Here is a 56,234-nt window from a genome sequence, read left to right as displayed (position 1 = left end):
ACCAACGGTGCGGTGTTCTTCAACGTCGTGCCGCGCTACCCGCAGATCAAGGCCGACCTCGGCGTCAGCAACGCGATCCTCGGCACGGCCATCGCCGCGATGCCGATCGGCGCGCTGCTCGCCGGCCTGCTCGCCGGCGCGGCCATCCGCCGGCTCGGTTCGGCCCGCGTGGCCTCGTACGGCGTCGTCCTGACCACCCTGGCCACGCTGATCATCCCGTTCGCGCCGCACTGGCTGGCCTTCGCCGGGGCGCTGTTCGTGATCGGCGCGCTCGACTCGATCGTCGACGTCGCCCAGAACGCGCACGGCCTGCGGGTCCAGCGGCTCTACGGCCGCTCGATCCTCAACTCGCTGCACGGCGTCTGGAGCATCGGCGCCGTCCTCGGCGGTCTGATGGGCTCGGCCGCGGCCGGTCTGTCGGTGCCGCTCGGCCTGCACCTGACCATCTCGGCCGTGCTGTTCAGCGGCGTCGCGCTGGTCGCCCTCCGGTTCCTGCTGCCCGGCGCCGAGGACGCCGAGCGCGCCCCGGCCGGCGACGCCCCGCCCGCCACCCGGTCCTTCACCAAGGCCGCCGTACGGATGCTGGCCGTTCTCGGCATCCTCGCCGCCGCCGGCGCCCTGGTCGAGGACGCCGGAGCCTCCTGGGGCGCGCTGTTCCTGACCGAGGACCTGCGCGCCGGGGCCGCCACCGCGGGCCTCGCCGTCGTGGCCATGCAGGTCGCGATGACCGTCGGCCGCCTCGCCGGTGACCGGGTCGTGGACCGCTTCGGGCAGCGCACGGTCGTCCGCGCCGGCGGGGCGCTGGCCGCGATCGGCATGGGGGCGGCGCTGGCCGTGCCGTCGGTGCCGACCGCGCTGGCCGGGTTCGCGCTGGCCGGGCTGGGCGTGGCCACGCTGGTGCCGGCGGCCATGCACACCGCCGACGAACTGCCCGGCCTCGCCCCCGGCACCGGCCTGACCATCGTCAGCTGGCTGCTGCGCGGGGGCTTCCTGCTCTCGCCGCCCCTGGTCGGCCTGGTCGCCGACCAGACCAGCCTGCGCGTCGGCCTGCTGTCGGTCGTGCTGGCCGGCGTCGTCACCGTGATCTTCGGCCGCGTCCTGGTGAACCGTCCCCCGGCGACGTAGTTCGCGGCCGGGCCGCAGTTTCGCAGCTGAGCCGTACTTTCGCAGCTGAGCCGTAGGTTCGCGGCTGGGCTCTAGTTTCGCGGCTGGGCCGGCCGGGCACGCTGATCACATGAGAACGGGAATCCTGGCCGGCGCCGCCGCTGGTGCTGCCGGCACCGCCGCCCTCAACGCCGTCACCTATCTCGACATGGCCGTCCGCGGCCGGGCGAGCAGCAGCACCCCCGAACAGACCGTCGAGGCCATCGAGGAGCAGCTGCCGGTGTCGGTGCCGGGCGAGGGGGAGACCCGCGAACACCGGGTCGCCGGCCTGGCCAGCCTGAGCGGCATCGTCACGGGCGTCGGCATCGGCGTCACCTTCGGCCTGCTGCGCCGGGCCGGCGTACGCCCACCGGCCCCGGTCGGCGCGGCCCTGATCGGCGCGGCCGCGATGGCCTCGACGAACCTGTCGATGGCCTACCTCGACGTCAGCGACCCCCGCTCCTGGTCGGCCACCGACTGGCTGACCGACGCCATCCCCCACCTGATCTACGGCGCGGTCACCGACGCCGTGCTCCGCTCCCTCTACCGCTGATCGGACATCCCTAGCTGGTTCGGGTCAGGCGCCACCACGGCGACGGGTCGGTGGTTGTGGTGTCGGCGCGCAGGTCGACCCGTACGCCTGCGGCCTGGAGGGTGCCGACCGGCTGGCCCGCGGTCACCGAGGCGCCCGGCGCCGAGGTGGTGACCTGGACGGGCACGGTCTGGCCGGGCCAGCCGACCACCTTGAGCGGCGTGGCGGGGCGGACAGCGCTCGTGGAGCCCCAGGCCGTACGGATCTCACCGACCGGCTCGGCCGGGACCAGGGTGTACTGCTTGACGGTCTGGCGTACCGCGCGGAGCAGCCGGCGGACCTCCTGGTTGACGTTGGCGAGCTGCTCGGGAGTGTTCAGGCCGGGCTGGTTGAAGACGGCGCCGACCACGGTGAGCTTGCGGTCGCCGACGGTGAGGCGGGCCGAGAAGAGCAGGCAGCCGCCGGCCTCGTCGGTCGAGCCGGTCTTGATGCCCGCGACGCCCTGCACGCCGAGCAGGTCGTTGTAGTTCTGGATCTTGCCGGTGACCGGGATGGTGGCGCTGGGCAGCGCGACGATCTCGGCGAAGACGTCCGACTTGAGCACGGCCCGCGCCAGCTTGACCTGGTCCGGGGCGGTGCTGATGGTCGTGGGCAGATAGCCGCTGGGATCGGTGTAGCGGGTGGCGGTCATGCCGAGGTCGGCCGCGGCGGCGTTCATCTTGTCGACGAAGGCGCTCTCCGAGCCGGCGTCCCAGATCGCCAGCTGGTGCGCGACGTTGTTGGCCGAGGGCAGCATGAGAGCCTCGATCGCGTCCCGCTCGGTCAGCTTCTGACCGACCCTGACCGGTACGAGTGACTGGTTGCTGGCGATGCGCGCCTGATAGTCGGCCACGTCGGCGGCGGTCACGGTCAGCGACGGGCCCTCCTCGTCGCCGCTGATCGGGTGGTCGCGCAGGATGACGTACGCGGTCATGACCTTGGCGACGCTGCCGATGGGCGCCGCGTCGTCGCTTCCCGAGCCGCCCAGCCGCCCGAGGCCCTCGATCATGAGTTCGGCCGAGCCCTGATCGGGCCACGGCAGCGACACCGCCTCGCCGGGGATCCGCATGGTCGTGGCCACGGTGGTGGACAGCGTCGCCTCGGGCAGCGACCGGGTGAGCTGCGCCGTCGCCCCGGCCCCGAGCAGGAGAACAAGCAGGAGCACGGCGAGGAGTACGGCGGTCGGGCGCTTCCGCCGCGGGGGCGCGCTCCCGTATTCGCCGCCGCCGGAGCGCTGCCCGTACTCGGTGGGCGGGCTGGTCTTGTCGCCGGCCCCGGTTGCCGTGCGCCCGTATTCGGTGGGGCGGCCGGTGGCGCGCCCGTACTCGGTCGGGCGGCCGGCCGGGCGTCGGTCTTCGGTTGGCACGCTCCGATCCTGCTCAGCCGGCGGTGTCGTCCGCTGCCCGTATTCAGTTGATTTGGCGACTTTCTCGGCCGACGGCGGACTCGGAGCCGGTGACGTTGTGTCACCCGGTGCTGGTGTGGTGGTCGACTGCTCGCGCTGGGTCGGCGTCGTGGTCGCGCGGCCGTACTCGCCGGGCCGGGAAGTGGCGGCGCCCGCGCCGGGCGCATCGGGCCCGGTAGTGGTGGCGCCCGCGCCGAGCCCGCCGTAGACCTTGCCGGCACCCTGCTCAGAGGCCGGCGCGGAGCCGCTGGGCGGCGATGCTTCCGGCGCCGGGCGTGGCGCCGGAACCGATCGCGGGCCGGTGGGCCGAGTCGAGGGCACGGCCACCGACTCGGACCCGCCGGGCCGGGTCGAGGGCGCGGGGGCCGGGCTTCCGGCACGGTCGGCGGTCGTGCTCTTCGCTGATGACGGCCGGCTCTTCGCTGATGACGGCCGGGCGAGGGCCTCGCCCAGGTTCGTGGGACGGGACGCGACGTTCGTCGCGATCGGCGCGGTGCGGTCGGGGTCCGGCGGTGGCGTGGCCGCGCGCTGCGGTGGCTGGTCGCGCCGGGGCGCCGGAACGGAGATCATGCCGCCGCCCGAGGGCCCGGCCGGTTCCGCGCTGCCGCCGGGCGCGAGCGGCATCGCGGCCGTCGCGTCGGCGTCCTCGTCCGGGCTCGCGGGTGCGGGCCGGGCGCCACCGGCGGGCGCGGCCGGGCTGCCGGGATCCGCCGTCGGTGTGCTGCGGGAACCGGCTTGGACCGGTGGGATGACCGTGGTCCGGTCGGGGTCGGACGGGCTGGTCGCCGGCTGCGGCGTGGCTTGGACCGGTGGGATGGCTGTTGTCCGGTCGGGGTCGGAAGCGTTCGTCTCGGGCTGGGCGGCCCGGTCCCGCTCAAGCTCGGCCGGCGCGGGGGCCGAGGCCGCCGCTCGCTGGGCGGGGATGGCCGCGGTCGGCTCCTCCTCCGTTCCCGTGGGCGTCGGCTGGTTCTCGTCCGTCGGCTTGGCCGGCTGCGTCACTACTGGCTCCTCTCCGCCCGTCCGCACGGGCGCCGGGGCAAGTATCGCCGGAACGCGCCACCCCCGGCCCGCCCGGTCACCCGGCCGCCGGGCTGAACCCGGCTCCTCCCCGTGTCGTGTGGGTGATTGCGCCGCCGTGCGGTCACCCGCTACAGACAATGCACACCTCGGGAGGTTCGGATGCTCACCGCAACCCGGCCGCAGCTGCGGCCCGCCGGTCAGGCCCGGGCGGCGTACCTCGGGCTCTGGCTCTTTCTGCTGCTCAACCTGGTGATCGTCGAGTTGATGCTGACCCGGCCGAACACTCCCGCCCACAACACCCTGACCACCGCCGGGCGCGTCCTCGGCCTGCATCTCGGCTTCGCGCTCGCCCTGCAACTGCTGCTGATCGCCCGGCTGCCGTTCCTCGATCGCCGCATCGGCATGGACCGGCTCACGACCTGGCACCGCTGGACCGGCTTCGCGATCTTCTGGCTCGTTCTGCTGCATCCGACTTTCGTGCTGCTGGGCTACTCCCGGCTCGGCCAGGTCTCGTTCCTCGGTCAGATCCCGGTCCTGGCCCGGCAGATGCCCGTGCTGCTCGGCATGATCGCCGCGGGCCTCGTCGGCGTCATCGCCGTCACCTCGGTGCGAGCCGCCCGCAAGCGACTTCCGTACGAGGTCTGGCACGCCATCCACCTGCTGGTCTACGCCGTGATCGTGCTCGGCGTGATCCACCAGGTCTACGAGGGGAGCGCCTTCAAGACCAACACCTTCACCCAGGCGTACTGGTGGGGGTTGTGGGCCTTCGCCGTCGGAGCGCTGCTCACCGGCCGGCTGATCCTGCCGCTGGTCCGCAACGCCCGGCACCGGCTGCGGGTGGCCGCGGTCGTGACCGAGGCCCCCGACGTGGTCTCCGTGCACGTGACGGGCCGTGACCTGGACAAGCTGCGGGCCCGCGCGGGGCAGTTCTTCCTGTGGCGCTTTCCCGGCCACAACCGCTGGTGGCAGGTGAACCCGTGGTCGCTGTCGGCCGCCCCGGACGGTCGTTCGCTGCGGCTGACGGCCAAAGCCATCGGTACGACCAGCGCCGGCCTGCGCGAGCTGCCGGTCGGCACGAGGGTGTTCGCGGAGGGACCGTACGGGGCCTTCACCGCGGCCGGCCGCACGCGGGCCGACACGCTGCTGATCGCCGGCGGCATCGGCGTGACCCCGATCCGCGCGCTGCTCGAGGACCAGACCCTGGACGGCGACATCGTGGTGCTCTACCGCGTGCGGACGCCGGGCGACGCGGTGCTGCTGGGCGAGCTGCGCAACCTGGCCCGGCTGCGGCACGCGCGACTGCACCTGCTGACCGGTCGCACCGCCGGGGCCAACCAGCCGTTCAGCCCGGAGAATCTGCGCGCGCTGGTCCCCGACATCACCGAGCGGGACGTGTACGTCTGTGGTCCGGCCGCCCTGACCGACGCGGTGCTGCGCAGCCTGCGGGCGTTGCGGGTGCCCGCCCGGCAGCGCCACAGCGAGGTGTACCGGCTCGCGAGCTGAGCGGCGCTCGATTCCCCGGAGGCGGATGATCGGGAGATGACCACTGATACGGCACACCTCGCGGAGCGCATCGACCGCCCGGTCGACGACGTGTACGCGTACGTCGTCGACCCGGCCAACCTGATGAGCTGGGCGCCCGGCCTGGGCACGTCGGTCGATCAGGTCGACGGCGCCTGGTACGTGCGGTCGGAGGCGCTGGGCCGCGTCCGGGTCGAGTTCGCGCCCCCGAACGGCTTCGGCGTGCTCGACCACGTCGTGACGCTCGAATCCGGTGAGCAGTTCCTCAATCCGGTACGCGTCGTCCCGTACGGCGAAGGCGCGGAGCTCGTCTTCTCGGTGCGGCGACCGCCCGGCACGTCGGACGAGGACTTCGCCCGCGACAGCGCCGCGGTGGCCGCCGACCTGGCCCGCCTCAAGGCCATCCTCGAGCAATGAGCCGCCCAGGGAACGCCGGCGGGCCGCCAGGCGTCTTCAGGGCATGAGCCTTCCCGCCCGTCTCGTGCCGCCGGTGGTGGCGTGTCTGCTGGCCGGCTGCTCGGCCGGCCCGGTGCCGTCGCCACCGGCCCAGCCGCCGTCGCCACCGGCCCAGCCGGCGCCGCCAGCGGCCCGGTCCGCGCCGCCACCGGTCCCGTCCGCGCCGCCGCCACCGTTCTCCGCGGCCGCCGGCGCCATCGACTGTGCCCACGACCTCGGCGCCCGGCCGCCGAGCGAGGGCTACCCGCTGGTGCTGGACGCCGTGGCGCTGCCCACCGCCGTGCTCCAGGCGAACGAGTCGGGTGAGCCCGGCCGCCTGTTCGCCAAGACGGGCCTGCTGGTGCGGGCCGGCACCGCGGTCGAGCTGTCGGTCGCCCCCGAGGCGGCCGGCGACGTGATCATCGGCTGGGGCAGCCCCGGGCCCAAGGGCACCACGGTCCGCGTCCCGGCCTGCCCGGACGCCAAGGGCTGGGTGGTCTTCGCCGGCGGTTACACGGTCTCCGAGCCGGTCTGCGTCCCCTTGATCGTGCGGGTCGGCGACCGCGAGCAGCGGGCCGAGGTGAGCGTCGGTGTCAGTTGCTGAGGCGGGCCCTCGATGAGCGCCCGGGTCGCCGTGCTCAGGGCGTTCTTGATGGCATCCGTCCCGGTGGAAGGCCGTCCGAGCGGGTAAGGCTGGACGTAGCGCTACCCGAGGCTGAGGCGCTGTTCGAGGCTCAGCGCTATTCGGGGCTCAGCGCTATCTGAGGTTCAGCGCTATTCGGGGCTCAGCGCTATCTGAGGCTGAGCGCTATCTGAGGCTCAGTGCTATGTGAGGCTCAGCGCTATTCGAGGCGAAGGAAGAGGGTTCACCATGCAGTATCGGCAGCTCGGCCGCACCGGTCTGAGGGTTTCGACGTTCACCCTGGGCACGATGGGCTTCGGCGGCACCGGCTGGGCGTCCGCGGTCGGCAAGATCGACGTGGCCGGGGCGCGGGAGCAGATCGCGATCGCCCGGGACGCCGGCGTCAACCTGATCGACACGGCCGACGTCTATTCGGCCGGTCTCAGTGAGGAGATCCTCGGCGAGGCCCTCGGCGACAAGCGCGACGACGTCCTGATCGCCACCAAGGTGCGGATGCCGATGGGCGACGGCCCCAACGACGCCGGTCTGTCCCGGCACCACATCATCCGCGGGGCCGAGGCGAGCCTGCGCCGGCTCGGCACCGACTACATCGACCTCTACCAGGTGCACGAGTGGGACGGGCAGACCCCGCTCGAGGAGACCCTGACCGCGCTGGACGACCTGGTGCGCAGCGGCAAGGTCCGCTACATCGGCTGCTCCAACTACTCCGCCTGGCACCTGGTCAAGGCGCTCGGCATCTCCGACGCCCGGCAGCTCGAGCGCTTCGCCAGCACCCAGGTCTTCTACTCGCTGGCCAACCGCGACATCGAGGCCGAGATCGTGCCGGCCGCGCTCGATCAGGGCGTCGGCATCCTGGTGTGGAGCCCGCTGGCCGGCGGTCTGGTGTCGGGCAAGTACCGGCGCGGGGTGCAGGCGCCCGAGGGCAGCCGGCACCTGTCCGAGTGGAGCGAGCCGCCGATCTACGACGAGGACAAGCTGTACGACTCGATCGAGCTCGCGGTGAAGATCGGTGAGTCGCACGGGGTCTCGGCGGCCCAGGTGTCGCTGGCCTACATCGCGCAGAAGCCGGGCGTCACCTCGCTGATCGTCGGCGCCCGCACGACCGAGCAGCTGAGCGACAACCTGGCCGCGGCGAATCTGGAGCTCACCGCCGACGAGGTCAAGGCGCTCGACGACGCCAGCGGCGACAACCTGCGCTACCCGTACTGGCACCAGCGCAACACCAGCACCGACCGCCTCAGCGCGGCCGATCTGTCGCAGATCCAGCACTACCTGTAAGCGGCGAGAAGGGGGACGCGCGGGCGTCCCCCTTCACCAGCCGTCGATCCGGCTCAGCCGAGGACTGAGGCGATCGTGACGGACGGCAGACCCAGCGCGGCGCCGACCGGCTCGTTCGTCAGCTTGCCGTCGTGCGCGCTGAGACCCAGTGCGAGGGCCGGATCGGCGGCGAGGGCGTCCCGCCAGCCGAGGTCGGCCAGCTTGAGCGCGTACGGGAGGGTGGCGTTGGTCAGGGCGTAGGTCGACGTGTTGGGCACCGCGCCCGGCATGTTGGCCACGCAGTAGAACACCGACTCGTGGACCTTGTAGACCGGCTCCTCGTGGGTGGTCGGGCGCGAGTCCTCGAAGCAGCCGCCCTGATCGATCGCGATGTCGACCAGCACCGAGCCGGGCTTCATCCGCTTGACCAGCTCGTTGGAGACCAGCGTGGGCGCCTTGGCCCCGGGCACGAGCACCGCGCCGATCACCATGTCGGCCTCGATCACGGACTGCTCGATCGCGTAGGCCGAGGAGACCAGGGTCTTGACCCGGCCGCCGAACTGGGCGTCGATCTGGCGCAGCCGGGCGATGTTCAGGTCGAGCACGGTCACGTCGGCGCCCAGGCCGAGCGCGATCGTCGCCGCGTTCACGCCCGAGACGCCACCGCCGATCACGGTGATCCGGGCCGGGCTGACACCCGGCACGCCACCGGGCAGGACGCCGCGGCCGCCGGAGTTGCGCATCAGGCTGTACGCGCCGACCTGCGGCGCGAGGCGGCCGGCGACCTCGCTCATGGGCGCCAGCAGCGGCAGCGAGCCATCGGCGAGCTGCACCGTCTCGTACGCGATGGCGGTCGTCCCACTGGCCAGCAGCGCCTTGGTGCCGTCGGCGTCGGCCGCGAGATGCAGATAGGTGAAGAGCACCTGTCCGGCGCGCAGGCGGTGGTACTCGGCGGCGATCGGCTCCTTGACCTTGAGCAGGAGGTCGGCGCGCTGCCAGACGGTGTCGGCGTCGGGGGCGATCTCGGCGCCCGCGGCCACGTAGTCCTGGTCGGTGATGGCCGATCCGGCGCCCGCCCCCGCCTCGACGAGCACCTGGTGCCCGCGGCGGACGAACTCGGCGACACCCGCGGGGGTGATCGCGACCCGGTACTCGTGGTTCTTGATCTCTGCAGGCACGCCGATGTGCATGTCCAGCTCCTTCGCCGTTTCCCGGTAGCGTGGAACGATGTGCTGTCGAGTCGCAAGGCAGGCGCATAAGATTCTGGCAGCGTGCCAGACGGCGAAGATTATGCGGAAGAGCGAGAACAAATGACCGACGTACCGAATGATCTTCGAGCTCTGGACCAGATCGACCGGGATCTGCTCGCGCTGCTGGAGGTCGACGGCCGCATGCCGAACAACGCTCTGGCCGAGCGCGTGGGCATCGCCCCGTCGACCTGCCTGACCCGCATCCGGCGGCTGCGCGAGATCGGCGCGATCCGCGGCTTCCACGCCGACGTCGACCCGGCCTGGATCGGCCGCCCCATCCAGGCGATGATCGCGGTCCGCATCCGGTCGGAGTCGCGCGACGCGATCGGCAAGTTCGCCGAGTCGCTGGCCGGCATCCCGGCCGTTCGGGACGTGTACTTCGTCTCCGGTTCGTACGATTTCCTTCTGCACGTGGCGACGGCCGACGTCGAGGATCTGCGTGAGGTGATCACCGAGCGGCTCAGTGGCACCCGCCTGATCGCCGGCACGGAGACCTATCTGATCTTCGAGCACCGGCGCGGCAACCCCTGATCGTCGGGGCATCGGCGCGGGCACCGCGGGGCAACCCGGCGGCACCACCCTGCACCCGGTCCTTCGCTCAGGCGGCGGGGTCGCCGACCGACTCTTCACCGGTGACGGGACGCCCACTCACATGCGAAGGACGCGGGACATGTCGCATTCTCTGGTTCTGGCGGGTGCTGTGGAAAAACAGCGTCTCGCGGCCCTTCGCGACTACGGCGTGCTGGACACCGCGCCCGAGAGCGACTTCGACGACATCGCCGTCCTGGCGGCCCAGCTGTGCCGCACCCCGATCGCCGCGGTGACGCTGGTCGACGGCGAGCGCCAGTGGTTCAAGGCCCGTATCGGCCTGGAGGCCTGCGAGACCGCCCGCGAGGATTCGTTCTGCGCCCAGGCCATGCTCAGCGACGACGTCATGCAGGTGCCCGACGCGCGGCTCGACCCCCGGTTCCGCGCCAACCCGCTGGTCACCGGGGAGCCCGGCATCGTCTTCTACGCGGGCGCCCCGCTGATCACCGCGACCGGCGAGATGCTGGGCAGTCTCTGCGTCATCGACCACGAGCCCCGGCTGCTCACCCCGGCCGAGTGTCAGGGCCTGCGAACCCTGGCCCGGCACGTCATGGCCCAGTTCGAGTTGCGGCAGTACGCCCGCGGGCTGGACGTGGCCAACGAACGGTTGCGCGACGCCGACCGGCTCAAGGACGAGTTCGTCTCGCGGGTCACCCATGAGCTCCGCACCCCGCTGACCTCGATCAACGGCTATCTGGAGATGCTCGCCGACGAGGACGTGGGGCCGGCCGCCGGCGTCGAGTTCCTGGCCCGCATCCGTCGCAACTCCGATCGCCTGATGGCGCTGGTCGACGACATGCTGCTGGCCGCGCAGACCGGCCGGCAGCAGATGCGGCTGACCAAGCGGACACTCAACCTGTCCGACCTGGCCCGCGCCGCGGTGGTGCGCAACGGCGTCCTGGCCGAGAGCCGGGGCCTCGAGATCCTCGCCGACGCGCCCGGGCCGGTGCTGGTCGAGGCCGACGAGGTCCGCCTGATCCAGGTGATCGAGCGCCTGGTGCTCAACGCGGTCAAGTTCACCCCGCGCGGCCGCATCACGGTCGGCGCGTCGGTCCGGGGCGACCAGGCCGAGCTCGTCGTCCGGGACACCGGCGTCGGCATGAGTCCCGAGGACAGTGAGCGGGTGCTGGCCCCGTTCCGCCGGTCGGCCGACGCCGAGCGCGCCGAGGTGCAGGGCGCCGGTCTGGGTCTGAGCATCGCCAAGGCGATCGTCGACGGCCACGGCGGCACGCTGCGCATCGAGAGCGAGCCCGGCCGGGGCGCCGCGGTGATCGTGTCGCTGCCGCGGCTTCCGGAAAATGTATAAGTGCTGTTAGGTTTTCCCGGTGGACCTTCTCGACAGCAACCACTGGAGCGACCTGCACGCGCTGCTGGCCGAGCTCGACCGGGACATCGCCGCGCTCTACACCGAGGCCGGCATCGAGGGGATGCGCACCCGGTTCGTCGGCCCGCTGATCGCCCTGCACCGGTTCGGGCCGATGACGATCCGCGACCTGGCCGCGCGTCGCGGGGTGTCGCACTCGGCGATGAGCCAGACCGCGGCGGCGATGGCTCGCGCCGGGTTCGTCGAGAGCACGGCCGGCGACGACGCCCGGACGCGGCCGATCGATCTCACCGCCCGGTCGCGGGAGATCATGCCGTTCCTCCTCGCCGAGTGGCGAGCCACCGAGACGGCCGTGCGGCAACTCGACGCTGAACTGCCCTACTCGCTCAGCCAGGTGACCGCCGACCTGCGCGCCCTGCTGGCGAGCCGGTCGTTCACCGAGCGCCTGCGCTCGTGAGGGCCCGCGCCCTCCTCGACCTGCGGCCCCTGCGCGAGAACCCGACGTTCCGGCGGCTCTGGCTGGGCACCACCGCCTCCGGGTTCGGTGGCCAGTTCGGCGTGTTCGCCGTCGTCTTCTATGTGTGGGACCGCACCCACAGCGCCGCCGCCGTCGGCCTCGTCGGGCTGCTCACCGGCGTGCCCCTGATCGTCATCGCCCTCGCCGGCAGCGCCTTCACCGACCACGTCGACCGCCGCCGGCTCGCCCTGCGCTGCACCGCCGCCGAGATCGTGCTCAGCGCCGCGATGACCGTCGTCGCCTTCACCGACGCCGGCGGCGTGCCCGCCATGCTGGTGCTCGTGGCCCTGCAGTCGTCGCTGGCCGGGCTCGTCGGCCCGGCCCGGCAGACGTTCGTGCCCGCGCTGCTCACCGGGGAACGGCTGGCCGCCGGCTTGGCCCTCAACCACCTGTCCTTCCAGGTGGCGATGCTGCTCGGCCCGGCCGCCGCGGGGGCGCTCACCGCGTACGCCGGGGTGGGTTGGTGCCTCGCGTTCGACACGCTCACCTTCACGGCCGCGCTGATCGGGCTGGCCGGCCTGCCGTCCGGCGTCCCGCCCGCCGAGGGTGCTCCCGGCTGGCGGTCGGTCCGGGCCGGGCTGGCGTACGCGGTGCGGACCCCACCCGTACGCGGTGCCCTGCTGGCCGACCTGGCGGCCACCTTCCTCGCCATGCCCGTCGCGCTCTTCCCGGTCGTCAACGCCGAGAAGTTCGGAGACCGCCCCGAGGTGCTGGGCCTGTTCACGACGGCCCTGGCGGTCGGTGGCGTGCTGGCGATGATCCTGTCCGGCCTGGCCACCCGGCAGCCCCGCCCGGGTCGCCTGCTGCTGATCTGCGGCGCGATATGGGCGGTCGCGCTCGGCCTGGCCGGGCTGACCGGCACCCTGCTGCTCTTCCTGGCCCTGATCGCCGTGGCCGGCGCCGCCGACACCTGGGCGGTGGTCTCCCGCGGCACCGTCGTCCAGTCCGTGACGCCACCGGGCTACCGGGGCCGCATCTCCGCCCTCGAACACATCGCCGGCGCGGCCGGTCCGCAGATCGGCAACCTGCGCGCCGGCCTGGTCGCCACGGCCACCAGCGGCGGCGTGGCGCTGGCCCTCGGCGGCCTGGCCGCGGTCGCCGCCACCGCCGCGATCGCGGTCTCCACGCCCGCGCTGAGCCGCTTTCGCAACACTCCGACCAGGGATTGACCGGAGCGATCATGTTGTCGCAAGCGCCGGGCAGGTACCTTGTGTCGGGCGCGACCGCCGGTCGCGCTCCCGCCGGCGCGTCGATCAAGCGCGCCGGCATCCGGCGCGACGACCACATCGCGCCTGTGTCGGGCGCGATCACCGAGCGCGCCGGGGGAGGTTTCACGCGATGACGACGGAGCGGAGCCGGGCCAGCGGCCGGCCGACCCTGGAAGAGGTCGCGGTGCGCGCCGGCGTCGGCCGGGGCACCGTGTCCCGGGTGGTGAACGGTTCGCAGCAGGTCAGCCCGCGCGCGCGGCAGGCCGTCGAGGACGCGATCCAGGAGCTGGGCTACGTGCCCAACCGGGCCGCCCGCACGCTGGTCACCCAGCGCACCGACTCGATCGCCCTGGTCATCTTCGAGTCCGGTGAGCGGTTCTTCGCCGAGCCGTTCTTCGGGCGCATCGTGCAGTCGATCTCGTCCGTCCTGGTGGCCCGCAACCTGCAGATGGTCCTGATGATCGCGCAGGCCCCCGAGGAACGCCGCCGGCTCGAGGGCTACCTGACCCGCCAGCACGTCGACGGCGCGCTGCTGCTCTCGCTGCACGGCGACGACCCGCTGCCGTCCGTGCTCGAGGAGCGAGGCGTCGCCACCGTCCGCGCCGGCCGCCCGACGTACGCCGAACGCGGCACCTACGTCGACGCCGACAACCGCGCCGGCGCGCGCGAAGCGGTGTCGTACCTCTGGTCGCGAGGCCGTCGCAAGGTGGCCGCCATCACCGGCCCGCTCGACATGGCCGCCGGCATCGCCCGCCTCGAGGGCTACCGCGACGTGGTCGGCGACGGCCCCGTGGCCTTCGGCGACTTCAGCGAGGAGAGCGGCGCCGCGGCCATGCACCGCCTGCTGGAGCAGTACCCGGACCTGGACGCGGTCTTCGCCGCCTCCGACATGATGGCCGCCGGCGCCCTGCAGGTCCTGCGTCAGTACGGCCGCCGGGTCCCCGACGACGTGGCCGTGATCGGCTTCGACGACTCGGTGATAGCCCGCCACACCGACCCCCCGCTGACCAGCGTCGACCAGCCCATCGCCGAGATGGGCCGGGAAATGGTCCGCCTGCTCCTGGCCAAGATCGACGGCGAGGACATCGGCGACCTCGAGATCGTCCTCCCCACCAGCCTGGTGATCCGCCGCTCGGCCTGACCGCGGGCCGGGCGGCAGTGGCTGGGCTTTGTTGTGGTCGGGGCGGCAACGGCTGGGCTTTGTTGTGGTCGGGGCGGCAACGGCTGGGCTTTGTCGTGGTCCGGGCCGGCAACGACTCGGTCTGAGGGCGGCCGGGGCCTGTTGCTGCGAAGGGGTGGAGTCGCCGAGCGTCCCGCCGTGATGGTGGCCCGGTCACCGGCCACCATCGGCTTGGCCCCTGATTGCGGGTCGGTTGGCCGCGGTTTGGCTTGGTGCCGGCTCGGCAGCGGCTTGGCGCTGGCTCGGCTCGCTCGCCCCGCAGCAGCTCGATGTGGCAGCGGCTCGGTGTGATTGCCCGCCGGCTGCGGCTGTGCGGTCCGACGTCTGTGTCGGGGACCGGCCGGCCCTTCGGGTCGAGCAGGTCATGGCTGCCCGTGTTGCGTCAGGGGCGTATCGAAGCCTGTGGACAAAGCGGCCCGTCGGGTTGACGAAGCGATAGTTTGGCCGGCAACCCCGGGCGGGTGGGCAGGCCAGGAGTCGTCAGGGAGGGCACCCAAGATCGGGTAGCTTCGCGCGGTGGAATCGGTGATGGTGCCGACGTTCGAGCCGTCCGCCGGTCGGGCTGGTAGTGGGGCGCGCGGCCGGAAGTGGCGGCTGGTCGGGGGTGCGGTTCGGCGCTTGTCGGTTGCCTCGTTGTCTCTGGTGGCGTCCTGTGGCGTCGCGTCCTGTGGCGTGGTGACTGAGCGGGAACGGGACTTGGCCGTGAGCGTGCCGGCCGGTGGGGTGTCGGCGGCGGTCTGTTCGGATCCGCTGAACGACGAGGACGGACACTGCGCGCTCGAGCTCAAGGACAGCCACCGGCGCACGAGCGCGCCGGTCGCGGGGCAGGACGAGGCGCTGGACGAGGCCGCCGTGGCGGTGCACCGATGGGTGCATGACGCGGGGTGTGTGGAGCGGACGACCGGCGCTGATGGGCCTTGTGCGGGAGCCGGTGAGCTCTCCGCCACCGAACAGGACGTGGCCGAGGTGCGGCGGTCGCTGGCCGCCGGTGGCTACCGGGAGGCCGTCGTGCGGCTCGGGCGTGACACCGATCCCACGCTGCCGGGGGCGCTGATCTATGCCGTACGGGTCGGGGAGGTCTGCGTTCTCGGCGACGTCACACCGCCTCCGGACGAGCGGTGGCACGAGTGGTACGCGGGCCTGCTGCCGGACGGGCGCTGCCTCGACGCGTAGCCGCGCCGACCGGCGAGGGCCCCGCAGCAAAGGCGCCGCCTGACGACAAGCCCGGGGACACCGCGTGAGGGGAGGCCCGACGGGGTGCCGCATGACGGGAGAACCGGCGGGCGCCGCGTGAAGAGAGCCCGACAAACCGTCGGCGGACGGGCGGCGCGTCAGGTGCCGGCGGCCCGGTTGACGTCGGCCAGGCGGGAGCGCAGCAGGGTGGCCTGGGCGGGGGTCACGCTGCCCTCGCCGGCGCGGTCGTCGATCTTTCGGCGCAGCGCGGCTACCTGGTCGCCGCGCGTGTCGGCGTCGCCGTTGCCGTCGGCCAGGGGGCGCAGCAGGTTGAGCAGGTCGGTGGCTATGTCCGGGCGGAAGTCTCCGTCCCTCACGGCGCTGCGGAAGCGGGTCACGGCATCGTCGAAGCCGAGCGTGGGGGTCGGCTTGCGGGTGGGTGCGGCCGACGCGGTGGTGGGCGGGCTGCTCGCGGGGGCTCGTGAGGGCGTCGGGCCGGCCGACACGACCACCGGGGGCGGCGGTTCGGGGGCGGCCTCCCTGTCCTGCCGGGGCCAGTTGAGGGCCAGCGCCGCGCCACCCACCGCGGCCAGCAGCGCCACCACGGTGCCGCCCAGCATCCTTCGCCTCTTCGGCGGCGGGGTCAGCGCCAGCGTCGCGGCCGGAGCCCGGCCGGTGGCGTAGGGGCGGTCGCCGTCGCGGGGGCGGGGGGCCGGGCTGATCGGGCGGGCGCCGCGCGCGGCGCGGCCGGGTGGGGTGGCGCTGGTCCGGTGGTCGGGGTGGGTTCCCGGGCGGCCGCCGGGCGGCCGTTCGCCGCCGGGGCCGGTCGTCGGGCGGCCCCGGACGGGAGCTGCCGCCGGTCGGGTCTCGACGCGCTGAGCGGCCCGGACCGGTTCGGCGGCGGGGCCGCCGGCGGTGGCGGGCGCCGGGTCGTTGCCGCCGGCGTCTGCGCTTGGCGCCAGGCCGCCGTCGGGGCCGGGATTCAGCCACAGGGCGGTCAGGTCGAAGCGGACCTCGGCGGCGCCGGGGCGCTCGTCCGGGTCGTCGGCGAGGCAGCGGTCCACCAGCGTGCGGAAGGCCTCGGGGAGGTCGTCGGGCAGGACCCGCGGGCCGGTCGCGCGGGCCGCGGCCAGTTCCTCCCAGGTGTCGACCGGGTACGGCGGGTCGCCGGTCACCATCTCGAAGAGCAGCACGCCGAGGCCGTACACGTCGGTCGCCGGTTCGGCCGGCATGCCGTCCAGCCGCTCGGGCGCCACGTAGGCCGGCGTCCCGAACGTCGAGCCGGTGTCGTCGTCGTCCGGCTCGCCGGCGGTGGCGCTGATGCCGAAGTCGAGGATCTTGACGCCGGTGGGGGTGAGCATGACGTTGCCGGGCTTGATGTCGCGGTGCACGACCCCGTTGGCGTGGGCGACGGCCAGCGCGTCGGCCACCGCGGCGCCGATGCGGGCGGCCTCGGGCAGTTCGATCGGCTCGCGTTCCAGCCGGGCCGCCACGCTCTCGCCGGCCAGCAGCTCCATCACCACGAAGGGCGCCACCGTGCCGTCCGGCCGCACCGCCTCGCGGTAGTCGTGCACCGCCGCGATGGTCGGGTGCTGGAGTTTCGCGGCCATGCGGGCCTCACGCCAGACCACCTGGGAGCCCTTGGGCAGTTTGACCGCGACCGGGCGGGCCAGCAGCTCGTCGTCGGCCCGCCAGATCTGGGCCATGCCACCCGTCTCGAGGAGCGTGACCAGCCGGTATCGCGCCGCCAGCAGGATTCCCGCAATCGGCCACTCGTCGCTCACCAGGGAACATTCGCCCGGATCGGGACGGGTGTCAACTCCTGCCACGACCCGGGACGGCCGTGGTTCACCAGTCGGGCTCGGCTCCTTGCCGGTCGGGCTGGGCCACGTCGATGGCGATGTAGTCGATGTCGCCGGCGAAGTAGTCGCAGCCCACGTCCACCTGGTCGCAGTCGGTCTTCCCGCCGATCGCGATGGGCCACGAGTTGGCGATCGGGCCGGTCCAGCCGGGCCGCTCGGCCACGACGCGCCCGTCGATGCTCAGGCTCACCCCGTCGCCGGTTCGCGAGCACCGTACGAGATGCCACTCGCCGTCGTTGATGGGCCGGGGCGCGGTGGCCAGGAGCGAGGTCCGCGAGCCCCGGAACCAGCACTGCACGCGACCGTTCGGGATCTGGAGCTTGAAGCTGCCGCCCCGCACCGTCGCCTGTCCCTTCTGCACGATGTTGCCGAAGTGGTCGCGGGTGCGCAGCCGCATCTCGATCGCGTAGTCGCGTTCGCCGGGGTCGAGCCGGGAGTCGTCGTCAACGAGCACCACGTGACCGGGCCGGGCCGGCGGGGTGTCCGGTTCGAGGCGCTCGAAGCCGTACGCGATACGGTCGCCGGCGCGGAGGCCGACCGCGACGTCCTCGCCGATCCGCCCGTGGAAGCCGTTTCCGCTGACGTCCCGCATGGTTCGCGCGCCGGGGGCCTCGTTCATGGTCCAGTACGCCAGTTCGTAGTCGGGCGAGGCGACGGCCGCGCCTCCCGTGGAGGCCAGCAGGCCCGCCGCCGCGACAGAGACAATCCACAAACGGCTATTCCTCAATGGTTCATCCCCGTTAGCGCCGTATTGCCGTATTTGACGTTTTGATCCTACGCAGACCAGGGTGAATCACACAGGGAAGGCGACCGGATTCGCCCGAGCGCCGGACACCGTTGGGAACCGGCACCATGGATGTCATGATGTGACCCGTCACGCAAGGGGAGTGAATGCCGAACTTTGAGGCGAGTACCCACGAGGGCCCCGGTCACGTGCGGGTGACGCTGGCCGGGGAGTGCGACCTCGCGGTCCGCGACGAGCTGCACGCCGTGCTCGACGCCGCCGTCCAGGCCTCGCCCCTGGTGATCGTCGACCTGACCCGGCTCGACTTCCTCGATTCCAGCGGCCTGCACGGCCTGGTCGTCGCCCATCTCGAGGCGCAGGCCCGGGGCGGCCGGATCACCCTGGCCAACGCCGGCGGCGCCGTGGCCGACGTTCTCGACATCACCGGCGTCGCCGCCCTGCTGGGGTCGGCCGGCGGCGAAGCGGGCCGGGGATGAGCAGCGAGCCGGCCGAGGCGACGGACGCCGAGATCGCCTATGCCGAGCCCGGCGACCTGGCCCGGGTCCGCGAGTTCGTCCGCGTCCGGGCCGTCGAGCTCGGTCTGCCCGAGCACCGCGCCGAGCTGCTCACGCTGGCCGTCAGCGAGCTGGCCACCAACACCTTGCAGCACACCGCGGGCGGCGGCGTCGTGCGCCTGCACGCGGTGGACGGGCGGGTCGTCTGCGACGTGACCGACGGCGGTTCGATCCGTCCGCTGGGCCGACCGATGCCCGCCGCCGACGCCCTGCGGGGCCGCGGCCTGGCGATCGTCGAGCGGATCTGCGACGACGTGCGGGTCGATCCGGCCGGGGACGGCACCCGCGTACGGCTGACTCTCGATCTGGACCAGCCTTAGCGCTCAGCCCACTTGCGGCTACAGCACCTCGACGAGCAGGGTGCACGTGTCGTCGTCGGGGCTCGAGCGATGGAGGCCGGTGGTGAGCGGGAGCATCGCCCCCGGCTCGGCCGACGCCGTGGCCAGCAGGTCGAGCACCCCGGGGAGCAGCGACGGCCCGCCCCGCCGTTCGACCAGCCCGTCGGTGTAGAGCAGCAGCAGGTCGCCCGGGTCGAGCCGGGGCCGGTGGACCTCGTACGCGGAGTTCTCGTCGGCGCCGAGCAGCCGGCCCACCGGAAGCTCCAGCGGGGCCGCCTCGCCCCCGCGGGCCAGCAGCGGAGCGGCGTGCCCGGCCCGGCCCCACACCAGCTCGCGCGACCGGGGGTCGTAGACGCTCAGCACCGCCGTCCCGGTCAGCCCCAGCTGCCCGCAGAGCCGGTTGAGATGCCGGAGCAGCTGATCCGGCTCGTGCACCCCGATCGACAGCCACGCGATGAGCGCAAACCGCAGGTGCGCCATCCCGTTGGCCGCGCCCAGCCCGTGCCCGGCCACGTCGCCGACCGCGAGCATCACCCGGCCGTCGGCCAGCCGTTCGGCGTGGTACCAGTCACCGCCCACCCGGATGGTGTTCTCGGCCGGCCGATAGGTGACCAGCACCCGCAGCCCGGGCAGGGGGAGCGGCTCGCGGGGGACCGGCTGGATCAGGTGCTGCAAGTGCACGGCCAGGCGGTGCTCGGCGATCGCGGTCATCTCGCGGGTGTGCAACTGGTCGCGGAGACGGTCGAGGGCCGTCCGGGAGTCCTCGCGCGCGGTGACGTCCTGCACCACTGCGTTGATCTTCAGGGGGCCGCCGTCCGCGTCGGTGACCAGGTCGGACAGCACCCGCAGGTGTTTCACCGCCGGGCCGATCCGGAAGCGGACGGTCACGTCCGAGGCGGCGCCGCTGTCGAGCGTCTGCCAGGCCGTCTCGCTCACCCGGCGGTCCTCGGCCAGCATGGCGGCAGCCTGCTCGCCCCGGCTCATCGGGCCCAGCTCCGGATCGCGTTCGAAGATCCGGTACATCCCCGGCGACCACGTGACCTCGCCGGTGACGAGGTCGTACTCGGACCAGCCGAGGCTGCCCAGCAGCTCCGTCCGCTGCAGCCGGCGGCGGTCCTCGTCGAGGCGCTGCCACCAGACCAGCAGCCCGCCGAGCACCCGATGGACGGTCACGTCGAAGAGTGAATGTGCGACGACGCCGGCCTTCTTCTCCTCGTACCGGAACTCGCGCAGCTCGGCGGGCTCGCCGGTGGCCACGACCCGCAGGTAGAGCTGCCACAGCGGGCCGTCGACGATGCTCGGGTAGAGCTCGCTGAGGAGCCGGTCGACCCGGCCGGTGCCCCGGTGGTAGATGTCGTGCTCGCGGCCGCCGGCCGCGGCCACCCGAAAGTCCCGTACGGTGCCGTCCGCGCTGGTCACAGGCAGGAGCCAGGAACAGCCGGCAGGGATGACGGACAACACTTCGCGTACGACGCGGGCCACCTCGTCGTCGGCCATGCGCTCAGCCTAGTGGGAGCCGGGCCCACGGCCGATACGTCGCACCGCAGGCTCTCGCCTATCCCCTGCTCAGCTTGGTAGCATCCCGCGGATCACGCCAGCCCCGTGCGAGTGGGCGCGACCCGGGCTCGCAACAACGGAGGTCTACCAGTGTCCGACAACCGCATGAAGGATCGTGTCAAAGTGCTGCTCAATGGGACGTCACCGGACAGCCAGACCTCGGAACACGCTCTCGTCGCCCCCCAGCAGCAGGGTCAGCACGGTCAGCAGCCGGGCCAGGCGCAGGCGGCCCAGCAGGCGCCCGCGCAGGCCGGTCCCGCGCCGGCTCAGCCCGGCAACCAGGCGCTGCAGGTCCTGACCCTCGCGCAGCGCACGGCCGAGGAGCACGTGGCCCGGGCCCACCACCAGGCCGACAAGATCCGTACGGACGCCCTCGCGGCCGCCGAGCAGGTCGCCCGCGACGCTCAGGTGCACGCCCACAACGTGCGCCGCGAGGCCGAGAAGATCCTCTCCGACGCCCGCGCCGCCGCCGAGCAGATCGCCCGCGACTCGCACGCCCGCACCGAGGAGGCGCGCCGCAACGCCGAGAAGATCGTCAACGACGCCCGCGCCCAGGCGAGCACCATCGGTGACGACGCCCAGGCCAACGCCGACCACCTCAACCTGCAGGCCCGGCAGCGCTACGACGACGTGGTCGGCAGCCTCGGCACCAAGCGCGAGGCGCTGCAGCAGCAGATCGAGGCGCTCGAGCAGTTCGACCGTGAGTACCGTGCCCGCCTGACCACGTTCATGCAGGGCCAGCTGCGGGCCCTGTGGGTCGACCAGCCGCAGATGAACGGCGAGATCGACGGCGACACCGGCCTGGCCGAGAAGGCCGGCCCGCGGCACGGCGCCGACGAGGCCGAGGACGCCGTCCCGGCCCAGCGGCACAGCGCGGAGGACAAGGTCGGCAGCGGGGACAAGTCCGCCGAGAAGTGATCCCGGCACGTTCGGTTATGGACGGACGTGCGTCGGGGTTTTACCGTCGGTGATGCGTGGCCCGCCCGGGCCACGCTCCGACGGGAGTCGTCGCATGGGCGAGTTCGTGGGACGCCATGCCGAGCTGCGGGAGCTGCTCGGCTCCGCCCGCCGTCCCGGACTCGTCGTGCACGGCATGCCCGGCATCGGCAAGAGCCGCCTGGTGACCGAGCTGCTGCCCCTGCTCGAGCGGGAACGGCCCGGCGGCCGGACGGTCCGGGTGCCCGGATCGGCCACCGTGGCCGAGGTCATGATCGCTCTGGGTGAGGCCCGCCCGGTGACCGAACCGATCATCCTCGTCGTCGACGACTTCGCGGCCGTGCCCCGGCCGGGCACGGGCGGGCGGGCCGAGCCGGTCGACGCCGGCCTGACCGGGTTTCTCACCGCCTGGGTCCGCGAAGCCGGGCCCCGCCGGCTGGTGATGACCAGCCGCTATCCCGTCACGCTGCCCGGCGACGCCCATCGCGGCCTGGCCGAGCTGCATCTCGGCCCGCTGACCGGCGCCGACGCTCGCTTGCTGATGAAGTCGCTGCCGTCGCTGTCCGGGCTGGGCGCCGACGAGCAGGCGCGGGCCTGGGCGTTCTGCGGCGGCAACCCCCGCGCGCTGGAAGACCTCGACACGCTGCTCGGTCACGGCGGCGAGGAGTTCGCCGGCTTGGCCGAGCGGCTCGAACGCGTCCTGGCCGACAACGGCGTGGTCGACCCGGCCCGCTGGGTCCCGAGCCTGCAGGCCGGTCGGGACGAGGCGGCGGCCGGTCGCGCGCTCGCCGAGGCGATCACCACGATCGTGGACGACATCCTGGTGGGCGAGCTGCTGTCGGTGCGCCAGACGGCCTATCGGGACGCCGACACGGCCGACCGGGGGCTGGCCGTCGACGAGCAGCTCGGCCGGCGGGCCGGACTCGCGGGCTGGCAACGGCTCGGCCTGCCCGGCGGGGCCGACGACCCGGCCGCGATCGAGCACCACCTGCGGCAGGCCCTGGCCGTCGACGCCGAGCGGGGCAACCGGGCCGCCATGGCGTCCGGCCTGCACCGGCTGGGCGTGGTCTGCGCGCTGACCGGCCGGCTGCCCGCGGCGGTCACGCTGCACTGCCGGGCACTGGCCACCGAGCTCGCGCTGAGCACCCCGGAGGCGCCGATCGAGCTGGCCGACCTGAGCCGGTTGCGGGCGGCGCTGGGCGACGCGCCGTTCCGCCGGGCGGCGGCCGAGGTGCTGCCCGCGGAATCGCTGAACGGCCTGGTCCGGATGCTCGACAACTTCGTCGTGGCCACCGAGAGCCGGCTGAACTGAGCGCGGACCGGTCTCAGGCCGAGCCTTCCATCACCTTCTGCAGGGCGGACAGCAGCTGGTTCTTGCTGAACGGCTTCTCCACCAGGGTGACGCCGGGCGCGAGGGTGCCCTGGGAGGCGAGGACCGGCCGGGCGTAGCCGGACATGAAGAGCACCTTGGTGCCGGGATAGAGCTCGGCGAAGCGCTCGGCCAGGTCGCGGCCCAGCATGTGGGGCATGACGACGTCGGTGAGCAGCACGTCGATCGGTCCGTCGTGCCCCTCGGCCAGCTCGAGCGCGGCCGGGCCGTCGGCGGCGACGAGCACCTGGTGACCGGCGGCGTGCAGGATCCGGGTCAGCACGCCGCGCAGGGCCGGCTCGTCCTCGACGGCCAGGATCGTGCCCGGGCGGGTGATGCGGGGCGCGGGGCCGGTCTCGTCCTCGATCGGGGCCGGGGCGGCGTCGGTGGTCGGCAGCAGGATCGTGAAGGTCGTGCCCATGCCCTGTTCGGAGTAGATGTGCAGGTCGCCACCGGCCGCGGTGACGATCCCGTACACGGTGGCCAGGCCCAGCCCGGTGCCCTGCCCGGCCGGCTTGGTCGTGTAGAACGGCTCGAACGCCCGCTCGATCACCTCGGGCGGCATGCCGGTGCCGGTGTCGCTGACCCGCAGCCGCACGTAGCGGCCGGTGCGCAGGTGCGGGCGGCCGGCCGCGTAGTCCGGGTCCACCTCGATCTCCTGGGTCTCGATGCTCAGCTGGCCGCCGCGCGGCATCGCGTCCCGCGCGTTCACGGCGAGGTTGACCAGCACCTGATCGATCTGGCCGGGGTCGGCGGTCACCGACGGCAGGCCCTCGTTCAGGCGGACCGAGAGGGTGATGTGCTCGCCGATCGAGCGGCGCAGCATCTGCTCGATGTCGGTGATGACGTCGTTGAGGTCGAGCGGCCGCGGGCGCACCACCTCGCGGCGGGCGAAGGCGAGCAACTGGTGGGTCAGGTCGGCGCCGCGCTGGGCGGCCTTGGTGATCTGGGCGGCGTCCCCGGCGATCTCGGCCAGCCCGGCCTCGGCGGCGGACTCCTCGATGAAGGTCGCGTAGTTGGCGATCACCGCGATGAGGTTGTTGAAGTCGTGCGCCACCCCGCCGGCCAGTTGCCCCAGCCCCTCCAGCCGCTGGGTGCGCTGCAGCTGCGCCTCGACCCGGGCCCGCTCGGCCTCGGCCTGCAACTGCCGCACGCGGTCCTGGGCGCGGACCCGCTCGGTGACGTCCCTGATCACCGCGCAGCGCAGCCGCCCCTCCTCGGTGGGCAACGGGCTCATCGACACCTCGACCGGCACGGTGCTGCCGTCCAGGCGGACGGCCGTCGCGGGCTCGGCGGCCGGGTCGGGCGTCTCGCCCAGCGGCGCGTCGAGCAATTCGCCGATCGGGCGGCCGAGCAGGCCGTCGCGGGTCTCGCCGAACAGCTGCTCGGCCTGGACGTTGGCCAGCACGACCCGGTCGTCGTCGCCGATCCCCACGAAGGCGTCCGGCGCCGCCTCGAGCAGGGCCTGCAGGCTCGACTCGAGCCGTTCCCGGTGGCCGACGGCGCGGGCGATCACGGTGAACCCGAGCAGGTCGTCGCCGTCGAGCAGCGGCGACATGGTGAGCGTGACCAGCACCCAGTGGCCGTCACGGTGGTGGCGCTGGGTCCGGAAGCGTTCCAGCCGGGCGCCGGCGGCCAGCAGGGTCAGCATCTCGCGCTGGTCGTCACGGCGGTCGGGCGGCACGAGCAGGTCGGCCTCGCGCCCGATGATCTCGGCCGCGGTCCAGCCGAGCAGCTTCTCGGCGGCCGGGTTCCACGAGCGCACGGTGAAGTCCGGGCCGACCGTCCAAATCGCGTCGTGAGCCGACCGCAGCATCGCCCCGACCAGATCAGCGCCGACGGGGACAGCGTCGACCAGGGCAGCGTCGGCCATCGCCGCATCGGCCGGCGCGCTTGCGATCGATCCGTGCGTATCGCCCATAACCGGACCACCTTATCGATTACGGCGGACCGGGCGGGCTGATTTGCCTACGCTCGTGGCCATGAACGTGCTGGGGGAGCAGGCGGCCACGCTGCCCGAGGTGGATCCGCAGCGGCCCAGCGTGGCCCGGATCTACAACTACCTGCTGGGCGGCCGGCACAACTTCGCGGTCGACCGGCAGGCCGCGGTGGCCGCCCGGGGCGCGATGCCCGACCTCCCGGCGATCGTCCGGCTCAACCGGCAGTTCCTGGGCGAAGTGGTGCGCCGGGCCACCGAGGCGGGCATCGACCAGTTCCTCGACCTGGGCTGCGGCATCCCGGCGGCCGGCAACACGTACGACGTCGCCCGCCGGCTCGATCCGGCCAGCCGGGTGGTCGGCGTCGACCTCGAGCCGGTCGCCTTCGTGCACGCCCGGCGGCAGCTCGCGGACGATCCGGCGGCCGACGCCCTGTACGCCGATCTGCTGGACGCCGATCAGGTGCTCGCCTCCCCGCCCGTACGGGATCTGATCGATCGGGACCGGCCGGTGTGCATCCTGCTGGTGTCGGTCGCGCACTTCGTCCCCGACACCGAGCGGCTGACCACGGCCCTCGCCGCCTATCGCGCGGCCGTGCCGACCGGCAGTCTGCTCGCGCTCACGCACGCCTGCCGGAAGGGCCCGTCGCCGCAAGTCGAGCAGGTCCGGCGTGTCTACAACAACACCACCGCTCCGCTGGTCGCCCGGGACGCCGGCGAGACGACGGCGCTCTTCGGTGACTGGGACCTGCGCGCGCCGGGTGTGCGGACGTTCGGGGACGGGTGTCCGACACCGGGCCGGCAGAGCGAGAGCGAGAGCGCCGAGCAGGCGTTCCTGGTCGGGCTCGCGGTCAAGCCATAACCGGAAACCGGCACATCCCGGACTTCTCGGGCGCATGCTGGAAGGTGACGTTGCTGGAGTGCTGTGGCCCCGACCAGCGGAGCGAAGATGCCGGTAGTACTCATCGCCGAGGACGACGAAGACATCGCCCTGATCCTGAGCCGGTTGCTCAAGCGGTCCGGCTACACGGTGCTGCACGCGCCCGACGGTCAGCGCGCGTTCGACCTGGCGATCGCCCACCGGCCCGACCTGGTGCTCACCGACCTCGGCATGCCGGTGATGGACGGCCTCGAGCTCACCCGGTCGATCCGCGAGCACGCGGAGCTGCGCGACACCCCGATCGTCATGCTCAGCGGGCATCTGCACCCCGGGGACGGCGCGCCGGTGCGGGCCGGGGTCTGCGTGGTGCTGCTCAAGCCCTGCCCCAACGACAAGCTCCGGGAGGTCGTCAACGACCTGGTCGAGCTGGGCGCGCACGGGCATTCCGGGGCCGACTCCGCTTGCCCGGCGCGATGGCCGGTGTCGGTCTGACGGGGGTCCGCATCCCGGGCTCAAAGAGAATCGTCGAACAGGACCTCCACGAGGGGGCTGCCGGCCATCCAGTCCTCGACGGAGGTCTTGCGGCCGATGCGGGCCGGGTCGTGCGGCTGGTTGAGGTCGGCGACGAAGTGCGTGAAGGCGCGACGGCGTTCCTGCTCGTCGGTGACGATCCGGGCGGTGGCCGGCAGGTCGGCCTGAACGCCGTTCTTGAGGTGGAAGGTCAGACGCGGTGTGGCGGCCAGATTGGCCAGCCAGCCGCGGCGTCCCGGGAGGCCGCTGAGATAGATGCGGTCCTCGAAGCGGTAGAACCAGATCTCGATCCGGCGCAGCCGGCCGGTGCGCGCCCCGGTCGTCGTGATGTCGGCCGTCCGGTCCCGGGCGCTCGAGGCCGGGCTGATGGCCAGGGCCCGGCGGATGAGCTCCCGGTCGCCGGCAGTGGCGTTTCCCATGGTGATCCCTTCGATGTGACCTGTTCCGTCAGACCCTACCCCAAAAATAAACTAACTGGTTTGTATCAGCCGGTGACCTGGACCGCACGGGCCCCATCCGCCTCAGCGGGCACCCGCAGGCGGCACGACGGTGCGCATCCGGTTGCCGATCGGTGCCGGGGCGCGAAACGCTCAGCCGTCGTCGCCGAACGTCCGATCAAGCGAGCACAGGGACGACACTTTGACGGTTTCGCGGGGGACAAGAATGACCGGACGGCCGACCGTGCTGCTCGTGGACGACGAGAGCACCATCCTCGAGACGCTCTCGCTCCAGCTGCGCCGTGACCACAAGGTGCTCGTCGCCGAGAGCGGCGCCGACGCGCTGCGCCTCCTGGGCGAATTCGGCCCGGTGGCCGCGGTGATCAGCGACCTGCGCATGCCCGGGATGGACGGCGTCGAGCTGCTGCGCCGCGTACAGCTCGAATACCCGGACACGACGCGCGTGCTGCACACCGCGCAGAGCGATCTCACCTCGGCCATCGCCGCGATCAACGACGGCGGCGTCTACCGCTACCTGGCCAAGCCCGTGGGCACCGACGAACTGCGCGACACCGTGCGCGAGGCGGTGGAGCTGCACGGCCGGTCGACCGCCGACCGCCAGCTGCTCGACAAGACGCTCAAGGCCAGCCTCCAGGCGCTGTTCGGCTGTCTCGAGCTGGCCAGCCCGGCCGCGTTCGCCCGGGCCGGCCGGATCCGCACCCTGGTGTCCGAGCTCTGCCACGAGATGCAGCTCGACGCGCTGTGGGAGATCGAGGTGGCCGCCATGGCGTCCCAGCTCGGCGCGGTCACCCTGCCGCCGGCCGTGCTGGCCAAGCTCGACAAGGGGCTGCCCTGCACCGAGGACGAGCAGGCCATGGTCGACGCCCTGCCCGGCGTCGCGGTCCAGCTGCTCAAGAACATCCCGATGCTCACCGACGTCATCGAGATCGTCCGTGGCCTGAGCCTGAACCCGCCGCCGCACCCGAGCCCGCTGGTCGAGACCGCGATCGACGTCGTGCGCACCGCGACGGACTTCGAGACGCTGGAGAGCCGCGGGCTCGAGCGGGAGAGCGCGATCACCGTGCTCGAGTGCCGTGACCACGGCGCCCTGCACGTGCTGGCCGCGTTGCGCAAGGTCACGGGCTGCATCCAGGTCAAGGACAAGGTCCGCGGGCTGCGGGTGGTCGACCTCGAGGTGGGCATGCGCGTCGCCGAGGACATCGTGGCCACCAACGGCCTCGTGCTGATCGGCCGGGGCATGGTCGTCACCGAGCTGCTGCTCGACCGGCTCAACAACTACGCCCGGATGATCGAGATCATCGAGCCGGTGCTGGCCGTCCCGGGCGCCCGCCGCTTCTGAACGTCGTCAGGGCCCGGCCGGGGCGTCGCCCGCGAACCGTTCGAGGATGGGCACGACCAGGGCCTGCTCGGCGGCTATCCGGCCCAGCGTGAGGTCGGGATCGGGCACGTCGCCGACCCGGGCCGCCCGCTCGACCTCGGCGAAGACGGCGGCCAGGCTGTCGGCCCCGATGTTCGACGCCGATCCCTTCAGCGCGTGGGCTTGTTCGCGCAGCGTGGCGGTGTCGCCGCCGCGCAGCAGCTCGCCCAGCCGGTCGACGCCGCCCGGTGTCTTCTCCAGGTACGACCGGATCAGCCGGCCGATCAGGGCCTGCTCGCCCGGTCCCGGCTCGGGGCCGGCGATGTCGGCCAGACGGCTCCGGACCTCGTCCTCCCGGCTGCTCTCCATGCTCTCCATCCTGCTTGCCGGGGTCCGTTCCGGTGGCCGTTTCGACTGTGATCTGCGAAGGGAACCGGTGAAGAGTCCTACGGTGCCGTCCGGCGATGCCGAATCAGGCGGGGTGAACACAGACCAGCGCGCGCCGCTCCGGTATGTCGTGGCCGCCGCCACGGTCCTGCTGCTCGGCACGCTGTGGTTCCTCACCCGTCCGGGGCCGGACGCCGTCGCCTATCTGTTCATGCCGCTCGGCGGGGTGGCCGCGATCTCGTCGATCGCCGCGCTGCTGCGCCGGGCCCGGCTCGAACCGGCGGGCCGGCGGTTCTGGCAGCTGCTCCTCGTCGGGATGGCCGGGCTCACCACCGGGTACGGGTGGCTGGCGGTCACCGCCTTCGCGATCTCCCCGGAACTGCCGTACATGTCGTATGGCACCGCCGTGCCCGCGGGCGTGGGGCTGCTGGCCGCGATGTGGGCGGTCGTCCGGGTGCCGCTCGGCGTCTCGGGCGCCGCGGCCCGTCGCAGACAGCTCGTCGACCGGGCGATCGCCTTCGTCGGCGGCGGGAGCCTGATCTGGATCTTCGGACTCGTACCCATGGCCACCGCCACCGACCGCTGGACCACCCAGGCGCTCGTGCTGACCGGCCTGACCTTCCTGATCGGCCTCGGGGCGGTCGTCAAGGTCTCGTACATCGCCGGTGGCCCGGTCGACCGGCGGGCGCTGCGGCTGATCGCCGCGTCGGCGCTGGTCGCGGGGGGCATCGCGGTGCTGTCGCAGTACGGCGACGAGGGTGCGCTGCTGGCCCAGGCGATCGTCATGCCGGCCGCCTTCCTGCTGACCACGGGGGCCGTGCACCAGCAGAGGAACTCGGCCGGGTCCCGCGCGCGCCAAGCCAACCAGTGGCTGCCCTATCTGGCCATGATCGCCATCGACGCCTCGCTGCTCGGCGTGCTCCGCGGCGGCCTGTCCGGGCCCGACCGCGTGGTCGTGCTCGCCGTGGTCGTGCTGACCGCGCTGATCGCCGTACGCCAGCTCACCGCCACCCGGGAGAACACCCGCCTGCTCGACGAGAAGCGCGCCACCGAGGAGCGGCTGCGCCACGACGGCGCCCACGACGGGCTCACCGGCCTGGCCAACCGCGGCCTGTTCCGCGAGCGGGTCGCCGCGGCGCTCGGGAAAGGCGGGGCGACCGTGCTCCTGGTCGATCTCGACGACTTCAAGACGGTCAACGACTCGCTCGGCCACGACGTCGGTGACGAGCTGCTGGTCGCCGTGGCCGACGCGCTGCGGACGACGGCCGGCCCCTGCGCACTGCCCGCCCGGCTCGGCGGCGACGAGTTCGCCGTGCTGCTGACCGGCCCCGACGTGGTCGGCGAGGCCGTGGCCGACCGCCTGCTCAGGACCCTGACCGAGCCGATCGGCGTGCACCGCCTGCTCACGCACGCCAGCGTCGGCATCGCCACGGCGACGCCCGGCATCGAGGTCGACGACCTGCTGCGGCACGCCGACCTGGCCATGTACGCCGCCAAGCAGCGCGGCAAGGGCAACCGGGTGCGCTACCACGACGGCATGGAGGAGCCGGTCCTGGCCCACGCCCGGATCGGCGGCGACCTGCGCCGGGCCGTCGACGCGGGCGAGTTCCACCTGCAGTACCAGCCCGTCATGGCGCTCGACGGGGGTCAGGTGATCGGCGTCGAGGCGCTCGTCCGCTGGCAGCACCCGACCCGCGGCCTGGTCCCGCCGGGCGAGTTCATCCCGGCCGCCGAGGCCACCGGTCTCATCGTGCCGCTCGGCCGCTTCGTGCTGCGCGAGGCGTGCCGGCAGGCCGCGGCCTGGCTCGAGGAGTTCGGCCCGGACTCCCTGCAGAAGACCGGGGTCAACGTCTCGATGCGTCAGCTGCACGACCCGGATTTCACCGACGAGGTGCGCACCGTGCTGGCCGAGACCGGACTGCCGGCCGACCGTCTGGTGCTCGAGCTGACCGAGTCGGCCGTGCTGCGCGGCAAGCAGGTCTCGCGCACGCTGTACGAGCTGCACGAGATGGGCGTACGGCTGGCCCTCGACGACTTCGGCACCGGGGAGTCCTCGCTGAGCCTGCTGCGCGCGTTCCCGGTCTCGATCGTCAAGCTCGACAAGTCGTTCGTGGACGGCATCGAGTGGGACGAGCCCGGCACCCCGGCCGCCGAGGCGCGGCAGGCGGTGGCCCGCGCGGTCGTCCAGCTCGCCGGCGCGCTCGGCCTGGACGCCGTGGCCGAGGGCATCGAGTGCCAGGAACAGGCCGACCGGCTGCAGGCGCTCGGCTACCACCTCGGCCAGGGGTATCACCTGGCCCGGCCGCTGACCCGCGAGCGCATGACCGAGATGCTGGCCCGGCGCTCCGAACCCGCCGTGGCCGGGGCTTAGGGTTTGACGATGGACACATCGGACGACGGCACGCGGACGGCGCGGTCCCTGGCCGACCGGCTGGAGGCGCTGCACTTCGCCGAGCTGAGCAACGACCAGGCGACCGCCCGCGTCATCGACACGATCGCCGAGTGGGGCGAGAGCCGGGGCTGGCGGGTCTACCGGCGCGCGCCGAGCGTCTTCCCGTTGCCGCCGCCGTTGCGCGGCACCTCGGTGCTCGACGTCGCCTGCGCCCGCCCCGACGGCCCGCCGATCGCGATCGAGGTGGACCGCCTGGATCGGCCGCGCACGGTCGACAAGCTGCTCGCCGAGGCCGCGGCCGGGCGGGTCGCGATCTGGGTGCGCTGGGGCGCGGGGCCGTTCACGCCGCCGCCGTTGCCGGTGCACATGGTGACCCGGGCCGCCGCCCGGACGGCCGGTGCCTGGCACACCGTCGCCGATCGGCCACCGCCGGCGCACTCGTCCGCACCGATCGAGAACGCCGTAGCCGAGGAACTGCCGTGGGGCGGCTCGGAACGAGGACGGCCCGAATGACAGTCCGAACGAGGGGAGTGCGCCAGTGAGCGAGTCGCCGCAGAGGCGGGCGTGGCGCGTGACCGAGCCGCTCCACGCCATGATCTATTTCGCTCCGGAGGCCACCGAGCGCTACGCCGAGCTGGGGGTCGGGCCGCAGGACGGCTACTTCGCCTCCCGCGGGGCCGTGTTCGGCGAGTGCGGGCCGGGCGTCGTGATCGCCACCTTCTACAACTTCAACCCGGCCCTGGTCGCCCACGCGTTGCCCGCGGCCTGGGAGCGCACGACGCCGGACGCGATCTCCGAGGCCCGGCTGGCCGCGGCCGGCGCGGCGCTGACCCGGGGGCTCGGCGCCGCGACGCTCGCCTCGCCCGAGGTGGCCGAGGCGGCCGCGCTGGCCCGCCGGGCGGCCGAGGCGGCGACCGCCTGGCCCCAGGGCCGCCCGCTGTTCGCCGCGCACGCCGAGCTGCCCTGGCCCGACGAGCCGCACCTGGTGCTGTGGCACGCGCAGACGCTGCTGCGCGAGTTCCGCGGCGACGGGCACGTGGCGGCGCTGGTGACCGCCGGCGTCGGCGGGATCGAGGCGCTGCTGCTGCACGTCGCCTCGGGGGAGGCGGACGAACGCTTCCTGCGGGTCAGCCGGGGCTGGCGGCGCGAGAGCTGGGCCGAGGCGGCCGACGGGCTCCGGGGCCGCGGCCTGCTCGACGCCGAGGGGGCGCTCACCGACGCCGGCCGGGAGCTGCGCGCCGGCCTCGAGGCGATGACCGACCGGCTCGCCGAGCCGGCCTACGACGCGATCGGGGCGGACGCCTGCGTCCGCCTCGCCGAGCTCACCCGTCCGCTGAGCCGCACCCTGGTCAAGGCCGGGATGCTGCAGCCGCGGCTGCCCGACCGAGGAGGACGATCGTGAAGCACGCGGGACACCCTGCGTCGTGGTGGGCCCAGTTCCTCGACGCGACCGAGCGGTTCGACGTCGCGTCGGTGACCGAGGGGCTGAGCGACGAGATCATGCCCAAGATCAGCTCGCGGCTGCTCCGGCGGGAGGCCGAGCTGGCCGCCGACGTGATGGTGCGTCACCTGCACAAGCCCTCGAGCAGCGAGCTCAGCGAGCGGGCCGGGCGGGCGGTCGACCGGCTGGAGGCGACCGTGCAGCGGCTGAGCGAGCGCGCGGCCGACGAGGAAGGGCTCGTCGAGGCGTACGCGCTCCTGCATGTCCTGCGGGGCCGCTATCCCGAGGCGGCCGCCGAGGCCGAGAAGTTCGTCGGCACGATGCCGTTGCTCAAGGTCTTCGTCGAGGGCATGCGCCTCGAGCGGTTCGACATGAGTCTGGCCATGCGCCTGGTCGGCGCGGGCCAGACCCCCGCCGCGGCCGTGCGGTCGGGGCTGGTGGTCGGCAAGTACGGCTGGTGGCCCGACTGGCTGCTCGGCGTCGTCACCGAGCGGGCCCTCGCGGGCACGCTCGACGCCGCCACGATCAAGGCCCTGGATCAGTGTGCCTACGCCGATCTCAGCCCTTGGCAGGCCAAGATCGCGCGCCGGTTGCTCGGCGGCGACGAGGAGCTGATCGAGGCGACCGCGCAGCGACTCGAGAGCCTGGGCGCGATCGGGGCGGCCGGCAAGCTGCGCGACGGTGACCTCACCGCGGTGGCGCTGGCCGCACGGATGGTCCCGATCTGACGGGACCACCCGCGCCGGCCGGGTGGATCAGGCGCCGCCCTCGGTGAGGGTGACGGTGGTGGGCTGGAACGATGTGCCGTTGACATCGACGCCGGCGCCCTTGGCCGCGGTGATCGCCTGGTTGATGTAGTCGTTGGTGAAGGCCAGGCCGTCGGGGGCCTTGGTCAGCACCGTGTCGCCGGTCTGGTTCTTCGTGGTCATCGAGATGTCCACGGTCTGCTTCCAGTTGGCGTCGTCGATCACGCCGATACCGCCGGCGGCCGGCCAGATCAGCTTGTTGACCTCGTTGACCTGCCACAGCTGGTGGCTCTTGCCGAGCTTGGAGCCCTTGGCCACGACCAGGTCGCGGCACTTCTCGGCGTTGTCGCGGCAGAACGCCCAGCCCTTGATGGTGCCGGTCAGGAACTTGACGGTCTGCTGCTGGTACGCCGGGTCGTTGAGCTTCTCGGTATTGGCCCAGACGGCGTCCTGGAGCATCGAGGAGCCCTCGGTCTTCCAGTCGATGATCGAGAAGTCGTCGGCGGTGTAGAGCTTGCCGGTGGCCGGGTTCTTGGCCTCGAGCAGCTGGGCGTACTCGTTGTAGCTCATCGCCTGGGCGGCGTCGATCTCCTTCTTGAGCAGCGCCTGCATGTCGAACTGCTGCTGCACCAGGGTGACGTCCTTACCCGGGTCCAGGCCGGCCTTGGTCATGCCGGCGAACAGCTCGAACTCGTTGCCGAAGCCCCAGTTGCCGACCTTCTTGCCCTTGAGGTCGGCCGCCTTGGTGATGCCGCTGTCCTTCCAGGCCACCTGGTACGTCCCGGACCGCCCGAAGATCTGCCCGACGTCGGTGATGCCGGCGCCCTGCTCGCGCGACGCGAGGGCCTTGGGCACCCAGGCGACCGCGTAGTCGGCCTTGCCCTGCGCCAGCACGGTCTGCGGCACGATGTCGACGCCGCCCTCGAGCAGCTGCACGTCGAGCCCCTGCTCCTTGTAGAAGCCCTGGTCGACGGCGGCGATGTAGCCGGCGAACTGGGCCTGGTAGAACCACTGCAGCTGCAGCTTGATCGGGGTGAGCGCGCCGCCGCTGCCGCCGGGCGCGGGCGTGGCCGAGTCCTGGTCGGCCGTGCCGCAGCCGGCCACGAGCAGGATCGCGGCGGCGGCCAGGGAAGTCACTGTCCGGATGCGTCGCATGAGGGTCCTCCGAGGGGTCGATTGATGAAGAGTGCGGTGAGGAAGACGGAGGTGCGAGCGGTGCTCAGGCGATCAGCCGCGTTCGCCACGGCATGGCCAGGCGCTCCAGCAGGAGCGTGGTCAGATAGAAGAGGAGTCCCAGCAGGCAGGCGCCGACCACGAAGGCCCAGGCCCGGGGATAGGCGGTGAACGCGGCGGCGGAGGTGATCCGCGAGCCGAGCCCGGTCTGCAGTCCGCCGAAGTACTCGGCGACGACCGCGGCGATCACGGCCAGCGACGACGCCTGCCGCAGACCGGTGAAGACGTAGGGGAGGGCGCCGGGCAGGCGGACCTTGCGCGCGAAGGTCCAGCCGCCCGCCGCGTACGTGTGCATGAGCTCTTGATGGATGGGGTCGACCTCGCGCAGGCCGCGCAGGGTGTTCACGAAGACCGGGAAGAACACGATGATGGCGGTCACCAGCCGCCGCGGGATGCTGCTGGTCGACTCGAACATGTTGTTGAGGATCGGCGCGAGCGCGATGATCGGCAGCGCGTTGAGGATGGCCGCGAACGGGATGGAGACCTCGGTGAGCGGCTTGAAGCGGCTCGCCGCCATCGCCGCGAGAACGCCCAGCGCCGCCCCGGCGACCAGGCCGATCAGCGCGTTCTGGCCGCTGGCCAGCGCCGCCTCCCACACGTTCTGCCGCTGCGCGACCAGCTCCCGCCAGATCGCCGACGGCGCGGGCAGGATGAACGGCGCTATCCGGCCCAGCGAGACGGTGAGCTCCCAGGCCACGACGGCCAGCACGCCGACGAGCACGGGTGGCAGGACCGAGCGGGCCCCCTTCATCGTGCGTCCGATCCGGCCGCAGCACCCTCCGTGGGCCGCGCGGCGGGCGTGCCCCGAAGAGCCTGCCGAACCTCGGTGATCTTCTCGAAGAAGACCGGTGACAGCCGGCCCGCCTCATCGCGGCTCGGCAGATCGACAGTGACCGACGCGGTGATGCGCCCGGGCCGGGCCGACATGACGACCACCCGGTTCGACAGGAACACCGCCTCCGAGATGGAGTGGGTGACGAAGACCGTGCTCGTGCCGGTCGTGGCGCAGATGCCGAGCAACTCCGACTGCAGCCGCTCCCGGGTCATCTCGTCGAGCGCCCCGAACGGCTCGTCCATCAGCAGCAGCGGCGGCTGCACGGCGAGCGCCCGGGCGATCGCCACCCGCTGCTGCATGCCGCCGGAGAGCTGGGCCGGGTAGTGACCGGCGAAGTCCTCGAGCCCGACCAGCGCCAGCATCTGTTCGGCCCTGGCCTTGCGCTCGGCCCGCGAGAGGCCACGCAGCTCCAGCGGCAGCTCGACGTTCTTGAGCACGGTCCGCCACTCGAACAGGCCGGACTGCTGAAAGGCGATCCCGTACGCCTGCTCCTGGCGCGCCGCGCCGGCCGGCTTGCCGGCGACGGTGACCGTGCCGGTGGTCGGCGTGATGAGATCGGCGATCAGCCGGAGCAGGGTGCTCTTGCCGCAGCCCGACGGCCCGATCAGCGACACGAACTCGCCGTCGCCGACCGTCAGGTCGACCTCGGACAACGCGACGACCTCGTCCGCCCGTCCCTGGTTGAAAGTCTTGGTGACGCCGTTGATGTCGACCGCGTTCACAGTGTCACCACCTCCACGTGCCGCCGGTGCCGCATCAGCGGCACCTCCAGCAGGCTGACGAGACCGGCGACGACGAGGCCGAGCAGGGCGGCGCCGAGCATCGCGGTGTAGACCTTCGCGGGGTCCGAGGTGGCCTCGCGCGAGTATTCGATGATCAGGCGGCCCACGCCGCCCCGGGTGCCGGTGGAGATCTCACCGACCACGGCGCCGACCACCGCCGCCGCCCCGGCCAGACGCAGAGCCGGGAACAGGTAGGGCAGGGCGGACGGGAACCGCAGCTTGACCAGCGTGCGCCACCACCCGGCGGCGTAGCTGCGCATCAGCTCGACCCCGCTGGCCGACGGCGACTGCAGACCGCGCAGCATGCCCACCGCCACCGGGAAGAAGGCGAGGTAGGCGGCGATCACCGACACGGTCGCCCAGGGCGGCATGATCGTGCCGCCCCAACCGGCCACCAGCGGCGCCAGGGCCACCAGCGGCACGGTCTGGCTCAGGATCACGTACGGCAGAAGGCCCCGTTCGACGAGGCGGAACCGCTCCATCGCCACCGCGAGCAGCAGGCCGACCAGCGCGCCGATGACGAAGCCGGCGGCCGTGATGCCGAGCGTGAACAGGCACGCCTGCACCACCACGATCCAGACCGGCCGGCCGCCCGTCAGCTCCGGGCGGCCGAGCCGTTCCACCACCGTCCACAGGTGGGGCATCGACAGGTCGTCGGCTCGCGGCAGCACGCGGACGCCGAGGAGCACCGTGCCCTCCGGGTTGCCGACGAGCTTGTAGCCCTCCCAGAGCACCGCGAAGAACGCCAGCCCGGCCAGGACGTACAGGGTCTTCCTCACGAGACGGCCGGGATGATGTGCTCGCCGTACGCCTGGAGGGTCTCCTCCTTGGCGTCGTGCTGCAGATAGACGGCGAACTGGTCGACCCCCAGCGCGCGCAGTTCCTCGAGCCGCTTGAGGTGGTTCTCGACCGGCCCGAGGATGCAGAACCGGTCGACCACCTCGTCGGGCACGAACGACGTGTGCGTGTTGCCGGCCCGCCCGTGCTCGGCGTAGTCGTAGCCCGACCGGCCCTTGATGTAGTCGGTGAGCACCTGCGGCACCGTGCCGTCGCCGCCGTAGCGGGCGACGATGTCGGCCACGTGGTTGCCGACCATGCCGCCGAACCAGCGCGTCTGCTCGCGCTGATGGGCCAGGTCGTCACCCACGTACGCGGGCGCGGCCACGCAGAACTTGACGGCCATCGGATCGCGGCCCGCCTGCTCGGCCGCCCGTCGCACGGCGCCGATCATCCACGCCGCGATGTCCGGGTCGGCCAGCTGCAGGATGTACCCGTCGCCGACCTCCCCGGTCAGGGCCAGAGCCTTGGGCCCGTACGCGGCCACCCAGACCTCGAGCCGGCTGTCCGGGGCCCAGGCCAGCTGTTGCTCCGTGCCCCGCAGCTCGACCTTCTCGCCGTTGGCCAGCCCGCGGATGACGCCGATCGACTCGCGCAGCTGGGCCAGTGACTGCGGCTGGGCGCCGAGCACCCGCAGCGCCGAGTCGCCCCGGCCGATGCCGCAGATCGTCCGGTTGCCGTACATCTCGTTGAGCGTCGCGAACAGCGAGGCGAGCACCGTCCAGTCGCGGGTGCCGGGGTTGGTGACCATCGGGCCGACGATCACCCGTTCGGTCTCGTCGAGGATCTTCGAGTAGATGACGAACGGCTCCTGCCAGAGCACGTGCGAGTCGAAGGTCCAGACGTGGCTGAACCCGGCCGCCTCGGCCCGCTTGGCCAGGTCGACCACCGCCAGCGCGGGCGGGTTGTTCTGCAGCACCACACCTATGTCCACGCGCTGCTCCTCAGATCAGGTAGTCGGAGAGGCCGCGGGGGACGTACTTGCCCCGGCCGGCGCGCCCGGTGTACTCGCCGCCGGACGCGATGACCTCGCCCCGGGACAGGACCGTGTCGACCTTGCCGTCGATCTCCCAGCCCTCCCAGGCCGAGTAGTCCATGTTCATGTGGTGCGTATCGACGCTGATCCGGGTGCGGCCGGCCGGGTCGTAGAGCACGATGTCGGCGTCCGAGCCGGGCGCGATGATGCCCTTGCGCGGATACATGCCGAACATCCGGGCCGGGGTGGTCGCGATCGTCTCGACCCAGCGGGCCAGCGACAGCTTGCCGTCGACCACGCCCTGATAGAGCAGGTCGACCCGGTGCTCGACGCTGCCGATCCCGTTGGGGATCTTGGAGAAGTCGCCCAGGCCCATCTCCTTCTGGTCCTTCATGCAGAAGGGACAGTGGTCGGTGGAGACCACGGAGAGGTCGTTGGTGCGCAGGCCCTGCCACAGGTCGGCCCGGTGACTCTCGTGCTTGCTGCGCAGCGGGGTCGAGCAGACCCACTTGGCGCCGTCGAAGCCGGGCGCGCCGAGCTGGTCCTCCAGCGTCAGATAGAGGTACTGCGGGCAGGTCTCGGCGAAGACGTTGCGTCCCAGGTCGCGGGCGGCCCGGACCTGTTCCAGGGCCTTCGACGCGCTCAGGTGCACGATGTAGAGCGGGCAGTCGGCGGCCACGCTCGCGAGCCAGATGGCCCGGCTGGTCGCCTCGGCCTCGAGCTCCTGCGGGCGGGTCAGTCCGTGGAAGACCGGGTCGGTCTCGCCGCGTTCGAGGGCCTGCTTGACCAGGACGTCGATGGCCGGCCCGTTCTCGGCGTGCATCATGATCAGGGCGCCGTTGTCCCGGGCCTTCTGCATCGCCCGCAGGATCTGGCCGTCATCGGAGTAGAAGACGCCCGGGTACGCCATGAAGAGCTTGAAGCTGGTGATGCCCTCACTGGCCACGAGCTGGTCCATGGCCTTGAGCGAGTCGTCGTCGACGCCCCCGACGATCATGTGGAAGCCGTAGTCGATGTGGCACCGGCCGGCCGTCTTGGCGTGCCACGCGGCCAGCCCGTCCTGCACCACCTCGCCGTACCGCTGGATCGCGAAGTCGATGATGGTGGTCGTGCCGCCGATCGCCGCGGCCCGGGTGCCGGTGTCGAAGGTGTCGCTGGCCTCGGTGCCGCCGAACGGCATCTGCATGTGGGTGTGCGCGTCGATCGCGCCCGGGATCACGTACTTGCCGGTGGCGTCGATGACCTCGGGTCCCTCGGGGGCCTGTCCCGGCGCGAAGATCGCCGCGATCCTCTCCCCGTCGATCAGCACGTCGGCCGGATACGGACCGGTCGGCCCGATCACCGTCCCACCCCGGATCAGCGTGCTCACAGCTCGACCGTCCGGGTGTAGGACTCCGGCCGGCGGTCGCGGTAGAACTGCCAGCGCTCGCGGACTGTCTTGATCAGACCGAGGTCGAGGTCGCGGATGATCAGTTCGGGTTCGTGGGTGTCGCCGACCTCGCCGACGAACTTGCCCTCCGGGTCGACGAAGTAGGACTGGCCGTAGAAGTCGTCGTCGCCCAGCGGTTCGATGCCGACCCGGTTGATCGCGCCGATGTAGTACTCGTTGGCGACCGCGCTGGCCGGCTGCTCGAGCTGCCACAGATAGCTCGACAGGCCGCGGCTGGTGGCCGACGGGTTGAAGACGATCTGCGCGCCGCCCAGGCCGAGCTCGCGCCAGCCCTCCGGGAAGTGCCGGTCGTAGCAGATGTAGACGCCGACCTTGCCCACCGCCGTGTCGAAGACCGGGTAGCCCAGGTTGCCGGGACGGAAGTAGAACTTCTCCCAGAACCCCTTCACCTGGGGGATGTGGTGCTTGCGGTACTTGCCGAGGTAGGAGCCGTCGGCGTCGACGACCGCCGCGGTGTTGTAGAGGACGCCCTCCTGCTCCTTTTCGTACATCGGCAGGACCATCACCAGGCCGAGCTCGGCGGCCAGAGCCTGGAAGCGTTCGGTGGTGGGGCCGGGGATCGACTCGGCGTACTCGTAGAAGCTCGAGTCCTGGACCTGGCAAAAATACGGCCCGTAGAAAAGTTCCTGGAAGCAGATCACCTTCGCGCCCTGCGCGGCGGCGTCGCGGGCATAGTCCTCGTGCGCCTTGATCATCGATTCCTTGTCGCCCGTCCACGTCGTCTGGACGAGGGCCGCACGAATGATGTCGCTCATGACTGCCCCTTTCTTGAAGCGGCGGCGCGGTGAAAGCGCCTGTGATCGTGTGTCTACTCCCCGTCATAGCCGCTGCGCTAGGACTTGCTTGAAGCCGCCGGATGCCGTAGGACACTAATGACACACATTCAGGCGGACAATTGCTTGAACGTAACGGATTGTTTCGGAGAGGTAATTTGCTCGCGCTGATCACCGGGGCGGTCGACGACCGCACGGCCCGGGGCATCGCCGCGGCCGTGAGCCGCCTGGTGACCGCCGGGCGCCTGCCGGCCGGCACCCGGTTGCCGACCGTCCGCGACGTCGCGCGCGAGCTCGGGGTCAGCCCGACCACGGTCAGCGAGGCGTGGCGCAGCCTCACCCGGGCGGGCGCGATCGAGACGCGGGGCCGGTCGGGCTCGTACGTGGCCGCGCCCGTGCTGCCCCGGCAGCGGTTGCGCTACGCACAGCTCGGGGGCCCGATCGCCGCCGTGCCGCTCGACCTCTCCACCGGCGTGCCCGACCACGATCTGCTGCCCGACCTGACCGACGCGCTCAAGCGGATCGGGGACGGGCGGCTGACCTCCAGCTATCTCGACGCGCCGGTGCTGCCCGCGCTCGAGGCCCGGCTGCGGGAGCGGTGGCCGTTCCCGCCCGAACGGTTGACCGTGGTGGACGGCGCGCTCGACGCGCTCGACCGGGTGATCGGCGAGGTGGTGCGGTTCGGCGACCACGTCATCGTGGAGAACCCGGCCTTCCCGCCGCTGCTCGACCTGCTGCAGACGGTCGGCGCCACGGTGGTCGGTGTGCCGCTGGACGAGGCCGGGATGCGTCCCGCCGCGTTGCGCCGCGTGCTCGGCGACTATCCCGCCGTGGCCGTCTTCCTGCAGCCCCGGGCCCACAACCCGACCGGGGTGAGCCTGTCGCCGGCGCGGGCGTCCGAGCTGGCCGCCGTGCTGGACGGCTTCCCCGACGTGCTGGTGGTCGAGGACGATCACGCCGGCGACATCTCGTCGGCCCCGCCGGTCAGCCTCGGCGCCCTTCTCGGCGAGCGGACGGTGCACGTCGCCAGCTTCTCCAAATCGCACGGTCCCGACCTGCGCCTCGCCGCCGTCGGCGGTCCCGCGAGCGTCCTGGGCCCGCTGACCGACCGGCGGCTGCTGGGGCCCGGTTGGTCCAGCCGGCTGTTGCAGGGGGTGCTGCTCGACCTGCTCACCGATCCGGGAGCCACGGCCCAGGTCGCGCGGGCCCGGGACGCGTACGCGGACAGGCGCGCGGCCCTGCTCGGCGCGCTGCGGGAGCGGGGCGTGACCGCGACCGCCGCCGACGGCATCAACCTGTGGATGGCCGTCGACGACCAGCAGATCGCCATGGTGACGCTGGCCGCCCACGGCATAGCGGTCTCACCCGGCGCGCCCTTCTGCGTCACCCCGCTCGACCGCGATCACGTGCGCGTCACCGCCGGCCTGGTCGCCGGGAACGTCGGCGAGGTGGCCGACGCTCTGGCCGCCGCGGCCCAGCTCGACAGCCGGGGCAGCGGACCCCGGGCCCGCCCGCATCCGCGGGGCTGGCGATGACCCGGCCCGGCTCGCGGGCGCCGATCCGACGTGCAGTCCCATCACGCGCGCAGTCAGACGCGCAGTCAGACCTGCGAAGGAGCCGACCATGACCGATGACCTGCTCGCCCGCCACCGGGCCGTCCTGCCCGGGTGGATGCCGATGTACTACGGCGACGACGCCCTCGAGATCGTCGAAGGGTCGGGGCGCCGGGTGAAGGGCGCCGACGGGCGCACCTATCTGGACTTCTTCGGCGGCGTGCTGACCACGATGATCGGTTACGACGTCGCCGAGGTCAACGAGGCCGTCCAGCGCCAGCTGGCCACCGGCGTCGTGCACAGCTCGACGCTCTATCTCATCCGCCACCAGGTCGAGCTGGCCGAAAAGATCGCCCGGGTCTCCGGCATCCCGGACGCCCGCGTCTTCTTCACCAACTCGGGGAGCGAGGCCAATGAGGCGGCGCTGCTGATGGCCGCGAACATCCGCCGCTCCAACCAGATCCTGGCGGTCAAGAACAGCTACCACGGCCGGACGTTCGCCACCATGGCGGTCACCGGCCACCGCAGCTGGTCGTCGAGCTCGCTCAGCCCGCTCAACGTGCAGTGGCTGGCCTCGGGCGACCGGCTGCGCGGGCGGATGGCCGGGCTGGCCGACGGCGACATCCTCGACGCGGCGGTCGACGACCTGCGCGAGGTGCTGGCCACGGTCACCGCCGGGGACGTGGCCGCGCTGATCGCCGAGCCGATCCAGGGCGTCGGCGGGTTCGTGGCCGGCCCCGACGGGCTCCTGGGGGCGTACCAGAAGGTTTTGTCGGAGAGCGGCATCCTGCTGATCGCCGACGAGGTGCAGACCGGGTGGGGACGCACGGGCGAGCACTTCTGGGGATATCAGGCGCACGGCGTCACGCCCGATCTCATCACGTTCGCCAAGGGCATCGGCAACGGCTTCGCGCTCGGCGGCGTCGTGGGCCGGGCCGAGGTGATGAACGCGGTCCCGGCGATCAGCTTCTCCACGTTCGGCGGCAACCCGCTGTCGATGGCGGCCGGCAATGCCGTGCTCGACTACGTGCTCGACCACGACCTGCAGGGCAACGCCGCCCGCACCGGCGCCATCCTGCTGGACGGGCTGCGCGCGCTCGACCTGGGCTGCGTGGGGGAGGTGCGCGGCCGGGGCCTGATGATCGGCGTCGAGATCGTCCGGCCCGGCACCACCGAGCCCGACCCGGCCGCCACGGTGCGCGTCTTCGACGAGTGCCGGGCCGGTGGTCTGCTGGTCGGCAAGGGCGGCCTGCACGGGAACGTGCTGCGGATGGGCCCGCCGCTGACCCTGACCGAGGAGGAGGCCCGCGAGGGACTGGCCATCCTGACCGGCGCGCTGTCCCGGGTGGACGCCGAGGCTCGCATCAGCTGACCCATAGTTATATCAATGAACGCCTCGGTCACCCCTGGTGGCCGAGGCGTTTTGTATCCACGTTGGAAACTTTCGCTTGATCTGAAGAAACTTAGCTTCACTTCGGACGAAACACATCGGTAATCTCATCGAACGATGTCGTTCGAAGGAGACGCAATGCCGCAATCCCTGAACCGTCGCCAACTTCTCGGCGCCGCGGCCGCGGCCGGCGCCGCAGCAACCCTGGCCGTTCCCGGCACCGCCAGCGCCGGGGGCTCGCACGCGTCCCGCCGAGTGCCCCGCGACCAGATCAGTGTCCAGCTCTACACGCTTCGTAATCAGTTGAACGTTAACCTCGAGGACAGCCTGGCCGAACTGGCCGAGATCGGCTACACCCGGGTCGAGCACGCCGGGTTCGTCGGCCGCACGGCCGCCCAGTTCCGGGCCGCCCTCAACGCCGCCGGCCTGCGGGCCACCTCGGGCCACGTCGGCATCCCGCAGCCGTTCGACGCCTCCGTCTGGGAGGCCGCCCTCGAGGACGCGAACATCGTCGGCAACAAGTTCATCGTCCACCCGTTCTTCGGGCAGGGCGCGAACGGGCCGATCCGCGACGCGGCCGTCTACCGCGCCTTCGCGGCCGACCTCAACAAGGCCGGCCGGCTGGCCCGGCGGGCCGGGCTGTCGTTCGGTTACCACAACCACCACGCCGAGTTCTTCCGGCAGACCGGCACCAAGCTCACCGGCATGGACATCCTCTTCGGTGAGACCGACAGCCGGTATGTCCACTTCGAAGTCGACCTCTACTGGGCCTTCCGTGGCGCCCATGACCCGGTCGACATCATCAAGGAGAACCGCGGCCGCATCAAGCAGGTTCACGTCAAGGACCTCGACGTGAACGCCGCCTTCGCCGACCCGGGTGACGGCCTGATCGACTTCGGCCGCATCTTCGAGAACTCCCGGGAAGCCGGACTGATCGAGTACATCGTGGAGCGTGACGACGCCGGGTCGCCGCCGCGTACTCCCGCCGACGCGCTGGCCACGGCCGAGCGCGGCTACGACTACCTCGAAGGACTCCGTTTCTGATGCTGAACTGGCAAAACAGGGGAAGGCTGGCGACACTCAGTGTCGTCGGCGCGGCCCTGCTGCTCACGCCCTCCGCGGCCGTGGCCGGCGGAGGTTCGTCCGCCCAGCCGCTGCCCCCGTCCTCCGACTTCCAGAAGGTCACCCTCAACGACCTGCCCGGCGAGCCCATCGCGCTCGCCGTGCTGCCCGACCGGCGGGTGCTGCACACCGCCCGCGGCGGCGAGGTGCGCATCCACGAGCCCGCCACCGGGCGCAACGTGCTGGCCGCGACCATCCCGGTCTACCTGCACGACGAGGAGGGCGTGCAGGGCATCGCGATCGACAACGACTTCGAGCGCAACAAGTGGGTCTACGTCTACTACTCGCCGCCGCTGGACACCCCGTCCGACGACCCGGCGACGCCGGCGGTCAACGAGGGCGACGCGCCCACCGAGGGCACCGCCGCCGACTTCGCGCGCTTCAAGGGCTACCTGCAGCTGTCGCGTTACAAGCTGGCCGGCAGCACGCTGCGGCTCGACACCGAGCAGAAGATCCTTCAGGTGCCGGTCGACCGCGGGCAGTGCTGCCACGTCGGTGGCAAGATCGACTTCGACAGCAAGGGCAACCTCTACCTGTCGACCGGTGACGACTCCAACCCGTTCTCGTCCGACGGCTACGCGCCGATCGACGAGCGGGCCAACCGCAACCCGGTCTTCGACGCCCAGCGCTCCGCGGCCAACACCAACGACCTGCGTGGCAAGGTGCTGCGCATCAAGGTCGGCGCGAACGGCCGCTACACGATCCCCCGGGGCAACCTGTTCAAGCCGGGCACGGCCAAGACCAAGGCCGAGATCTACGCGATGGGTCTGCGCAACCCGTTCCGGTTCACCATCGACCCGGAGACCGACGTCCTCTACCTGGGCGACTACTCGCCGGACGCGCAGAACCCGAACCCGGCGCGCGGTCCCGCGGGTCACGGCCGCTGGCTGGCGATCGACAAGCCGGCGAACTACGGCTGGCCCTACTGCGCCGACGCCGACAAGCCGTACGTGGACTACGACTTCGCCACCGGCACCTCGGGCGCGCCGTTCAACTGCGCCGCGCCGGTCAACGAGTCGCCCAACAACACCGGTCTGCGCAACCTGCCGCCGGTCGAGAAGGCCGAGATCGCCTACTCGTACGGCGCCAGCGCGCAGTTCCCCGAGCTCGGCACCGGGGGCATCGGCCCGATGGGCGGCCCGGCCTACGACTACGACAAGCGCTCGCGCTCGCCGTTCAAGTGGCCGGCCGCGTTCGACGGCAAGCCGCTGTTCGCCGAGTGGACCCGCGACTGGGTCAAGGCGCTCACGCTGGACCGGCGCAACCAGGTGACGAAGATCGAGGCGGTCCTGCCCGAGCTGGTCTTCGACAACCCGATGGACCTCGAGTTCGGCCCGGACGGCGCGCTCTACGTCCTCGAGTACGGCGACGGGTACTTCGCCGAGAACCCCGACGCCCAGCTCTCCCGGTTCGACTACGTGCGCGGCAACCGCACCCCGATCCCGCGCATGACGGCGACCCCGACCCTGGGTCAGGCGCCGCTGACGGTGCAGTTCTCCAGCGCCGGCACGGCCGACCCGGACGGTGACGCCCTGCGGTACGAGTGGTACCTGAACAACGACAACCGGGTCGACTCGCGCTCGCCCAACCCGACCTTCACCTTCACCGAGAACGGCAACTACCGCCCGACCCTGAAGGTCACCGACAGCACCGGCCGCTCGGCCTCGGCCGAAGTCCGGCTGCCGGTCGGCACGGCCGCCCCGGTGGTCACCTTCACCACGCCCGAGGAGGGGCAGCCGTTCCAGTTCGGCGACACCGTGAACTTCCAGGTCGCGGTGACCGACGACCAGCCGGTGGACTGCTCGCGGGTGACCGTGACGTACATCCTCGGCCACGACGAGCATGGGCACCCGCTGTCCACGGCGTCCGGCTGCACCGGCTCGATCACCACGTTCCTCGACCCCGGGCACGCCGGGGCCGACAACCTGACCGCGGTCTTCGTGGCGTCGTACACCGACGCCGGCACCCCGCCGCAGACCGGCACGGCGACCGTCGTGCTGGAACCCAGCAGCTGACAGTTTCCTGAGTAAGAAGGGCCGGACCCCCCGGGTCCGGCCCTTCGCCGGTAAAGTTCGGCGACGGTTCCCCGGTCCGAGGGCTTCGGGACCGGTGAAACCTGGCCGAAGCTGACGATCCGGCGAACGGCCGGTGTGTGATCTCCCAACGGGTTTCGAACCTTCAGTTCCTGCTCACAGGGGCCTTTCAGGTCTGACTTTTCCGAGCGACGCTGTCGCTTGTGACAGAGACAACGGTCATTCTGGTCCTGGTGGTGATCACGGCCCTCGGGTTCGACTTCACCAACGGGTTCCATGACACGGCGAACGCGATGGCCACGTCCATCGCCACGGGGGCACTGCGGCCGAAGGTGGCCGTGGCCCTCTCCGGCATCCTCAACCTGGTCGGCGCGTTCCTCTCGGTCGAGGTCGCCCTGACCGTCAGCAACGCGGTCGTCCGCATCCAGAACTCCGACGGCACCCCCAAGGAGTCGCTGACCTCCGACGGCGGGTCGGCTCTCCTGCTCATCGTGCTGGCCGGCCTGGTCGGCAGCATCGTCTGGAACCTGTTCACCTGGCTCCTGGGGTTGCCCTCGAGCTCGTCGCACGCGCTGTTCGGCGGCCTCATCGGCGCCACCATCGCGGGCCTCGGCTGGGCCGGGGTGAACTGGAACGGCGACGGCTCCAAGCTCGACGGTGTGGTCGGCAAGGTGATCCTCCCGGCGCTGCTCTCGCCGGTCATCGCCGGCGTGGTGGCCGCGGTCGGCACCTGGCTGATCTACCGGCTCACCGTCGGGGTGGCCAAGCGGTTCACCGACAACGGTTTCCGCTGGGGTCAGATCGGCAGCGCCTCGCTGGTCTCGCTGGCCCACGGCACCAACGACGCGCAGAAGACCATGGGTGTCATCACGCTGGCGCTGATCGCGGCGGGCGACTGGACCGATACCAAGAGCATCCCGTTCTGGGTCAAGGCGTCCTGTGCCCTGGCCATCGCGGCGGGCACCTATCTCGGTGGCTGGCGGATCATCCGGACGCTGGGCAAGGGTCTGGTGGAGATCGCGCCGCCGCAGGGCATGGCGGCCGAGTCGTCGTCGGCGGCGGTCATCCTGGCCTCCAGCCATCTGGGGTTCGCGTTGTCCACGACCCATGTGGCGACCGGCTCGATCCTCGGTTCCGGGGTGGGCAAGCCGGGCGCGCAGGTGCGCTGGCGGGTGGCCGGGCGCATGGTCGCCGCCTGGCTGATCACGCTGCCCTCGGCCGCGGTCGTGGGCGCGCTGATGTGGTTCATCGGCGACTCGATCGGCGGCCTCGCCGGCGCCCTGGTCGTCTTCCTGATCCTGGTGGCGGCGGCCGGTTACATGTACTGGCACTCGCGCAAGACGCCGGTCGACCACAACAACGTCAACGACGAGTGGGACGAGACGGCCGAGCGCCGCGAGCCCGCGGGAACGGCGGTCTGAGTGAGTAACCTGGGATTCGCTCTGGAAGGCGCGTGGAAGGTGCTGCTGGCCGGCCTCATCCTCGGCGCCGGTCTGCCCGCCGTGTTCGCGCTGGGCATCCGCTCGATGGCCTTCGGCGCCGGCGGCGACGCCGAGGTCGACCACGCCGCGCCGCACCCGGTCGGGCGCGTCGTGGCCTACGCCCTCTTCGTGCTCGTCGTCCTGGTCGCGCTGATGGGCATCATCTTCATCGTGGCCAGTGGCTTCGGCAAGACGCTCAGCTTCGAGCACATCTATCCGACCATCGTGGACAATTAGAGGCGAGGCCGTGACCGACAGTCGCTCCAATTTCCTGGTTCGCGCGGTCGACTGGTTGCGCGCCGGATACCCGACCGGCGTGCCGCGGCGGGACTACGTGGCGCTGCTGGGCGTGCTGCGCCGCAAGCTGACCGAGGAGGAGGTTCGCAAGATCGCGAACGACCTGGCCGAGCAGTCGCTGCAGAGCCCGGACCCGATCAACGCGCAGGACATCGAAACCATGATCAACGATTCGATGCTCCAGAGTGCCACTCCCGAGGACGTGGTGCGGGTGTCGGCCCGGCTGGCCGCCGGGGGCTGGCCGCTGGCCGACCCGCCCAACGACTGACCGGGAAGAGCGCGATTACCTGCGTCACGTCGCGGTTGAACATCCGGTGAACTGTCCATGATCTCGCGGGTAACGAGCGTAATATCAAATTCACAGTTGCTGAACTCTGTTGCGCCGCTGTCCGGGCAGCGACTCTGGCCGTGTGACAGAGACATCGGTGATCCTGGTTCTCGTGGTGGTCACAGCCCTCGGCTTCGATTTCACCAACGGGTTCCACGACACGGCGAACGCGATGGCCACCTCCATCGCCACCCGCGCCCTGCGCCCCAAGGTGGCCGTCGCGCTCTCCGGCATCCTCAACCTGATCGGCGCGTTCCTCTCGGTCGAGGTCGCCCTGACCGTCAGCAACGCGGTCGTCCGCATCCAGAACTCCGACGGCACCCCCAAGGAGTCGCTCACCAGCGACGGCGGCACCGCCCTGCTCCTGATCGTGCTGGCCGGCCTCATCGGCGGCATCGTCTGGAACCTGTTCACCTGGTTGCTGGGGTTGCCCTCGAGCTCGTCGCACGCGCTGTTCGGCGGTCTGGTGGGCGCGACGATCGCCGGGCTCGGCTGGGCCGGAGTGAACTGGAACGGCAACGGCTCCAAGCTCGACGGTGTGGTGGGCAAGGTGATCCTGCCCGCCCTGATCTCCCCGCTCATCGCCGGAGTGGTGGCGGCGGTGGGCACCTGGCTGATCTACAAGGTCACGGTCGGCGTCGCGGCCCGCTTCACCGAGAACGGTTTCCGCTGGGGTCAGATCGGCAGCGCCTCGCTGGTCTCGCTGGCTCACGGCACCAACGACGCGCAGAAGACGATGGGTGTCATCACGCTGGCGCTGATCGCGGCGGGCGACTGGACCGACACGAAGAACATCCCGTTCTGGGTCAAGGCGGCGTGCGCGGTCGCCATCGCGCTGGGCACCTACCTCGGTGGCTGGCGGATCATCCGGACGCTGGGCAAAGGTCTGGTGGAGATCGCGCCGCCGCAGGGCATGGCGGCCGAGTCGTCGTCGGCGGCGGTCATCCTGGCCTCCAGCCACCTCGGTTTCGCGTTGTCCACGACGCACGTGGCGACCGGCTCGATCCTCGGTTCCGGGGTGGGCAAGCCGGGCGCGCAGGTGCGCTGGCGGGTGGCCGGCCGGATGGTCGCCACCTGGCTCATCACGCTCCCCGCGGCTGCGGTCGTCGGCGCCCTCATGTGGTATCTCGGCGACTTCGTGGGCGGCGTCGCCGGCGCCGTCGTCATCTTCGCGCTGCTGCTCGTCGCCGCGGGTGGCATGTGGCTGCGTTCCCGGCTCGCGCCGGTCGACCACACCAACGTCAACGACGAGTGGGACGAGCCGGCGGCCGTGGCCGAGCGCGTCCCGACGGGAGCCGTGAGCCGATGAGCAACCTGGGATTCGCGCTCGAGGGCGCCTGGAAGGTGCTGCTGGCCGGGCTGATCCTCGGGGCCGGGCTGCCGGTCCTCTTCGCGCTGGGCATCCGGTCGCTGGCCGCCGGCGCCGGCGGCGGGACGGCCGCGCCGCGTCCGACGGGCAAGGTCGTGGCGTACGCGCTCTTCGCGATCGTCGTGCTCGGCGTGCTGCTCGGCCTGACCGTCATCGTGGCGAGCGGCTTCGGCAAGACGATCAGCTTCGACCAGGTCTATCCGGCCATCGTCGACAAGTAGGCGTTGCCGGTCATCTGCTCGGAGACGTCCCACAACCGGCGGCCCGTGCCGGGATCGGTGGCGACCGGGGCCGGTCGCACCACGCCCGGAGCGCCGCGCAGGCCGGCGAAGCCGGTCGGGCCGATGAACTGGCCGCTCTGCACGCCCGGTTCCGTGGCGGCGTGCACCGCCGGGCGGGCGCCCTGCTCGGCGCTGACCGCGATCAGCGGGTTGCCGACCCGGGTCAGCAGGGTGCGGTAGAGACCCGGCCGGACGCCCGCCTGCAGGCCCGTCACGGCGTAGCCGGGATGCGCGAGCAGGCTCTTGACCGGCGAGCCGGTCGCGCGCAGGCGACGGTCCAGCTCGAGGCCGAAGACGGCGTTGGCCAGCTTGGAGTTGTTGTAGGCGGCGGTCGCGCGATAGCGGCGCTCGCCGTTGAGGTCGTCGAAGTCGAGCCGGCCGTTCTTGTGCAGGACCGAGCTGACCGTGACCACGCGCGGGTCGATGCCGGCCGCGAGCCGGTCGAGCAGCAGCCCGGTCAGCAGGAAGTGAGCCAGGTGGTTCACCGCGAGTTGCAGCTCGTATCCCTGCTCACTGACCGTGCGCGGGGGCGCCATCACGCCCGCGTTGTTGATGAGCACGTCGGCGTGGTCGAGCCCGGCGGCGAAATGGCGGACCGAGTCGAGATCGGCCAGATCGACGTGGCGCACCTCGCCCGCGCCGCCGAGCGCGGCTCGCGCTTTCCGTCCCTTCACTTCGTCCCGTACGGCCAGAACGACGTGCCCGCCGCGCTCGGCGATCGCCCGTGAGGTCGCGAGCCCGAGTCCGCTGCCGGCCCCCGTGACCACAAAGGTTCGTCCCGCGAGTTCCCCGTGTGCCTTCATGCGCCTCATCGTGCCCCGCATGACACAGTGTGTCAACAAAGGCGTGCTGTAGCATGCGCATCATGTCGTTGTCCGTGCCCGACCCGGCCCCGCCCGCCGCGCTGCCGCCCACACTGGCCGAGCGCAAGCGCCGCCTGGTCAGTGAGGAGCTGCGCGAGACGGCCCTGCAGCTGCTGGCCGTCCGGGGCTACGACGAGACCACGGTCGACGACATCGTGGCCGCCGCCGGCATGTCCCGGCGCACGTTCCACCGCTACTACGCGTCCAAGGAGGACGTGGTCATCCAGCTGCTGGCCGACCTGGGCGATCAGATGCGCGCGGAGCTGGAGTCCCGGCCGGCGGGGGAGCTGCCCGCGCAGTCGCTGCGCCACGCCGTGACGGTGGCGATCGACTTCTGCGCCGGCCACCACGACGCGGCCAAGACCCTCGCGGTGGTCCGGCTGATCCTGCGGACGCCGGTGCTGCACGCGCGCTCGCTGGAACGCCAGTCGCGGTGGCAGGCCGACCTGGCCGTCGTGCTGGCCGCGCGTCTGGGGCTCGAGCCGGGGGCGCTTTTCCCCGAGGTCGCCACGCGCCTGGCCTTCGTGGCTCTCAACACCGCGCTGGAGCGCTGGGCCCACAGCGACGGCCGGGTGGATCCGATGGAGCTGACGGATCAGGCCTTCGAGCTGCTCGGCCCCGCGCTGCTGCACTGACGCCGCCGGGCGGCACCCGGCGGGCCCGGAGCGGTCGGTGGTCGCGCCGCGCTCGGCGCGACCACCGTCCGGGGTCAGTCGGCGAGCGTCCGGGAGAGCACGCCGATGTCGGGCTGGTCGGTGAACAGGCCGTCGATGCCGGTCTCGAGGAACGTGATCTGCTCGTCGATGGCCCGGCCGTAGGCGGTCGGGTCGGCGCCCACCCGGTAGTCGGCCGGGAGGAACTGGTTCTCGGCGCGGAACGTGTACGGGATGACCTTGAGATCGGCCGCGTGCGCGTCGCGCACCAGCGTGGTCGGCGTGCCCAGCGTCCCGTCGGCCTTGCGCGGGATGACCTGGTTCTTGTCGGGGCCGATGCCGTCCACGAAGGACGACAGCTCCTTGAGGCCGGCCGGCGTCAGATACTGCGCGTACGTCCGGGTGTCGTTGAACGGGCTGCCGGTCGCGCTGGTCAGGAAGATCAGGTTGACCTGCACCCGGTACTGCTGCTGCAGCACCTTGAGGTTGGCCGCCTCGAACGACTGGATCCACACCCGGGCGCCCCGCCGGTCGAGGCGGTTCTTGCGCAGGGTCCGGACGAGCGGGGTCTCGAGGTCGAGGCCGAGCCGGCGGAAGTACGTGGGGTGCTTGGTCTCGGGGATGACGCCGATGTCCCGGCCGAGCTCCTGGGACAGCCGGGCCCGCAGATCGAGCACCTCCTGGAAGGTGGGCACGGGGAACAGGCCGTCGTACAGGGTGTTCTCCTGGCGGACGGCGGGGAGCCGCTCGATCGCGCGCAGGGTCTTCAGCTCGGCCAGGGTGAAGTCCTCGGTGAACCAGCCGGTGACGCTGACCCCGTCGAGCAGCACCGTCTTGCGGCGGGCGGCGAACTCGGGCCGGCTCGCCACGTCGGTGGTGCCGCCGATCTCGGGCTCGTGCCGGCACACCAGCACCTGGTCCTTGGTGGCGACCAGGTCCGGCTCGATGTAGTCGGCGCCCATCCGGGCCGCGAGCTCGTACGACGCGAGCGTGTGTTCCGGCCGGTAGCCGGAGGCGCCGCGGTGCCCGAAGATCTCGGGCTGCTTGTGCCGGGGCCCGTGCGCGAGCGCCGGGGCGGCAACCGTTCCGGCGAGCGCGGGCGCGGCCGCGGCGACAGCCCCCATGCGCAGCACCTGACGTCGGTCGGCCACGTGATCCTCCACGGGATTCGCCGCGGCGTCCGTCGCCGGGGGTCCCGGGATGAGTCGAAGGGACAAAACCGACGCCGAGGCATCGTCGGCGTAGCGATCACGGAAACGGCGCGGGAAGGCTGCGCGGGTTCACGCAAAGTTAACTCGACCTGCTTACAGTGACCGGCGAATCCCTGACCAGGAGTGACGTATGCAGCCGAACGTCGTCCCGCGAAGCGACCTGACCCAGCTGCTCGGACAGAACCTGCTCGAGGGCCGGGCGCTGGCCGTCAGCCGTGAGTACGGTCTGATGGCCACCCAGGGTGCCCGCACCTACGAGTCACGCGACCACGGCGTCTCGGTCGCCGTCGACGAGCACGACCGGGTCGGCCGGGTCGTGCTGCACTTCAACGGCGACGCCGGGTTCCGGTCGTTCCGCGGCGCCATCCCGGGTCGCGGGGGCACGATCGCCCGGCGCAGCAGCCTGTGGGCGGCCCTGGGCCGTCCGGCGAGCAGCACCGACCCGGACCGGTCGGGGCACAACGCGACCGGCCCGGCCGACGAGTGGGCTTTCCCCTGGTTCGTGATGCACGCCCGGTACGCCGCCGACGGTGAGACGCTGCTGCGGCTGGTGCTGGCGCGCTGATTCGCGGTCAGCGTTCGGCGCTGGTGCGCCGGGCGCTCTCCCCGTTGCTCGTGCGCTGCCGGGGCGCGGGGCCGCGTCGGTGCAGCAGTCTGCGGCTGCGCGGACCGGCCGGCTGGGGCGTACGGTGCGGGCGCGCCTGGGGCTGCGGGAAGACGAACCGCTTGAACGCCCACAGCCGGAACACCATGGCGACCAGCGTGCCGAGGATGATGCCGCTGACGAAGTCGGCGATCTCCTGCACCGGCCGGCTCACGGTCGGCACCTGCAGGTGCAGGAGATAGCGGGAGACGCCGAGCGGGATCAGGTTGAGCCCGATGGCGATCGCGCTGACGGTGAAGAACATGGCCGCCTCGTGGTGCCGCTCCCGGCCACCGCGGTGCCGGAACGACCACTCCCGGTTGAGCACGTAGCTCAGAACGGTCGCCAGGATCGTGGCGATGGCCAGGGCGGTGACCGGCTTCTCGTGCAGGACGGTCAGCTTGAGCGCGTAGTTGATCGCGGTCGTGACCACGAAGCAGACGCCACCCACGAGGAGGAATTTCGCCGCTTCGTGGTGCTTGTCCCACACCTGCCGTAGCCACATTCCGGCGAGCCTAGGCCAGCCGCCCGGTCCTCGCCGCCCCGGGCGGCCGTGCGCCGTCCCGATCGTGATGGCTTCGTTGCCGTGCTTCCGCGCGGGGACTCACAGCCGCAGCTCCGGCCAGTCGAGCAGGCCCGCGCCCAGATCGCGGACCGTGGCCAGCAGTCCCAGGCGAGCCGCCCGCAGCGCGGGCTCCTCGGCCATCACGAAGACCTCGTCGAAGAAGCGGGCCAGGGGCTCGACCAGCGGCTCGACCGCGGCGGTGAAGGCGACCAGGTCGGTGCCCCAGTCGACCTTCACGCCGGCCACGGCCTCGTGCAGGGCCAGCTCGGCCGGCTCGGTCAGGACCGCCGGGTCGTAACCGGCCACGGTGTCGGCGGGCAGGATGCGGCGGGCCCGCTGGATGGCCGCGGCCACCGCCACGAAGTCGGGGTTGCCGACCAGCGTGCCGAGCTGGGCGAGCAGCGTGTCGACGACCGACGGCCGGGCGTAGTGGGGGAGCGCGGCCCGCACGCGGTCGACCGGGCGGCCCTCCTCGGTGAGCGCCTGCTCCAAACGCCGGGCCAGGAACTCGCCCGCGCTGTCGATCACCGCGGGCGGGACCGGGACGGGCTGCTGCTCGGCGGCCGCGCGCAGACCGTCGAGCAGGGACAGGCCGGACAGGGCCGGGTGGGCCCGGTGCACCGCCAGCAGACCGAGCACGGCCCGGCGTACGGCGAAGGGGTCGCTGCTGCCCGTGGGCAGGCCGACCGTGGCCGCCAGGCCGGTCACCAGGTCGAGGCGGTCGGCCAGCGAGAGAAGCGCGCCGGGGATCGAGGACGGCAGGTCGTCGCCGGTGTTGCGGGGCAGCTCGGCCTCGTAGACGGCCTGGGCCACGTCGCGCGGCTCACCGGCGTGCAGGGCGTAGTCGCGGGCCATGACACCGGCCAGGCTGGTCATCTCGGTGACCAGCTGGGAGCCGAGGTCGAACTTGACCAGGCGCGCGGCCCGGCCCAGCGTGGCCGACGACAGGCCGAGCGACTCGGCCAGGGAGGTGGCCAGGGCGGCGATGCGGGCCGACCGGTCGGCCATCGAGCCCAGCTTGTCGGTGAACGTGAGCCGGGACAGCCGTTCCCGCATGTCGGCCGGCGACGTGTTGCGGTCGGCCCGGTAGAAGAAGGCCGCGTCCTCGTAGCGGGCCCGCAGCACCGCCTCGTTGCCGGTGCGCACCAGGTCGACGTCGACCGGCCCGTTGGCCACGGTGACGAACATCGGCAGCAGCGAGCCGTCGGCGGCCCGGACCGGCAGATAGCGCTGGTGCTTGCGCATCACGGTCGTCAGCACGGCGTCGGGCAGCGACAGGTAGCTCTCGTCGAACGTGCCCAGCAGCGGGGTCGGCGCCTCGACCAGGTAGGTGATCTGCTCGATCAGCGCGGCCTCGCCGGCCACGTCGATGCGGCCCTCGGGGTAGACCTCGTCCTGCGCGCCGGTGACGATCAGGTCGTGGCGGTCGTCGGGGTCGGCCACGATGCCGGCCAGCGCCAGCGTCTCCATGAACGTCTCGGCCGACGCGATCTGGGTGATCGGCTCCGCGGCGGTCCGCAGCAGACGCGTCTGCCGGCCGGCCGACAGCACGCCGACCGCGACCGGCACCACGTCGTCGCCCCACAGCGCGGTCAGCCAGCGGATCGGGCGGGTGAACGAGAGCTGCGGGTCGTTCCACCGCATGTTCTTGGCGCCGCGCAGCCCGCTCACGACCTTGGCCAGGACGGGCGCCAGCACCTCGGCGGCCGCCCCGCCGGTCTCGTTCTTGCGGACCAGGTGATGCTGGGCGCCGTTGATCTCCCCGGTCTCCAGGTCGTCGACGGCGACGCCCTGGCCGCGCGCGAAACCCTCGATCGCCTTGGCCGGCGCGCCGACCTTGGGACCCCGGACCTGGCGTACGTGGTCGGGCTCCCGGGCCGCGACCGAGGCGACCAGGGCGACCAGGCGCCGGGGGGTGGCGAACACGCGTACCTCGTCATGCTCGAGCCGCGTGCCGTCCAGGCCCTCGGTCAGCGCGCGCCGCACGTACTCCCGCGCGGCCCGGGCCTCCGACGGCGGCAGCTCCTCGGTGCCGATCTCGAAGACCAGCGTCCGCGGGTTGGCCCGGGAGGCCGGGGCGGCCACCGCGGCGGCGGGCGGCAGCGCCGCGACCAGGCCGAGCGGATGACCCTGCTCCTCGCGCCGGGCGACCCACAGCCGGGCGACGTCGCCGGCGAGGCGGCGCATGCGGGCGAACTCGGCCGCCCGGTCGGCGGTGGACACCGCGCCCCGGGAGTCGAGCACGTTGAACGCTTGCGAGCACTTGAGCACGTAGGTGTGCGCGGGCACCGGCAGACCGGCGTCGATCAGCCGCTGGGCCTCGGCCGCGTAGATCTCGAGCAGCTGCCGGTTGGCGGCGACGTCGGCGTCGTCCAGGTAGTACCGCGACATCTCGTACTCGCTCTGGCCGAACACCTCGCCGTAGCTGATGCCGTCGGCGTACTCGACGTCCTTGAAGTGGGTCTTGTCCTGCAGCGCCATGATGATGCGCTCGATGCCGTAGGTGATCTCGACCGACACCGGCTCGAGGTTGAGGCCGCCGGCCTGCTGGAAGTACGTGAACTGGGTGATCTCCAGGCCGTCGAGCCAGACCTCCCAGCCCAGGCCCCAGGCGCCGAGCGCCGGCGAGGCCCAGTTGTCCTCGACGAACCGGACGTCGTGGGCCTTCACGTCGATCCCGATGGCCTCGAGGCTGCCCAGGTAGAGCTCCTGCGGGTTGCCCGGGTCGGGCTTGAGGATCACCTGGAGCTGCGTGTGCGTCTGCAACCTGTTCGGGTTCTCGCCGTAGCGCGAGTCGTCGGGGCGCACGGACGGCTCGACGTAGACGACCCGCCA

At 72.1% G+C, this 56,234-nt stretch carries 53 protein-coding genes (2 of these 53 running past the window's edge); 34 read left to right on the top strand and 19 right to left on the bottom strand.

What is annotated here, in order from left to right:
* Positions 1 to 1,125: the 3' portion of an MFS transporter gene (locus HJC40_RS20195; protein ID WP_250002775.1), read on the top strand. It extends 72 nt beyond the left edge of the window; the window shows 1,125 of its 1,197 coding nt (coding positions 73–1,197); the start codon falls outside the window, past its left edge; the stop codon is at positions 1,123 to 1,125.
* Positions 1,126 to 1,234: 109 nt separating this feature from the next.
* The gene (locus HJC40_RS20190) at positions 1,235 to 1,696 is read left to right on the top strand and encodes a hypothetical protein (RefSeq protein ID WP_250002773.1); all 462 of its coding nucleotides are present in this window, start codon (positions 1,235 to 1,237) and stop codon (positions 1,694 to 1,696) included.
* 10 nt (positions 1,697 to 1,706) lie between these two features.
* Here HJC40_RS20190 and HJC40_RS46180 read toward each other — a convergent pair whose 3' ends face one another.
* Entirely contained in the window at positions 1,707 to 4,118 is a 2,412-nt protein-coding gene (locus HJC40_RS46180) for a hypothetical protein (protein ID WP_250002771.1), read from the bottom strand.
* Between the two features lie 180 nt (positions 4,119 to 4,298).
* Between HJC40_RS46180 and HJC40_RS20180 the strand changes: the two genes are divergently transcribed.
* The 4 genes from HJC40_RS20180 (at position 4,299) to HJC40_RS20165 (ending at position 8,016) form a co-directional block, all read left to right on the top strand.
* On the top strand, positions 4,299 to 5,642 hold the full coding sequence (locus tag HJC40_RS20180; protein WP_250002769.1) for a ferric reductase-like transmembrane domain-containing protein: 1,344 nt from the start codon (positions 4,299 to 4,301) through the stop codon (positions 5,640 to 5,642).
* 36 nt (positions 5,643 to 5,678) lie between these two features.
* Positions 5,679 to 6,077 carry an SRPBCC family protein gene (locus tag HJC40_RS20175; protein ID WP_250002767.1) on the top strand — a complete coding sequence of 133 codons (399 nt, stop codon included), beginning with the start codon at positions 5,679 to 5,681 and terminating at the stop codon, positions 6,075 to 6,077.
* 43 nt (positions 6,078 to 6,120) lie between these two features.
* A complete protein-coding gene (locus tag HJC40_RS20170) occupies positions 6,121 to 6,699 on the top strand; it encodes a hypothetical protein (RefSeq protein ID WP_250002765.1) in 579 nt (192 codons plus the stop codon).
* 267 nt (positions 6,700 to 6,966) lie between these two features.
* A complete protein-coding gene (locus HJC40_RS20165) occupies positions 6,967 to 8,016 on the top strand; it encodes an aldo/keto reductase (protein WP_250002763.1) in 1,050 nt (349 codons plus the stop codon).
* A 53-nt stretch (positions 8,017 to 8,069) separates the two neighbouring features.
* Here the strand turns inward: HJC40_RS20165 and ald are convergent, their stop codons facing one another.
* Positions 8,070 to 9,185, bottom strand: a complete 1,116-nt coding sequence (ald, locus tag HJC40_RS20160; protein WP_250002762.1) for an alanine dehydrogenase — start codon at positions 9,183 to 9,185, stop codon at positions 8,070 to 8,072.
* 120 nt (positions 9,186 to 9,305) lie between these two features.
* Here ald and HJC40_RS20155 point away from each other — a divergent pair, with 120 nt between their 5' ends.
* The 6 genes from HJC40_RS20155 (at position 9,306) to HJC40_RS20130 (ending at position 15,235) form a co-directional block, all read left to right on the top strand.
* Positions 9,306 to 9,776 (top strand): Lrp/AsnC family transcriptional regulator, encoded by a 471-nt coding sequence (locus tag HJC40_RS20155; RefSeq protein ID WP_250002760.1) that lies wholly within the window; start codon positions 9,306 to 9,308, stop codon positions 9,774 to 9,776.
* Between the two features lie 139 nt (positions 9,777 to 9,915).
* A complete protein-coding gene (locus HJC40_RS20150) occupies positions 9,916 to 11,139 on the top strand; it encodes a GAF domain-containing sensor histidine kinase (RefSeq protein WP_250002758.1) in 1,224 nt (407 codons plus the stop codon).
* 19 nt (positions 11,140 to 11,158) lie between these two features.
* Complete coding sequence (locus tag HJC40_RS20145; protein WP_250002755.1) at positions 11,159 to 11,614, top strand: helix-turn-helix domain-containing protein; 456 nt, start codon at positions 11,159 to 11,161, stop codon at positions 11,612 to 11,614.
* On the top strand, positions 11,611 to 12,843 hold the full coding sequence (locus HJC40_RS20140) for an MFS transporter (RefSeq protein ID WP_250002753.1): 1,233 nt from the start codon (positions 11,611 to 11,613) through the stop codon (positions 12,841 to 12,843). Before HJC40_RS20145 ends, HJC40_RS20140 begins: the two co-directional genes overlap by 4 nt.
* A gap of 169 nt (positions 12,844 to 13,012) precedes the next feature.
* Positions 13,013 to 14,023 (top strand): LacI family DNA-binding transcriptional regulator, encoded by a 1,011-nt coding sequence (locus HJC40_RS20135; RefSeq protein WP_250002752.1) that lies wholly within the window; start codon positions 13,013 to 13,015, stop codon positions 14,021 to 14,023.
* Between the two features lie 714 nt (positions 14,024 to 14,737).
* Positions 14,738 to 15,235: a hypothetical protein gene (locus HJC40_RS20130; RefSeq protein ID WP_250002750.1), complete on the top strand. Its 498-nt coding sequence runs from the start codon at positions 14,738 to 14,740 to the stop codon at positions 15,233 to 15,235.
* Positions 15,236 to 15,393: 158 nt separating this feature from the next.
* Here HJC40_RS20130 and HJC40_RS20125 read toward each other — a convergent pair whose 3' ends face one another.
* Positions 15,394 to 17,019: a serine/threonine protein kinase gene (locus HJC40_RS20125; protein ID WP_250002748.1), complete on the bottom strand. Its 1,626-nt coding sequence runs from the start codon at positions 17,017 to 17,019 to the stop codon at positions 15,394 to 15,396.
* Between the two features lie 64 nt (positions 17,020 to 17,083).
* The gene (locus HJC40_RS20120; RefSeq protein WP_250002746.1) at positions 17,084 to 17,809 is read right to left on the bottom strand and encodes a laminin G domain-containing protein; all 726 of its coding nucleotides are present in this window, start codon (positions 17,807 to 17,809) and stop codon (positions 17,084 to 17,086) included.
* A 179-nt stretch (positions 17,810 to 17,988) separates the two neighbouring features.
* Here HJC40_RS20120 and HJC40_RS20115 point away from each other — a divergent pair, with 179 nt between their 5' ends.
* A complete protein-coding gene (locus HJC40_RS20115) occupies positions 17,989 to 18,318 on the top strand; it encodes an STAS domain-containing protein (protein ID WP_250002744.1) in 330 nt (109 codons plus the stop codon).
* Entirely contained in the window at positions 18,315 to 18,716 is a 402-nt protein-coding gene (locus HJC40_RS20110) for an ATP-binding protein (RefSeq protein ID WP_250002742.1), read from the top strand. The genes HJC40_RS20115 and HJC40_RS20110 overlap by 4 nt, the downstream gene beginning before the upstream one ends.
* An 18-nt stretch (positions 18,717 to 18,734) precedes the next feature.
* On the opposite strand, the gene HJC40_RS20105 is transcribed toward HJC40_RS20110, so the two are convergent.
* On the bottom strand, positions 18,735 to 20,231 hold the full coding sequence (locus tag HJC40_RS20105) for a PP2C family protein-serine/threonine phosphatase (protein ID WP_250002740.1): 1,497 nt from the start codon (positions 20,229 to 20,231) through the stop codon (positions 18,735 to 18,737).
* A gap of 183 nt (positions 20,232 to 20,414) precedes the next feature.
* Between HJC40_RS20105 and HJC40_RS20100 the strand changes: the two genes are divergently transcribed.
* Together HJC40_RS20100 and HJC40_RS20095 are read left to right on the top strand one after the other, a co-directional pair.
* On the top strand, positions 20,415 to 21,209 hold the full coding sequence (locus HJC40_RS20100; protein ID WP_250002738.1) for a hypothetical protein: 795 nt from the start codon (positions 20,415 to 20,417) through the stop codon (positions 21,207 to 21,209).
* Between the two features lie 94 nt (positions 21,210 to 21,303).
* Positions 21,304 to 22,539: an ATP-binding protein gene (locus HJC40_RS20095; RefSeq protein ID WP_250002736.1), complete on the top strand. Its 1,236-nt coding sequence runs from the start codon at positions 21,304 to 21,306 to the stop codon at positions 22,537 to 22,539.
* Positions 22,540 to 22,552: 13 nt separating this feature from the next.
* On the opposite strand, the gene HJC40_RS20090 is transcribed toward HJC40_RS20095, so the two are convergent.
* The gene (locus HJC40_RS20090) at positions 22,553 to 24,517 is read right to left on the bottom strand and encodes a PAS domain S-box protein (protein WP_250002734.1); all 1,965 of its coding nucleotides are present in this window, start codon (positions 24,515 to 24,517) and stop codon (positions 22,553 to 22,555) included.
* A 61-nt stretch (positions 24,518 to 24,578) separates the two neighbouring features.
* Between HJC40_RS20090 and HJC40_RS20085 the strand changes: the two genes are divergently transcribed.
* The gene (locus HJC40_RS20085; RefSeq protein ID WP_250002732.1) at positions 24,579 to 25,394 is read left to right on the top strand and encodes an SAM-dependent methyltransferase; all 816 of its coding nucleotides are present in this window, start codon (positions 24,579 to 24,581) and stop codon (positions 25,392 to 25,394) included.
* 87 nt (positions 25,395 to 25,481) lie between these two features.
* Entirely contained in the window at positions 25,482 to 25,904 is a 423-nt protein-coding gene (locus HJC40_RS20080; RefSeq protein ID WP_250002730.1) for a response regulator, read from the top strand.
* A 20-nt stretch (positions 25,905 to 25,924) separates the two neighbouring features.
* Here HJC40_RS20080 and HJC40_RS20075 read toward each other — a convergent pair whose 3' ends face one another.
* Positions 25,925 to 26,362, bottom strand: a complete 438-nt coding sequence (locus HJC40_RS20075) for a nitroreductase/quinone reductase family protein (protein ID WP_250002728.1) — start codon at positions 26,360 to 26,362, stop codon at positions 25,925 to 25,927.
* 244 nt (positions 26,363 to 26,606) lie between these two features.
* Between HJC40_RS20075 and HJC40_RS20070 the strand changes: the two genes are divergently transcribed.
* On the top strand, positions 26,607 to 27,740 hold the full coding sequence (locus HJC40_RS20070) for a response regulator (protein ID WP_250002727.1): 1,134 nt from the start codon (positions 26,607 to 26,609) through the stop codon (positions 27,738 to 27,740).
* A gap of 6 nt (positions 27,741 to 27,746) precedes the next feature.
* Here HJC40_RS20070 and HJC40_RS20065 read toward each other — a convergent pair whose 3' ends face one another.
* Positions 27,747 to 28,127 (bottom strand): Hpt domain-containing protein, encoded by a 381-nt coding sequence (locus tag HJC40_RS20065; RefSeq protein WP_250002725.1) that lies wholly within the window; start codon positions 28,125 to 28,127, stop codon positions 27,747 to 27,749.
* Between the two features lie 112 nt (positions 28,128 to 28,239).
* Here HJC40_RS20065 and HJC40_RS20060 point away from each other — a divergent pair, with 112 nt between their 5' ends.
* Genes HJC40_RS20060 through HJC40_RS20045 form a run of 4 tightly spaced genes read left to right on the top strand, consistent with a single transcriptional unit; the run spans position 28,240 to position 32,706 of the window.
* Positions 28,240 to 30,516, top strand: coding sequence for an EAL domain-containing protein (locus HJC40_RS20060; RefSeq protein ID WP_250002723.1), 2,277 nt, complete (start codon positions 28,240 to 28,242; stop codon positions 30,514 to 30,516).
* Between the two features lie 9 nt (positions 30,517 to 30,525).
* Positions 30,526 to 31,050, top strand: a complete 525-nt coding sequence (locus tag HJC40_RS20055; protein ID WP_250002722.1) for a hypothetical protein — start codon at positions 30,526 to 30,528, stop codon at positions 31,048 to 31,050.
* A 25-nt stretch (positions 31,051 to 31,075) separates the two neighbouring features.
* Positions 31,076 to 31,939: a hypothetical protein gene (locus HJC40_RS20050; protein ID WP_374272249.1), complete on the top strand. Its 864-nt coding sequence runs from the start codon at positions 31,076 to 31,078 to the stop codon at positions 31,937 to 31,939.
* Entirely contained in the window at positions 31,936 to 32,706 is a 771-nt protein-coding gene (locus tag HJC40_RS20045) for a hypothetical protein (protein WP_250002719.1), read from the top strand. Before HJC40_RS20050 ends, HJC40_RS20045 begins: the two co-directional genes overlap by 4 nt.
* A gap of 27 nt (positions 32,707 to 32,733) precedes the next feature.
* Here HJC40_RS20045 and HJC40_RS20040 read toward each other — a convergent pair whose 3' ends face one another.
* The 7 genes from HJC40_RS20040 to HJC40_RS20010 all read right to left on the bottom strand — a co-directional run bounded on the left by HJC40_RS20040 (position 32,734) and on the right by HJC40_RS20010 (position 39,592).
* Positions 32,734 to 33,879 (bottom strand): ABC transporter substrate-binding protein, encoded by a 1,146-nt coding sequence (locus HJC40_RS20040; protein WP_250002717.1) that lies wholly within the window; start codon positions 33,877 to 33,879, stop codon positions 32,734 to 32,736.
* A 64-nt stretch (positions 33,880 to 33,943) separates the two neighbouring features.
* A complete protein-coding gene (locus HJC40_RS20035) occupies positions 33,944 to 34,708 on the bottom strand; it encodes an ABC transporter permease (protein ID WP_250002716.1) in 765 nt (254 codons plus the stop codon).
* Positions 34,705 to 35,514: an ABC transporter ATP-binding protein gene (locus HJC40_RS20030; RefSeq protein ID WP_250002714.1), complete on the bottom strand. Its 810-nt coding sequence runs from the start codon at positions 35,512 to 35,514 to the stop codon at positions 34,705 to 34,707. Before HJC40_RS20030 ends, HJC40_RS20035 begins: the two co-directional genes overlap by 4 nt.
* Positions 35,511 to 36,353 (bottom strand): ABC transporter permease subunit, encoded by an 843-nt coding sequence (locus HJC40_RS20025; protein ID WP_250002713.1) that lies wholly within the window; start codon positions 36,351 to 36,353, stop codon positions 35,511 to 35,513. The genes HJC40_RS20030 and HJC40_RS20025 overlap by 4 nt, the downstream gene beginning before the upstream one ends.
* On the bottom strand, positions 36,350 to 37,345 hold the full coding sequence (locus HJC40_RS20020; RefSeq protein ID WP_250002712.1) for a TIGR03842 family LLM class F420-dependent oxidoreductase: 996 nt from the start codon (positions 37,343 to 37,345) through the stop codon (positions 36,350 to 36,352). The genes HJC40_RS20025 and HJC40_RS20020 overlap by 4 nt, the downstream gene beginning before the upstream one ends.
* A 10-nt stretch (positions 37,346 to 37,355) precedes the next feature.
* Positions 37,356 to 38,756: a dihydropyrimidinase gene (gene hydA / locus HJC40_RS20015; RefSeq protein WP_250002711.1), complete on the bottom strand. Its 1,401-nt coding sequence runs from the start codon at positions 38,754 to 38,756 to the stop codon at positions 37,356 to 37,358.
* Complete coding sequence (locus HJC40_RS20010) at positions 38,753 to 39,592, bottom strand: nitrilase-related carbon-nitrogen hydrolase (protein ID WP_250002710.1); 840 nt, start codon at positions 39,590 to 39,592, stop codon at positions 38,753 to 38,755. Before HJC40_RS20010 ends, hydA begins: the two co-directional genes overlap by 4 nt.
* A gap of 176 nt (positions 39,593 to 39,768) precedes the next feature.
* On the opposite strand from HJC40_RS20010, the gene HJC40_RS20005 reads away from it, so the two are divergent.
* From HJC40_RS20005 to HJC40_RS19965, 9 genes are all read left to right on the top strand, one after another.
* On the top strand, positions 39,769 to 41,145 hold the full coding sequence (locus tag HJC40_RS20005; protein WP_250002708.1) for a PLP-dependent aminotransferase family protein: 1,377 nt from the start codon (positions 39,769 to 39,771) through the stop codon (positions 41,143 to 41,145).
* 88 nt (positions 41,146 to 41,233) lie between these two features.
* Positions 41,234 to 42,535, top strand: coding sequence for an aspartate aminotransferase family protein (locus HJC40_RS20000; RefSeq protein WP_250002706.1), 1,302 nt, complete (start codon positions 41,234 to 41,236; stop codon positions 42,533 to 42,535).
* 156 nt (positions 42,536 to 42,691) lie between these two features.
* Positions 42,692 to 43,597, top strand: coding sequence for a sugar phosphate isomerase/epimerase (locus tag HJC40_RS19995; RefSeq protein WP_250002703.1), 906 nt, complete (start codon positions 42,692 to 42,694; stop codon positions 43,595 to 43,597).
* Positions 43,597 to 45,690, top strand: coding sequence for a PQQ-dependent sugar dehydrogenase (locus HJC40_RS19990; RefSeq protein WP_250002702.1), 2,094 nt, complete (start codon positions 43,597 to 43,599; stop codon positions 45,688 to 45,690). Before HJC40_RS19995 ends, HJC40_RS19990 begins: the two co-directional genes overlap by 1 nt.
* A gap of 221 nt (positions 45,691 to 45,911) precedes the next feature.
* Positions 45,912 to 47,129, top strand: a complete 1,218-nt coding sequence (locus tag HJC40_RS19985) for an inorganic phosphate transporter (protein WP_250002700.1) — start codon at positions 45,912 to 45,914, stop codon at positions 47,127 to 47,129.
* The gene (locus tag HJC40_RS19980) at positions 47,130 to 47,426 is read left to right on the top strand and encodes a hypothetical protein (RefSeq protein WP_250002699.1); all 297 of its coding nucleotides are present in this window, start codon (positions 47,130 to 47,132) and stop codon (positions 47,424 to 47,426) included. It abuts the gene before it with no gap.
* 10 nt (positions 47,427 to 47,436) lie between these two features.
* Positions 47,437 to 47,754, top strand: coding sequence for a DUF3349 domain-containing protein (locus tag HJC40_RS19975; protein ID WP_250002697.1), 318 nt, complete (start codon positions 47,437 to 47,439; stop codon positions 47,752 to 47,754).
* 142 nt (positions 47,755 to 47,896) lie between these two features.
* The gene (locus tag HJC40_RS19970) at positions 47,897 to 49,123 is read left to right on the top strand and encodes an inorganic phosphate transporter (RefSeq protein ID WP_250002695.1); all 1,227 of its coding nucleotides are present in this window, start codon (positions 47,897 to 47,899) and stop codon (positions 49,121 to 49,123) included.
* The gene (locus tag HJC40_RS19965; protein WP_250002694.1) at positions 49,120 to 49,404 is read left to right on the top strand and encodes a hypothetical protein; all 285 of its coding nucleotides are present in this window, start codon (positions 49,120 to 49,122) and stop codon (positions 49,402 to 49,404) included. Before HJC40_RS19970 ends, HJC40_RS19965 begins: the two co-directional genes overlap by 4 nt.
* Here HJC40_RS19965 and HJC40_RS19960 read toward each other — a convergent pair.
* Positions 49,380 to 50,267, bottom strand: coding sequence for an oxidoreductase (locus HJC40_RS19960; RefSeq protein ID WP_250002692.1), 888 nt, complete (start codon positions 50,265 to 50,267; stop codon positions 49,380 to 49,382). The genes HJC40_RS19965 and HJC40_RS19960 overlap by 25 nt on opposite strands.
* A gap of 62 nt (positions 50,268 to 50,329) precedes the next feature.
* Between HJC40_RS19960 and HJC40_RS19955 the strand changes: the two genes are divergently transcribed.
* Positions 50,330 to 50,962, top strand: coding sequence for a TetR family transcriptional regulator (locus tag HJC40_RS19955; protein ID WP_250002690.1), 633 nt, complete (start codon positions 50,330 to 50,332; stop codon positions 50,960 to 50,962).
* 74 nt (positions 50,963 to 51,036) lie between these two features.
* Here HJC40_RS19955 and HJC40_RS19950 read toward each other — a convergent pair whose 3' ends face one another.
* A complete protein-coding gene (locus tag HJC40_RS19950) occupies positions 51,037 to 52,131 on the bottom strand; it encodes a glycerophosphodiester phosphodiesterase (RefSeq protein WP_250002689.1) in 1,095 nt (364 codons plus the stop codon).
* Between the two features lie 190 nt (positions 52,132 to 52,321).
* On the opposite strand from HJC40_RS19950, the gene HJC40_RS19945 reads away from it, so the two are divergent.
* Entirely contained in the window at positions 52,322 to 52,756 is a 435-nt protein-coding gene (locus HJC40_RS19945; RefSeq protein WP_250002687.1) for a hypothetical protein, read from the top strand.
* A 7-nt stretch (positions 52,757 to 52,763) separates the two neighbouring features.
* Here the strand turns inward: HJC40_RS19945 and HJC40_RS19940 are convergent, their stop codons facing one another.
* Both HJC40_RS19940 and HJC40_RS19935 read right to left on the bottom strand, forming a co-directional pair.
* Positions 52,764 to 53,339 carry a GtrA family protein gene (locus tag HJC40_RS19940; RefSeq protein WP_250002686.1) on the bottom strand — a complete coding sequence of 192 codons (576 nt, stop codon included), beginning with the start codon at positions 53,337 to 53,339 and terminating at the stop codon, positions 52,764 to 52,766.
* Positions 53,340 to 53,438: 99 nt separating this feature from the next.
* Positions 53,439 to 56,234 carry the 3' portion of a glycine--tRNA ligase gene (locus tag HJC40_RS19935; RefSeq protein WP_250002685.1) on the bottom strand. 144 nt of this gene lie beyond the right edge of the window, so only the last 2,796 of its 2,940 coding nucleotides appear in the window; its start codon lies off the right edge, out of view; the stop codon is at positions 53,439 to 53,441.

The organism is Actinoplanes sp. M2I2 (assembly GCF_023544445.1).
Taxonomy (GTDB): Bacteria; Actinomycetota; Actinomycetes; order Mycobacteriales; family Micromonosporaceae; genus Actinoplanes.
This window is presented reverse-complemented; position numbering and strand designations above follow the sequence as displayed.

What these genes read in the sequence shown, in the direction of transcription:
- HJC40_RS20150 (WP_250002758.1), top strand. Translation starts at nt 9,916, where the DNA reads ATGTCGCATTCTCTGGTTCTGGCGGGTGCTGTGGAAAAACAGCGTCTC.
- HJC40_RS20095 (WP_250002736.1), top strand. Translation starts at nt 21,304, where the DNA reads ATGGGCGAGTTCGTGGGACGCCATGCCGAGCTGCGGGAGCTGCTCGGC.
- HJC40_RS20165 (WP_250002763.1), top strand. Translation starts at nt 6,967, where the DNA reads ATGCAGTATCGGCAGCTCGGCCGCACCGGTCTGAGGGTTTCGACGTTC.
- HJC40_RS19990 (WP_250002702.1), top strand. Translation starts at nt 43,597, where the DNA reads ATGCTGAACTGGCAAAACAGGGGAAGGCTGGCGACACTCAGTGTCGTC.
- HJC40_RS19960 (WP_250002692.1), bottom strand. Translation starts at nt 50,267, where the DNA reads ATGAAGGCACACGGGGAACTCGCGGGACGAACCTTTGTGGTCACGGGG.
- HJC40_RS20080 (WP_250002730.1), top strand. Translation starts at nt 25,482, where the DNA reads ATGCCGGTAGTACTCATCGCCGAGGACGACGAAGACATCGCCCTGATC.
- HJC40_RS20085 (WP_250002732.1), top strand. Translation starts at nt 24,579, where the DNA reads ATGAACGTGCTGGGGGAGCAGGCGGCCACGCTGCCCGAGGTGGATCCG.
- HJC40_RS19965 (WP_250002694.1), top strand. Translation starts at nt 49,120, where the DNA reads ATGAGCAACCTGGGATTCGCGCTCGAGGGCGCCTGGAAGGTGCTGCTG.
- HJC40_RS20105 (WP_250002740.1), bottom strand. Translation starts at nt 20,231, where the DNA reads ATGGCCGACGACGAGGTGGCCCGCGTCGTACGCGAAGTGTTGTCCGTC.
- HJC40_RS20170 (WP_250002765.1), top strand. Translation starts at nt 6,121, where the DNA reads ATGAGCCTTCCCGCCCGTCTCGTGCCGCCGGTGGTGGCGTGTCTGCTG.
- HJC40_RS20065 (WP_250002725.1), bottom strand. Translation starts at nt 28,127, where the DNA reads ATGGAGAGCAGCCGGGAGGACGAGGTCCGGAGCCGTCTGGCCGACATC.
- ald (WP_250002762.1), bottom strand. Translation starts at nt 9,185, where the DNA reads ATGCACATCGGCGTGCCTGCAGAGATCAAGAACCACGAGTACCGGGTC.
- HJC40_RS20010 (WP_250002710.1), bottom strand. Translation starts at nt 39,592, where the DNA reads ATGAGCGACATCATTCGTGCGGCCCTCGTCCAGACGACGTGGACGGGC.
- HJC40_RS19955 (WP_250002690.1), top strand. Translation starts at nt 50,330, where the DNA reads ATGTCGTTGTCCGTGCCCGACCCGGCCCCGCCCGCCGCGCTGCCGCCC.
- HJC40_RS20055 (WP_250002722.1), top strand. Translation starts at nt 30,526, where the DNA reads ATGGACACATCGGACGACGGCACGCGGACGGCGCGGTCCCTGGCCGAC.
- HJC40_RS20075 (WP_250002728.1), bottom strand. Translation starts at nt 26,362, where the DNA reads ATGGGAAACGCCACTGCCGGCGACCGGGAGCTCATCCGCCGGGCCCTG.
- HJC40_RS20090 (WP_250002734.1), bottom strand. Translation starts at nt 24,517, where the DNA reads ATGGGCGATACGCACGGATCGATCGCAAGCGCGCCGGCCGATGCGGCG.
- HJC40_RS19940 (WP_250002686.1), bottom strand. Translation starts at nt 53,339, where the DNA reads ATGTGGCTACGGCAGGTGTGGGACAAGCACCACGAAGCGGCGAAATTC.
- HJC40_RS20000 (WP_250002706.1), top strand. Translation starts at nt 41,234, where the DNA reads ATGACCGATGACCTGCTCGCCCGCCACCGGGCCGTCCTGCCCGGGTGG.
- HJC40_RS19995 (WP_250002703.1), top strand. Translation starts at nt 42,692, where the DNA reads ATGCCGCAATCCCTGAACCGTCGCCAACTTCTCGGCGCCGCGGCCGCG.
- HJC40_RS20180 (WP_250002769.1), top strand. Translation starts at nt 4,299, where the DNA reads ATGCTCACCGCAACCCGGCCGCAGCTGCGGCCCGCCGGTCAGGCCCGG.
- HJC40_RS20155 (WP_250002760.1), top strand. Translation starts at nt 9,306, where the DNA reads ATGACCGACGTACCGAATGATCTTCGAGCTCTGGACCAGATCGACCGG.
- HJC40_RS20040 (WP_250002717.1), bottom strand. Translation starts at nt 33,879, where the DNA reads ATGCGACGCATCCGGACAGTGACTTCCCTGGCCGCCGCCGCGATCCTG.
- HJC40_RS19945 (WP_250002687.1), top strand. Translation starts at nt 52,322, where the DNA reads ATGCAGCCGAACGTCGTCCCGCGAAGCGACCTGACCCAGCTGCTCGGA.
- HJC40_RS20035 (WP_250002716.1), bottom strand. Translation starts at nt 34,708, where the DNA reads ATGAAGGGGGCCCGCTCGGTCCTGCCACCCGTGCTCGTCGGCGTGCTG.
- HJC40_RS20070 (WP_250002727.1), top strand. Translation starts at nt 26,607, where the DNA reads ATGACCGGACGGCCGACCGTGCTGCTCGTGGACGACGAGAGCACCATC.
- HJC40_RS20135 (WP_250002752.1), top strand. Translation starts at nt 13,013, where the DNA reads ATGACGACGGAGCGGAGCCGGGCCAGCGGCCGGCCGACCCTGGAAGAG.
- HJC40_RS20175 (WP_250002767.1), top strand. Translation starts at nt 5,679, where the DNA reads ATGACCACTGATACGGCACACCTCGCGGAGCGCATCGACCGCCCGGTC.
- HJC40_RS20110 (WP_250002742.1), top strand. Translation starts at nt 18,315, where the DNA reads ATGAGCAGCGAGCCGGCCGAGGCGACGGACGCCGAGATCGCCTATGCC.
- HJC40_RS20190 (WP_250002773.1), top strand. Translation starts at nt 1,235, where the DNA reads ATGAGAACGGGAATCCTGGCCGGCGCCGCCGCTGGTGCTGCCGGCACC.
- HJC40_RS20115 (WP_250002744.1), top strand. Translation starts at nt 17,989, where the DNA reads ATGCCGAACTTTGAGGCGAGTACCCACGAGGGCCCCGGTCACGTGCGG.